53 protein-coding genes and 1 tRNA gene (1 of these 54 only partly in view) are annotated in these 55,852 nt (G+C 70.8%); 25 read left to right on the forward strand and 29 right to left on the reverse strand.

Features of this window, described 5'->3' with window-relative positions; translation table 11 throughout:
• The 4 genes from ASG04_RS17595 to ASG04_RS10305 form a co-directional block, all read left to right on the forward strand.
• Nucleotides 1-335, forward strand: a 335-nt coding sequence (locus ASG04_RS17595; RefSeq protein WP_056123372.1) for a hypothetical protein, incomplete at its 5' end; no start/stop codon positions are given.
• A gap of 139 nt (nt 336-474) precedes the next feature.
• Entirely contained in the window at nt 475-1,896 is a 1,422-nt protein-coding gene (locus ASG04_RS10295) for a polysaccharide biosynthesis tyrosine autokinase (protein WP_082517975.1), read from the forward strand.
• A gap of 44 nt (nt 1,897-1,940) precedes the next feature.
• Nucleotides 1,941-2,369 (forward strand): DUF3060 domain-containing protein, encoded by a 429-nt coding sequence (locus ASG04_RS10300; protein ID WP_056123375.1) that lies wholly within the window; start codon nt 1,941-1,943, stop codon nt 2,367-2,369.
• A gap of 128 nt (nt 2,370-2,497) precedes the next feature.
• Nucleotides 2,498-3,670: an ankyrin repeat domain-containing protein gene (locus ASG04_RS10305; protein ID WP_156463616.1), complete on the forward strand. Its 1,173-nt coding sequence runs from the start codon at nt 2,498-2,500 to the stop codon at nt 3,668-3,670.
• A 72-nt stretch (nt 3,671-3,742) separates the two neighbouring features.
• Here the strand turns inward: ASG04_RS10305 and ASG04_RS10310 are convergent, their stop codons facing one another.
• From ASG04_RS10310 to ASG04_RS10340, 7 genes are all read right to left on the reverse strand, one after another.
• Entirely contained in the window at nt 3,743-4,930 is a 1,188-nt protein-coding gene (locus ASG04_RS10310; protein WP_156463637.1) for a family 1 glycosylhydrolase, read from the reverse strand.
• 8 nt (nt 4,931-4,938) lie between these two features.
• On the reverse strand, nt 4,939-5,811 hold the full coding sequence (locus ASG04_RS10315) for an alpha/beta fold hydrolase (protein WP_056123381.1): 873 nt from the start codon (nt 5,809-5,811) through the stop codon (nt 4,939-4,941).
• Complete coding sequence (locus ASG04_RS10320; RefSeq protein WP_082517977.1) at nt 5,808-7,592, reverse strand: ABC transporter ATP-binding protein; 1,785 nt, start codon at nt 7,590-7,592, stop codon at nt 5,808-5,810. Before ASG04_RS10320 ends, ASG04_RS10315 begins: the two co-directional genes overlap by 4 nt.
• On the reverse strand, nt 7,589-8,521 hold the full coding sequence (locus ASG04_RS10325) for an ABC transporter permease (RefSeq protein ID WP_056123385.1): 933 nt from the start codon (nt 8,519-8,521) through the stop codon (nt 7,589-7,591). Before ASG04_RS10325 ends, ASG04_RS10320 begins: the two co-directional genes overlap by 4 nt.
• Nucleotides 8,518-9,498 carry an ABC transporter permease gene (locus tag ASG04_RS10330; RefSeq protein WP_056123389.1) on the reverse strand — a complete coding sequence of 327 codons (981 nt, stop codon included), beginning with the start codon at nt 9,496-9,498 and terminating at the stop codon, nt 8,518-8,520. The genes ASG04_RS10325 and ASG04_RS10330 overlap by 4 nt, the downstream gene beginning before the upstream one ends.
• A complete protein-coding gene (locus ASG04_RS10335; protein WP_056123392.1) occupies nt 9,495-11,195 on the reverse strand; it encodes an ABC transporter substrate-binding protein in 1,701 nt (566 codons plus the stop codon). The genes ASG04_RS10330 and ASG04_RS10335 overlap by 4 nt, the downstream gene beginning before the upstream one ends.
• Nucleotides 11,196-11,499: 304 nt before the next feature.
• On the reverse strand, nt 11,500-12,600 hold the full coding sequence (locus ASG04_RS10340; protein ID WP_235515509.1) for a LacI family DNA-binding transcriptional regulator: 1,101 nt from the start codon (nt 12,598-12,600) through the stop codon (nt 11,500-11,502).
• 234 nt (nt 12,601-12,834) lie between these two features.
• On the opposite strand from ASG04_RS10340, the gene ASG04_RS17450 reads away from it, so the two are divergent.
• Entirely contained in the window at nt 12,835-12,972 is a 138-nt protein-coding gene (locus ASG04_RS17450) for a hypothetical protein (protein ID WP_156463617.1), read from the forward strand.
• A 120-nt stretch (nt 12,973-13,092) separates the two neighbouring features.
• On the opposite strand, the gene ASG04_RS10345 is transcribed toward ASG04_RS17450, so the two are convergent.
• Entirely contained in the window at nt 13,093-13,794 is a 702-nt protein-coding gene (locus ASG04_RS10345; RefSeq protein WP_082517979.1) for a GntR family transcriptional regulator, read from the reverse strand.
• A gap of 139 nt (nt 13,795-13,933) precedes the next feature.
• Here ASG04_RS10345 and ASG04_RS10350 point away from each other — a divergent pair, with 139 nt between their 5' ends.
• Nucleotides 13,934-15,079 (forward strand): MFS transporter, encoded by a 1,146-nt coding sequence (locus ASG04_RS10350; protein ID WP_056124018.1) that lies wholly within the window; start codon nt 13,934-13,936, stop codon nt 15,077-15,079.
• A 132-nt stretch (nt 15,080-15,211) separates the two neighbouring features.
• Here ASG04_RS10350 and ASG04_RS10355 read toward each other — a convergent pair whose 3' ends face one another.
• Complete coding sequence (locus ASG04_RS10355; RefSeq protein WP_056123399.1) at nt 15,212-16,360, reverse strand: Vms1/Ankzf1 family peptidyl-tRNA hydrolase; 1,149 nt, start codon at nt 16,358-16,360, stop codon at nt 15,212-15,214.
• Between the two features lie 192 nt (nt 16,361-16,552).
• On the opposite strand from ASG04_RS10355, the gene ASG04_RS10360 reads away from it, so the two are divergent.
• Genes ASG04_RS10360 through ASG04_RS10380 form a run of 5 tightly spaced genes read left to right on the forward strand, consistent with a single transcriptional unit; the run spans nt 16,553 to nt 24,123 of the window.
• Entirely contained in the window at nt 16,553-17,917 is a 1,365-nt protein-coding gene (locus ASG04_RS10360) for an extracellular solute-binding protein (protein ID WP_056123402.1), read from the forward strand.
• Nucleotides 17,914-19,005 (forward strand): carbohydrate ABC transporter permease, encoded by a 1,092-nt coding sequence (locus ASG04_RS10365; protein ID WP_056123406.1) that lies wholly within the window; start codon nt 17,914-17,916, stop codon nt 19,003-19,005. Before ASG04_RS10360 ends, ASG04_RS10365 begins: the two co-directional genes overlap by 4 nt.
• Nucleotides 19,002-19,937 (forward strand): carbohydrate ABC transporter permease, encoded by a 936-nt coding sequence (locus tag ASG04_RS10370; protein WP_056123409.1) that lies wholly within the window; start codon nt 19,002-19,004, stop codon nt 19,935-19,937. The genes ASG04_RS10365 and ASG04_RS10370 overlap by 4 nt, the downstream gene beginning before the upstream one ends.
• Nucleotides 19,934-22,957: a glycoside hydrolase family 2 TIM barrel-domain containing protein gene (locus tag ASG04_RS10375; protein ID WP_056123412.1), complete on the forward strand. Its 3,024-nt coding sequence runs from the start codon at nt 19,934-19,936 to the stop codon at nt 22,955-22,957. Before ASG04_RS10370 ends, ASG04_RS10375 begins: the two co-directional genes overlap by 4 nt.
• Before the next feature lie 17 nt (nt 22,958-22,974).
• Entirely contained in the window at nt 22,975-24,123 is a 1,149-nt protein-coding gene (locus ASG04_RS10380) for a class I SAM-dependent methyltransferase (RefSeq protein ID WP_056123416.1), read from the forward strand.
• Between the two features lie 123 nt (nt 24,124-24,246).
• Here the strand turns inward: ASG04_RS10380 and ASG04_RS10385 are convergent, their stop codons facing one another.
• Nucleotides 24,247-24,666 (reverse strand): DUF3151 domain-containing protein, encoded by a 420-nt coding sequence (locus tag ASG04_RS10385; RefSeq protein WP_056123419.1) that lies wholly within the window; start codon nt 24,664-24,666, stop codon nt 24,247-24,249.
• Between the two features lie 279 nt (nt 24,667-24,945).
• On the opposite strand from ASG04_RS10385, the gene ASG04_RS10390 reads away from it, so the two are divergent.
• A complete protein-coding gene (locus tag ASG04_RS10390; RefSeq protein WP_056123422.1) occupies nt 24,946-26,526 on the forward strand; it encodes an ABC-F family ATP-binding cassette domain-containing protein in 1,581 nt (526 codons plus the stop codon).
• A 46-nt stretch (nt 26,527-26,572) separates the two neighbouring features.
• Here ASG04_RS10390 and ASG04_RS10395 read toward each other — a convergent pair whose 3' ends face one another.
• The 10 genes from ASG04_RS10395 to ASG04_RS10440 all read right to left on the reverse strand — a co-directional run bounded on the left by ASG04_RS10395 (nt 26,573) and on the right by ASG04_RS10440 (nt 35,529).
• Nucleotides 26,573-27,268, reverse strand: coding sequence for an SDR family oxidoreductase (locus ASG04_RS10395; RefSeq protein WP_056123426.1), 696 nt, complete (start codon nt 27,266-27,268; stop codon nt 26,573-26,575).
• Between the two features lie 50 nt (nt 27,269-27,318).
• Nucleotides 27,319-28,356 carry a YihY/virulence factor BrkB family protein gene (locus tag ASG04_RS10400; protein WP_056123429.1) on the reverse strand — a complete coding sequence of 346 codons (1,038 nt, stop codon included), beginning with the start codon at nt 28,354-28,356 and terminating at the stop codon, nt 27,319-27,321.
• 2 nt (nt 28,357-28,358) lie between these two features.
• On the reverse strand, nt 28,359-28,853 hold the full coding sequence (locus ASG04_RS10405) for a hypothetical protein (protein ID WP_056123432.1): 495 nt from the start codon (nt 28,851-28,853) through the stop codon (nt 28,359-28,361).
• Nucleotides 28,854-28,968: 115 nt separating this feature from the next.
• Nucleotides 28,969-30,012, reverse strand: coding sequence for a Gfo/Idh/MocA family protein (locus ASG04_RS10410; RefSeq protein ID WP_056123435.1), 1,044 nt, complete (start codon nt 30,010-30,012; stop codon nt 28,969-28,971).
• Nucleotides 30,013-30,212: 200 nt separating this feature from the next.
• Nucleotides 30,213-31,124: a prenyltransferase gene (locus ASG04_RS10415; protein WP_056123436.1), complete on the reverse strand. Its 912-nt coding sequence runs from the start codon at nt 31,122-31,124 to the stop codon at nt 30,213-30,215.
• On the reverse strand, nt 31,121-31,540 hold the full coding sequence (locus tag ASG04_RS10420; RefSeq protein WP_056123439.1) for a lycopene cyclase domain-containing protein: 420 nt from the start codon (nt 31,538-31,540) through the stop codon (nt 31,121-31,123). The genes ASG04_RS10415 and ASG04_RS10420 overlap by 4 nt, the downstream gene beginning before the upstream one ends.
• Complete coding sequence (locus ASG04_RS10425; RefSeq protein ID WP_056123442.1) at nt 31,537-31,872, reverse strand: lycopene cyclase domain-containing protein; 336 nt, start codon at nt 31,870-31,872, stop codon at nt 31,537-31,539. Before ASG04_RS10425 ends, ASG04_RS10420 begins: the two co-directional genes overlap by 4 nt.
• The gene (gene crtI / locus ASG04_RS10430) at nt 31,872-33,542 is read right to left on the reverse strand and encodes a phytoene desaturase family protein (RefSeq protein WP_056123444.1); all 1,671 of its coding nucleotides are present in this window, start codon (nt 33,540-33,542) and stop codon (nt 31,872-31,874) included. Before crtI ends, ASG04_RS10425 begins: the two co-directional genes overlap by 1 nt.
• Nucleotides 33,539-34,474: a phytoene/squalene synthase family protein gene (locus ASG04_RS10435; protein ID WP_056123447.1), complete on the reverse strand. Its 936-nt coding sequence runs from the start codon at nt 34,472-34,474 to the stop codon at nt 33,539-33,541. Before ASG04_RS10435 ends, crtI begins: the two co-directional genes overlap by 4 nt.
• A complete protein-coding gene (locus ASG04_RS10440; RefSeq protein ID WP_056123450.1) occupies nt 34,471-35,529 on the reverse strand; it encodes a polyprenyl synthetase family protein in 1,059 nt (352 codons plus the stop codon). The genes ASG04_RS10435 and ASG04_RS10440 overlap by 4 nt, the downstream gene beginning before the upstream one ends.
• Nucleotides 35,530-35,550: 21 nt before the next feature.
• Between ASG04_RS10440 and idi the strand changes: the two genes are divergently transcribed.
• Nucleotides 35,551-36,084 carry an isopentenyl-diphosphate Delta-isomerase gene (gene idi, locus ASG04_RS10445; RefSeq protein ID WP_056123452.1) on the forward strand — a complete coding sequence of 178 codons (534 nt, stop codon included), beginning with the start codon at nt 35,551-35,553 and terminating at the stop codon, nt 36,082-36,084.
• Between the two features lie 52 nt (nt 36,085-36,136).
• On the opposite strand, the gene ASG04_RS10450 is transcribed toward idi, so the two are convergent.
• Nucleotides 36,137-36,346: a hypothetical protein gene (locus ASG04_RS10450; RefSeq protein ID WP_056123455.1), complete on the reverse strand. Its 210-nt coding sequence runs from the start codon at nt 36,344-36,346 to the stop codon at nt 36,137-36,139.
• A gap of 206 nt (nt 36,347-36,552) precedes the next feature.
• On the opposite strand from ASG04_RS10450, the gene ASG04_RS10455 reads away from it, so the two are divergent.
• The 4 genes from ASG04_RS10455 to ASG04_RS10470 all read left to right on the forward strand — a co-directional run bounded on the left by ASG04_RS10455 (nt 36,553) and on the right by ASG04_RS10470 (nt 41,989).
• On the forward strand, nt 36,553-37,575 hold the full coding sequence (locus ASG04_RS10455; RefSeq protein ID WP_056123457.1) for a LacI family DNA-binding transcriptional regulator: 1,023 nt from the start codon (nt 36,553-36,555) through the stop codon (nt 37,573-37,575).
• A gap of 436 nt (nt 37,576-38,011) precedes the next feature.
• Nucleotides 38,012-39,535 carry a multiple monosaccharide ABC transporter ATP-binding protein gene (mmsA, locus tag ASG04_RS10460; protein WP_056124022.1) on the forward strand — a complete coding sequence of 508 codons (1,524 nt, stop codon included), beginning with the start codon at nt 38,012-38,014 and terminating at the stop codon, nt 39,533-39,535.
• Nucleotides 39,532-40,824, forward strand: coding sequence for a multiple monosaccharide ABC transporter permease (gene mmsB / locus ASG04_RS10465; protein ID WP_056123459.1), 1,293 nt, complete (start codon nt 39,532-39,534; stop codon nt 40,822-40,824). The genes mmsA and mmsB overlap by 4 nt, the downstream gene beginning before the upstream one ends.
• A 61-nt stretch (nt 40,825-40,885) precedes the next feature.
• Nucleotides 40,886-41,989, forward strand: coding sequence for a sugar-binding protein (locus tag ASG04_RS10470; protein WP_056123462.1), 1,104 nt, complete (start codon nt 40,886-40,888; stop codon nt 41,987-41,989).
• Between the two features lie 146 nt (nt 41,990-42,135).
• Here ASG04_RS10470 and ASG04_RS10475 read toward each other — a convergent pair whose 3' ends face one another.
• From ASG04_RS10475 to dcd, 3 genes are all read right to left on the reverse strand, one after another.
• Nucleotides 42,136-42,465: a DUF86 domain-containing protein gene (locus tag ASG04_RS10475; RefSeq protein WP_056123465.1), complete on the reverse strand. Its 330-nt coding sequence runs from the start codon at nt 42,463-42,465 to the stop codon at nt 42,136-42,138.
• Nucleotides 42,462-42,977, reverse strand: a complete 516-nt coding sequence (locus ASG04_RS10480; RefSeq protein WP_056123468.1) for a helix-turn-helix domain-containing protein — start codon at nt 42,975-42,977, stop codon at nt 42,462-42,464. The genes ASG04_RS10475 and ASG04_RS10480 overlap by 4 nt, the downstream gene beginning before the upstream one ends.
• Before the next feature lie 74 nt (nt 42,978-43,051).
• On the reverse strand, nt 43,052-43,639 hold the full coding sequence (gene dcd / locus ASG04_RS10485) for a dCTP deaminase (RefSeq protein ID WP_056123471.1): 588 nt from the start codon (nt 43,637-43,639) through the stop codon (nt 43,052-43,054).
• 86 nt (nt 43,640-43,725) lie between these two features.
• Here dcd and ASG04_RS10490 point away from each other — a divergent pair, with 86 nt between their 5' ends.
• Together ASG04_RS10490 and ASG04_RS10495 are read left to right on the forward strand one after the other, a co-directional pair.
• Nucleotides 43,726-44,811: a GNAT family N-acetyltransferase gene (locus tag ASG04_RS10490; protein WP_056123474.1), complete on the forward strand. Its 1,086-nt coding sequence runs from the start codon at nt 43,726-43,728 to the stop codon at nt 44,809-44,811.
• A gap of 84 nt (nt 44,812-44,895) precedes the next feature.
• Nucleotides 44,896-46,941: a cytochrome c oxidase assembly protein gene (locus tag ASG04_RS10495; RefSeq protein WP_056123477.1), complete on the forward strand. Its 2,046-nt coding sequence runs from the start codon at nt 44,896-44,898 to the stop codon at nt 46,939-46,941.
• 183 nt (nt 46,942-47,124) lie between these two features.
• Here ASG04_RS10495 and ASG04_RS10500 read toward each other — a convergent pair whose 3' ends face one another.
• Both ASG04_RS10500 and ASG04_RS10505 read right to left on the reverse strand, forming a co-directional pair.
• Nucleotides 47,125-47,460: a hypothetical protein gene (locus ASG04_RS10500; RefSeq protein WP_146245295.1), complete on the reverse strand. Its 336-nt coding sequence runs from the start codon at nt 47,458-47,460 to the stop codon at nt 47,125-47,127.
• A gap of 1 nt (nt 47,461) precedes the next feature.
• Nucleotides 47,462-48,538, reverse strand: coding sequence for a DUF6177 family protein (locus ASG04_RS10505; protein ID WP_056123484.1), 1,077 nt, complete (start codon nt 48,536-48,538; stop codon nt 47,462-47,464).
• A gap of 197 nt (nt 48,539-48,735) precedes the next feature.
• On the opposite strand from ASG04_RS10505, the gene ASG04_RS10510 reads away from it, so the two are divergent.
• From ASG04_RS10510 to ASG04_RS17140, 3 genes are all read left to right on the forward strand, one after another.
• A tRNA-Gly gene (locus tag ASG04_RS10510) sits at nt 48,736-48,806 on the forward strand.
• Between the two features lie 576 nt (nt 48,807-49,382).
• The gene (locus ASG04_RS17455; RefSeq protein ID WP_156463618.1) at nt 49,383-50,069 is read left to right on the forward strand and encodes a hypothetical protein; all 687 of its coding nucleotides are present in this window, start codon (nt 49,383-49,385) and stop codon (nt 50,067-50,069) included.
• 9 nt (nt 50,070-50,078) lie between these two features.
• Nucleotides 50,079-50,381: a cold-shock protein gene (locus tag ASG04_RS17140; protein ID WP_082517982.1), complete on the forward strand. Its 303-nt coding sequence runs from the start codon at nt 50,079-50,081 to the stop codon at nt 50,379-50,381.
• 107 nt (nt 50,382-50,488) lie between these two features.
• Here ASG04_RS17140 and ASG04_RS10525 read toward each other — a convergent pair whose 3' ends face one another.
• The 3 genes from ASG04_RS10525 to ASG04_RS10535 all read right to left on the reverse strand — a co-directional run bounded on the left by ASG04_RS10525 (nt 50,489) and on the right by ASG04_RS10535 (nt 53,323).
• Nucleotides 50,489-51,412 carry an SDR family oxidoreductase gene (locus ASG04_RS10525; protein ID WP_056123495.1) on the reverse strand — a complete coding sequence of 308 codons (924 nt, stop codon included), beginning with the start codon at nt 51,410-51,412 and terminating at the stop codon, nt 50,489-50,491.
• Nucleotides 51,413-51,488: 76 nt separating this feature from the next.
• Nucleotides 51,489-52,352 carry a helix-turn-helix transcriptional regulator gene (locus tag ASG04_RS10530; RefSeq protein WP_056123496.1) on the reverse strand — a complete coding sequence of 288 codons (864 nt, stop codon included), beginning with the start codon at nt 52,350-52,352 and terminating at the stop codon, nt 51,489-51,491.
• A gap of 83 nt (nt 52,353-52,435) precedes the next feature.
• Nucleotides 52,436-53,323, reverse strand: coding sequence for an SDR family NAD(P)-dependent oxidoreductase (locus tag ASG04_RS10535; RefSeq protein WP_056123500.1), 888 nt, complete (start codon nt 53,321-53,323; stop codon nt 52,436-52,438).
• Nucleotides 53,324-53,425: 102 nt separating this feature from the next.
• Here ASG04_RS10535 and ASG04_RS10540 point away from each other — a divergent pair, with 102 nt between their 5' ends.
• The 3 genes from ASG04_RS10540 to ASG04_RS10550 form a co-directional block, all read left to right on the forward strand.
• Nucleotides 53,426-54,037 (forward strand): TetR family transcriptional regulator, encoded by a 612-nt coding sequence (locus ASG04_RS10540; protein WP_200938454.1) that lies wholly within the window; start codon nt 53,426-53,428, stop codon nt 54,035-54,037.
• Between the two features lie 9 nt (nt 54,038-54,046).
• A complete protein-coding gene (locus ASG04_RS10545) occupies nt 54,047-55,156 on the forward strand; it encodes an FAD-dependent oxidoreductase (protein WP_056123503.1) in 1,110 nt (369 codons plus the stop codon).
• 165 nt (nt 55,157-55,321) lie between these two features.
• Nucleotides 55,322-55,852 carry the 5' portion of a glycerate kinase gene (locus ASG04_RS10550; protein WP_056123505.1) on the forward strand. 561 nt of this gene lie beyond the right edge of the window, so the window shows 531 of its 1,092 coding nt (coding positions 1-531); the start codon lies at nt 55,322-55,324; the stop codon falls past the right edge of the window.

Here is a 55,852-nt window from a genome sequence, read left to right on the forward strand (position 1 = left end):
GTGACGGCACCAGCTCCGTCTCCGACACCTTCACCATCCACCCCGACGGCGCCTTCCGGAAGCTGACGCTCGACAGCCCGTCGCAGCAGTCGACCTTCACCCCGGACGTCGACGTCCTCTTCACGGGCACGGGCACCCCCGGCGCGACGATCACCGCGACCGCACCCGTGTGGAACAACAACGAGATCTTCACGACGACCGTCAACGCCAACGGGGACTGGAAGATCAAGCGGAGCTTCAAGGACTTCACCTACGTCCTCGACATCACCCAGGAAGCAAAGGACGGCACCACCGACGCCATCACCGGCGTCACCCTGACCCCCGCAACGAAGTAACCCCGCGGGAAGCACCGAACACCGGCGGCGGTCTCCCTCGAAGGGGACCGCCGCCGTCGTGCATGGTCGGGATCAGCACCCTGGACCAAATGTATGTCGTTTGATATACTAAAAGCGACATACCGATCTGAGGGACATCATGACTCTTTCCGACTTCCTGCGCGTGCTGCGCCGGTCGTGGTTGCTCGTCCTCACGGCGACGTTCGCCGTCGGGGCCGCTGCCGCGGCAACCGCGCTCATCACTCCCCCGACCTACCACGCCGCAGCGCAGGTGTACGTGTCGGTCCAGACGAGCACGCCAGACGTGAACGACCTCGCGCAGGGCAGCAACGCGGCACAGCAGAAGGTGAACTCGTACGTCCGCGTCGTCCGGAGCGCCAGTGTCCTGCAGCCGGTCATCGACGACCTCCACCTCGACACCACGGTCACCGAGCTCGCCGACGTGGTCACCGCGAAGGCGGACGTCGACAGCGTGCTGCTCGACATCGGGGTGGACGACGGCGACCCGAAGCAGGCCGCGCGCATCGCGGCAGGTGTCACCAAGAGCTTCACCGCAGTCGTCACCGGACTCCTCGAGAAGCCGACCGCCGGCGGACCGTCGCTCGTCCGGATCGAGACGGTCCAGCCTCCGATCGTGCCCGAGGCGCCGTCCTCACCCAACCTGCCCAAGTACGTCGCGCTCGGCCTGGCGTTCGGACTCGCTCTGGGGATCGCGGCCGCGCTGGTCCGGCAGACGCTCGACTCGAAGGTCCGCACCCGAGACGACGTCGAACGAGTCACCTCGGTACCGGTGCTCGGAGCCATCGGGTTCGACGCCTCTGCGACGACGAACCCGCTCGTCGTCCAGTCCGATCCTCGCAACCCGCGGGCAGAAGCGTTCCGCTCGCTCCGGACCAACGTGCAGTTCGTCGAGTTGGACCAGCAGCGTCGGAGCTTCACCATCACCTCGGCCCTGCCGTCCGAAGGCAAGTCCACCACCGCAGCGAACCTCGCGATCACGATGGCCGAGAGCGGCGCCCGGGTCGTCCTCGTGGACGCCGACCTCAGGCGCCCCCGTGTCGCCGAGATCATGGGTGTCGAGGGATCCGTCGGACTGTCCGACCTGCTCATCGGACACGCAGAGCTCGACGATGTGACGCTCCCCTGGGGCCGCGGGGGGCTCTCCGTCCTGCCCGCCGGACAGATCCCGCCGAACCCGAGCGAACTCCTCGGCGGCGTGGCGATGCACGCCCTCGTGGAGCAACTGACCGCCGAGTACGACGTCGTGATCTTCGATGCGCCGCCGCTCCTGCCCGTGACGGACGCAGCGATCCTCAGCCGCGTCACCGGCGGCGGGATGGTGATCTCGTCGGCGGGCAAGGCCACCCAGAAGCAGCTGGCCGCGGCACTCGACGCCCTGGACAGCGTCGGCGGCAGGGCCCTCGGGATCATCATGACGATGGTCCGGACGAAGGACAGCGGGGCGTACACGACCTACTACGCGCAGGAACCAGACACGGGCGTCGACACCGCGACGAGTCGAGGCCGACGCCTGGCCGACCGCGCTGCGACACGCACCTGAACGACCACAGCACGATCCACCACCACCACCACAAGGAGTTCCCCATGATCCGCAAGACCGCCGTGTCCCTCGTCCTCGGAGCCGCCTTCCTGACAGCCCTCGCCGGGTGCAGCAGCACGTCGACTCCCGGCCCGACGTCGTCTCCCAAGCCTTCGCACACCACGCCGGTGACCGAGACGGTCTACAACGAGTGCGTCGACGGCCTCGCGACCGTCGATGCGTCGGACCTGTCCGCGGACGAGCCCTTCACGCTCGGCGACTGTGCCCAGGTGTCCGTGCTCGGCGCGGCGAAGGACGGCGGCACGATCTCGCTCGGCGCTGTCGACAGTCTCCTGGTCGAGGCGAGCGGCGCCACCATCGAGGTGCAGGGCGCGAAGACGATCACCATCCCCGGTTCGGACAACACCGTCACCTACGGTGGCACGGCCGAGGTCCAGGACCTCGGAACCGGCAACACGGCGACCGCTCGCTGAGGCGGAGAGCACGGCCGCCCGGCACGACCGGGCGGCCCTTCGGCGTACCCGGAGCGCGACCGTGACCGCGGCCCGAGCACAGGCACGACCGCGCCACGAACGCCCCCCTGCCCGACTACGCTCGATCCGTGCGATGGAGTCGAGTGAACTGGCCCGCAGTGGGCTACGTGTCCCTCGAGGACTTCGACGGTGCCGCCGACCACCTCCGCCGCCTGCTCGAGGACGCTCCGCCGACGGTGGCGGCCCTCGCGACCGTCAAGTGGTCGGACTCCCGGGTCGCACGCTGGACGGTCGAGCCGATGCACCGGCACGATGAACCCGCCGACGACGAACCCGCCGCGCTGCCCGACCACGGCGAACCCGACCCGGTCGTCCTGCACGCCGAGGTGCTCGTCCGCAACGACGAAGTGCTCGACACGGCGGACGGACTCTGGCGGCGCTGGAACCACGCGCGCGTGACCCTGCGCTTCGCCGACGCGGTCATCGAACCACCGCTGCTCGACCCGACCGTGCTGCTCGCCGGGGACGCCCACGTGCTCCGCGGCGAACTCGAGCACGCGGGTCGCGACACCTGGGAACTCCGGCTGCTCGTCTCCCCCGTCGGCGAGGTCGCGATCCGCTTCACGGACGTGTCGGTCGAGGTCCGGAGCGTCGAGGAGTCCGCGTTCACCGGACTCGACGACCGTCCCGGCCGCGGCTGGCACGGGCCGGTTCCGGACGGCTGGGTCGAGTGGGCGACCGAGGGCGTCCGCGCCGCCGCGTACGGCGACCTGGGCGGCCTGCACCTGGCCGACGACGCCAGCGACGTCGACGACGTGGACCCGCGGTGGGGCTTCGCGCCGATGCACGCTGCGGCCTGGTTCGACCGGCCCGAGATGCTCGAGGAGCTCCTGCGCCGTGGGGCCTCGCTCGAACTGGTGGACGCCGCGGGCCGGACACCGCTGACGCTGGCGATCGACCGCGACGCGCGACAGGCCGTCGCCGTGCTCGCGGCGGCGGGCGCCGACCTCGGCTCGCGGGACGCCGACGGCAACCCGCCCGTCGTCCGGGCGGCCTGGGGTGGTCACGCCGAGGTGGTCCGCATCCTCTGCGACGCCGGTGCAGACACCCGGGCTCGGGGCTCCCGGGGCGCGACCCTGCTCATCGCCGCCGTCGACTCGGGGGACGTCGACACGGTTCGCCAGGTCCTCACCCGCGACGTCGACCGGTACGCCAGGGACGACGAGGGGTCGAGCGCGGCCGACCGCGCCGAGCTGCTGCGCGATGCCGGCCCGGGCGAACTGCTCGGCATCCACCGCTGAACAGCCGGCCACCCCGGTGACGGGTGCGGACCGGACGGGGCGACCAGGGCCTCCAGTCGGACCGCCGGACGATCAGACCGTCAGCGCGTTCGCGCGCGCGACGCCGCCGTACCAGTGCGCCGACGGCTTCGGCGTGCGCTCGAACGTCAGCGGGTCCCACGCCACGAGACCGAAGGTCGGCCGGAACCCGGAGGCCCACTCGTAGTTGTCGAGCAGGGACCAGTGCTGGTAGCCGAGGACCTCGATGCCGTCCTCGATGCAGCGGTGGATGCCCTCGAGGGCGCCCTGCGTGTAGGCCTCGCGTCGGGAGTCGTCCGCGGTCGCGATGCCGTTCTCGGTGATCATGAGCGGCACGTGCCCGGACAGTTCCCACGCACTGCGGAGTCCCTCGGCCGAGGCCTCCGGCCAGAACTCCCAGCCGGTCAGGGTCGTCTCGACGTCGTCCGCGACCGGCAGCGGTCCGGACGGCCCGATGAACGTGCGCGTGTAGGCCTGCACGCCGAGGAAGTCATCGCCGGCCCCGGCCTCGAGGTACCAGTCGTCGCGCGGGTACCCGTACTCGCGCAGCATCGCGTCCGCCCCGGGCTCCCCGTTCGAGCGGAAGGCCTGGGTCGCGACGGTCCACCCGGACTGGAGGCCCGACACCTGTCCCAGGACCTCGCGCGACCGCCGGTGGCTGGCCAGCAGGGCGTCGGCGACACCCAGGTCCGGGTTCGGCAGGCCGTAGGCCACCAGGTTCGCAGCGTCCTCGCCGCCGGCGAGCATCGCGGCGATGTTCGGCTCGTTGATCGTGCAGACGTAGCGGACGCCGTCCTGCACGACGGGGAGCGCGGCCTCGGTGTAGCGGGCGAACAGGTCGGCGGCGTCGGGCGCGCGCCAGAAGCCGTCGCGCTCGAACCAGCGAGGGACCGTGAAGTGCATGAGGGTGACGATCGGCTCGAGGCCGAACTCGTGGCAGGTCTCGACCATGCGGCGGTAGTGGTCGACCTCGGCGCGGCTGACGAACCCGCGCTCGGGCTCGATGCGTGCCCACTCGATGCTGAACCGGTAGGAGTTCAGCCCGAGCTCCGCCGCGATCCGGATGTCGTCGCGGTAGCGGTGGTAGCTGTCGGCCGCGTCGCCGGAGGGCTCGACGATCGTCGTGTCCGGTTCGTGCTCGTGCACCCACCAGTTGCTGTTGACGTTGTTGCCCTCGATCTGGTGGGCGGCGGTGGCGGCACCCCAGAGGAAGCCGTCGGGGAACTGCAGCGAAGTGATGATGGTGCCTTTCAGTGGGCGGACAGGAACCGATCGAAGACCTCGACGGTCCCCTGCGGGTTCTCGATCTGGGGGCCGTGCCAGCTCTCCGGGATGACGACGTACTCGGCCTCCGTGTCGAGCGCCATCTGCCGCTGCCACGGGATCGGCCACGCGGTGTCCCACTCGCCGTGCGTGACGAGCACGGGGAGCCCGGTGGCGCGGAGTTCGTCGGAGGCGTCGGTGTGGTCCTCGAGGATGTGCCCGCCGGCCACGACGCTGAGCGGACTCGTGGCGTCGAAGCGGTCGCGGACCATGCGGACGTCGTCGGGGAGTTCCTCGTCGGGGCGGTACGCCCACAGCGGGTTCGTGGAGTCGAACAGCTGGCGCAGGTTGCCGGCGGTGTCGTGCAGGATCGTCAGCTCGGTGACCTTGCGGTATGGCCAGCCGTACGGGCCGGAGCAGAACTGCACGACGTCGCGGAAGGCGCTCGGGTCCTGGATCGCGGCGGCGCGGACGATCACGCCGCCCAGCGAGTGCCCGATCAGGTGCACGGGGGCGCCGTCGTCGAGCAGTCGGGCGACCCGGACGACGTCGGCGGCCTCTTCCTCGAGCGCGTAGTCGCGCGGTTCCGTCGGCGCCGCGGAGTCGGCCTGACCGCGGCGACTGATCGCGACCGCGGTCCAGCCGGCGTCACGGAGCAGCGGCATGAACGTCCGCCAGTCCTCTTTCGAGCCGGTGTACCCGGGGACGACGAGCACGACGCCCTTGCTCGGGCCCGACGGGACGACGCGGTAGGCGGTGAGCCGGCCGACGGGCAGGTCGATGCCGACGACGTCGACGCCCTCGGGGGTGGGCAGGTGGCCGAACGGCGGGACGGTGGGGAACGCGTGCAGGTTCGTCATGAGGCCAGTCTGCGACGGGGGTTGGGCACCGCGTCCAGCAGCGCGACCGTGTAGTCGTCCTGCGGGTGCTGCAGCACGTCGGCCGTCCGTCCCCGCTCGACGACCGCGCCGTCGTGCAGCACCATGATGTCGTCGGTGATGAGCCGGGCGCTGAGCAGGTCGTGCGTGATGTACAGCAGCGAGACGCCCCACTGCTCGCGCAGGTCCTCGAGGAGCGCGAGCACCCCGGCGCGGAGCGTCACGTCGAGCATCGAGACCGGTTCGTCGGCGATGATCACCTGCGGGTCGCTCGCGAGCGCTCGGGCGATCACGACGCGCTGCCGCTGCCCGCCGGAGAGCTGGTGCGGGAGCTTCTGCGCGAACTGCTCCACCGGCGTCAGCCCCACGGTCTCGAGCAGTTCGAGGACGCGGTGCCTCGCCTCGCGGCCGCGCAGCCCGGTGTAGTTCACGACCGGCCGGGTCAGCGTGTACTCGACCGTGTGCAGCGGGTTGAGCGCCGAGTACGGGTCCTGGAACACCATCTGCACCTCGGAGCGCAGGTCGCGCAGCCCGCGTCGGCCGGCACGGGCGACGTCGAGGTCGCCGAACCGGACCGTGCCGGAGCTCGGCTTCTCGACGCCGGTGAGCATCTTGGCGATCGTCGACTTGCCGGAGCCCGACTGGCCGACGAGCGCCAGGGACTGTCCCGGCTCGAGGGTGAACGACACGTCGCGGACGGCGCGGACCGGGTCCTCGCCGCGTCGGGGCGGCGCGTACGTCTTGACGAGGTGCTCGACCACGATCGGGTTACGTGCGGCCGAGCGTTCGCGGGACCCGACGGTGCTGAACGACGAGGTCGTCTCCTGTCGCGTCGCGCCGTCGGACGAGCGCAGCGACCGGTCGGGGAAGCCGGGCAGACTCACGACCTCGGCGCGGGGGTCGGCGTAGTGCGACAGGAGCATCTGCGTGTACTCCTCCTGCGGGTCGCGCAGGATCTCCCGCGAGCCGCCGTCCTCGACGATGCGCCCCTCGTGCATGACGAGGACGCGCTCGGTGGCCTCGAGGACGATGCCGAGGTCGTGGCTGATGAGCACCGCCGTGAAGCCCTCGGACCGCTGCAGTTCGATGATCGTGTCCATCACCGCGTGCTGCACCAGCACGTCGAGCGCCGTGGTCGGCTCGTCGAACACCATGAGCTGGGGCTCGAGGGACAGCGCGAGGGCGATCGACACGCGCTGCCGCATGCCGCCGGACAGCTCGCCCGGGAACCGCGCCAGCATCGAGTCCGGCAGCTTCACCTTGCCGACGAGCTCCCGCATCCGGGCGTCCCAGCGCTCGCGCGGGACGTGCCCGTGGGCCTTGAAGACGTCGATGAAGTGGTTGCGGATCGTCCGGACCGGGTTGAGCGCGTTCATGCCCGACTGCAGCACCATCGCGAAGCCGCCCTGGCGCTGCTGCCGGAGCTCCTCGTCACCGAGGTCGCGGATGTCCTTCCCCGCGAACACGATGCTGCCGCCGTTCGTCCGCGCCGGCGGCTTCTGCAGGCGGGTCAGCGCGTAGCCGAGGGTCGACTTGCCGGACCCGGACTCGCCGACCAGGCCGACGAACTCGCCCTTGCGCAGCTGGAAGGAGACGTGGTCGACCGCCTGCACGGCGGTCTGGCCGGACGACTCGTAGACGACCGACAGGTCGCGGACGTCCAGCAGGACGTCATCGGCGGTGGAACCGCCGGACGGGAGGCTCGTGGCGGCGCCGGTGGGAGCCTCCAGTCCGGTGGTGGGGACGGGACGTGCGCCGCTCATGCGGTCGCCTCCTTGCGCTTCGGGCGCGCGCCCTCGCGCAGCCGCGGGTTGGACACGGCGTCGACGCCGAAGTTGATCAGGGTGAGACTCATCGCCAGCAGCGCGATGCACAGACCCGGCGCGAACAGCAGGATCCACTGCCCGGTCAGCAGCGCGTTCGAGTTCTGCGCCCAGTAGAGGATCGTGCCCCAGCTGACGACCGACGAGTCGCCGAGTCCGAGGAACTCCAGGCCCGCCTCGGCCAGGATCGCGCTCGTCGCGGCACCGAAGAAGCTGCCGACGATCAGGCTCGTCATGTTCGGCAGGATCTCGCGGAAGACGATGCGCGCTGCACCCTCGCCGGAGAACTGTGCGGCCGTCACGAAGTCGCGACCGCGGAGGGACTGCGTCTGGCTGCGCAGGACGCGGGCGCCCCAGGCCCAGCCGGTGACGACGATCACCGCGATGATGACCGCGATGCCGCCGTTCTGCAGGTACGCCGCGATGACGATCATCAGGGGCAGGCCCGGGATGACGAGGAACAGGTTGACGATGAAGCCGATGACCTCGGCGACCCAGCCGCGGACGTAGCCCCAGCTGAGGCCGATCGCGACGGCGACGAGCGTGGACAGGATGCCCGCGACCGCGCCGACCATGACCGAGATGCGGGCGCCGTAGATGAGCTGGGAGAGGACGTCCTCGCCGGCGGCGGTGGTGCCCATCCAGTGTGCCCACGTCGCGTCGGCGGAGCGCGCGAAGCCGTTCTGGGACGCGCCGTACGGGGCGAGGAGGGGTGCTGCGAGCGCCACGACGACGAACACGGCGAGGATGACGATGCCGATCCGGGCCTTGGTGTTGCCCCACACGATGCCGAACTGGCGGGCTGCACTCTTCCATCGGGACGGAGCCTGCTGCTCCGGTTCCTGCGTGCGTACTGCGATCGTGGTCATCGGCGCGTCCTCGGGTCCAGGACGCCGTACAGGACGTCCACGATGAAGTTGGCGATGAGCACCGACACGGTGATCATCAGGAAGAGCGCCTGCATGAGCGGGTAGTCCTGCCCGATGACGGCGTTGAAGAGCAGGTAGCCGATGCCCGGGTAGCCGAACACCTGCTCGACCAGCACCGAACCGCCGACGACACCACCGAGTGCCAGGCCGAAGCCGGTCAAGTTCGGCAGGATCGCGTTCCGCGCTGCGTACCGGACGGCCACCGTGCGACCGCGCAGGCCGTTCGCCTCGGCGAAGGTGACGTAGTCGTCGCCGAGGGTGTTGATCATCGCGTTGCGCATGCCGATGATCCAGCCGCCGAGGCTCGTGACCAGGATCGTCAGCGCCGGCAGGATCGCGTGCTGGATGACGTCGCCGATGTACTCACCGTTGAACCCCGGGATGCTCGTCGCCGAGGACGCCCCGGTGGTCGGGAACCAGTGCAGCACGTAGCCCAGGAAGAACAGCAGCAGCAGCGCCGTCCAGAAGTACGGGAACGTCGACATGAAGCTGCCGGACAGCGTCGGCAGCGAGTCGAGCCAGGTGCCGCGCTTCCACGCCGCCGCGACGCCGATCAGGGTGCCGATGACGAACGCCAGGATCGTCACCGCCCCGACCAGGACCAGCGTGTAGGGCAGGGCCTTGCCGACCAGGTCGCCGACGGGCTGCGGGTAGAACGTGTAGCTCACGCCGAAGTCGAGCGTGACGACCTGGTGCAGGTAGCTGACGTACTGGTCCCAGAGGTTGCCGGTCGGGACGCCGAGCTGGGCCTCGATGGCCTTCTTGGTGGCGTCGGTCACCGGGCCGTTCTGGCTGAGCTTCGCCAGGGCGGCGTCGCTCGGGCTGCCCGGCATGAGTCGCGGGAGCACGAAGTTCAGCGTGACCGCGGCCCAGAGGGTCAGGACGAAGAGGACGAGTTTCTGCAGGACGTACTTCACTTCGCTGCCTCCTGCTGCAGGATCTGCCGGCCGGCGGCGCTGTCACGGAGTCGCAGCTTCGTGAAGATCAGCAGCGGTGCGGAGTCGTAGTTCTGCGGTGCCATGTAGGGGTCCTTCGCGGTGGGCCACCCGACGAACTTGCCGGTGTTGAACAGCCCCCAGAGTCCGCCGTAGTACATGCCGATGACGGGCAGGTCGTCGTACACGATCTCCTGCAGCTGGTTCAGGACCTCCTGCTGCTTCGCCGGGTCCGTCGTCGCCTTGTACTCGTCGAGCAGCCGCTGGGTGTCGGCGTTCCGGTACCGCTCGTAGTTGTTCACCGTCGACTTGCCGACCGGCTGGTAGAAGTCGCTGCTGAGCAGGGAGTTGAACGCCTGGTAGACGTCGCCGTTGCCCATGCCGCCCATCGCCATGTCGAACGTGCCGTTGTTGATGTTCTGCTGGTACCCGGCGGGCTGCGGGGCCTGGATCGTCACCTTCACCCCGATGGCCGTCAGGGAACGACGGACCTCCTGCGCGGCGCGGAGCCAGTCCGAGTACCCGTTCGCGGTCATGATGGTGATCGACAGCTGCTTGCCGTCCTTCACGATCTTGCCGGCCTGGTCGGTCCAGCCGGACTTCGCGAACTCGCGCTTCGCGGCCTCGACGTCCTGCGTGATCATGCCGCTGTCCGGGATCGCCGGGTTCAGGTACTGCTCCTGGTTCGGCAGGATCAGGCCGGTCTGACCCGCTGCCGCCAGGTTGCCCTCGGACGCGGTCTCGGCGATGTCGTCACGGTTCAGGGCGAGCGAGATGCCCCTGCGGATGTTGACGTCGTCGTACGGCGCCTTCGTCAGGTTCGGGATGAGGCCGATCACGCCGCCGGCCGGGAACCACCACTGGTTCGTGTCGGACGCCGCACCCCAGGTGCCCTTGACGTCGGAGATGAACGAGTACGCCCAGTCGTAGCCGCGCGTGACGGTGTCGAGCTGCGTGTTCGTCGCCGGCAGGATGAGGTGCTTGATCGCGATCTTGCCGGCCTGCCAGTACCGCGGGTTCTTGTCCATCGAGTACTGCTGGTCGGTGTAGTTGCCGAGCACGAACGGGCCGGTGCCGACGGGGTCCGGGTCGCGGAACGTCGTGGGGTCCTTGACCCCGCTCCAGTGCTGCTGGCCGAGGATGTACGTCGCGCCGATGATGTTGAGGCTCGGCACGTCCTCGCTCTTCAGGTGGAAGACGACGTGGTCGCCGTCCCGCTCGATGGTCTTGATGTGCTGCCAGGCGCCCTTGACGTCCATCGCCGGGAACCGCTTCAGCAGGTCGAACGTGAAGACGACGTCCTTCGCTGAGAAGGGCGAGCCGTCGGACCACTCGACGCCGCGGCGGATCGTCATGTCGATCGTGCTGGCGTCCGGCTGGCTCCAGCTGCTGGCGAGCCACGGGGTGCCCTTGCCGTCGAGCGGGTTGATCTCGATGAGCGGCTCGTACATCCACTTGGACGCCGTGCGGGCGTTCGCGATGTACGGGTTGAAGTTGCGGTCGAACAGCGGGTTGCCGCGGTCCGCGTTGATGAGCATCGTGTCCTTGCCGATCGTGGGATCGGGCTCTGATCGGACCTGGATGCTGCAGCCGGTGGCGGCGAGGGCCACGACGGCGATGCCGGCGAGGGCCGCGGCGAGGCGTCCGCGCCGGCGCGTGCGCTGTGGGGGAAGCGTCATTGCTCGGTCGACCTCCGTGTCGAGTGGGTACCGGGACAATGTATGCGCTTACATCGCGTGGCGCAAGCGGGACGGTGCGCACGGCTCGCACGGTGCGAGGTTGGCGGCGCGGTGCGGCCCGCACGGTGCGAGGTTCGCGAGTGGTGCAGGGTTGGCCGCGCGGTGCGGGATTGTTTCCTCGCACGGAGTGGGCAGGCTCGCACGAGGACGGAATCTCGCACGGTGCGAGTTTCGCGCGTCGGCCGCCCGGCTCGCACGGTGCGAGTTTCGCGCACCGGCACCAGCTCGGCCCCCTCCGGCGCCGCTACAGCGCCGGCGGGCAGCTCTCACGCAGCAGGACCTCGACGGGCAGGCGGACCGACCGCGGCGGCCCGACCGGGTCGTCCAAGCGGTCGACGATCGCCTCGACCGCAGCCCGGCCGAGCGCCCCCATCGGCTGGTGCACGGTCGTCAGCGGCGGCGCCGAGAACCGCCCGGCGTCGATGCCGTCGAACCCCGTCACCACCACGTCCTCCGGAACGCGGAGTCCCGCCGCCCGGACCGCGTCGAGCACCCCCAGCGCCGACTGGTCGTTCGAGCAGACGATCGCCCGCGGCGCCCCGTCGGCCACCAGTCCCACCGCCAGGTCCCGCGCCCGTGCCCGCCCGAAGTCCCCGTGCAGCGTCCGCACCGACGCGGGGTCGACCCCGTGGTCTGCCAGTGCCGCCGCGAAGCCCGTCGCCCGCTCGATGTCGTCGGGCGAGTCGACCGGCCCGGCGACGTAGGCGACCGATCGGATCCCGAGTCGTCCGATGACGTGCGACGCCACGGTCCGCATCCCGGCCGCGTTGTCCACGCTGACCGAGTCGAAGCCGTGCGAGCGCCGGTCGTCCGCCAGGACCACCACCGGGATCCGCCGGGCCACGTGTTCGAGGAGCTCGTCCGGCACCGTCCGCGCCAGCACCGCGAGGCCGTCGACGCGTCCGGCGACGTCGTTCACGATGACGTCGCGCGAGGGACCCCGCCCGGCGGCGACCATGAGCGCCAGGCCGCGCTGCCACGCCTCGGTCTCCGCGCCCCGCAGGACCTCGTCGAAGTACAGGTTCGACGCGAACGGCTGCGTGACGTGCCGGCGGTCGTCGACCACGCGGACCCCGCCGTCGGTCACGAGTCCGGGGCGCTCGTCCGCGACGACGTCGAACCCCGGCAGCAGCAGGCCGACCACGCCGGTGCGCTTGCCCGCGAGTGCCCGGGCGTTGCCGGAGGGGACGTACCCGAGGCTGCGGATCGCGGCCTGCACCCGGTCGCGGGTGCCCTCGCGGACGGCATCGGGGGTGCGCAGCACACGGGAGACGGTGGCGATCGAGACGCCGGCCGCAGCGGCGACGTCGTAGACCGTGGGAGGTGCGGTGCGCTGCTCGGCCAAGCCGGGCCTCCCGTCCGTCCGCGTCCGAGCCGGAGGCGAGCCACCCCGACAGCGGACCATCCTAGGCACGCCCTCACGACGGACTTCTCCACAGGACGCCCCGGACCCTTGCGGGACCCGGATGGACCGGACCACACTGGGGCGACCTCAGTACGTCCCGTGAGGAACCAGGATCAGCGGGCGGTGCCCGCATCACCGCGGGCCACGGCCCGCCTTCGGGAAGGACGACCAGAGATGTCACAGTCGACGCACGCAGGACGACGCGACGCGATCCGCAACAACCGCGACGAAGCCGAGGTGCGCGACGCGCTCCTCGAGCACACCGGCGCGGTCCCGTTGGACGACGGGGACGACGTCACGCGGCTCGAGTAGCGCGGGATCCTCTTCCAGGAGGCCCGGCTCGCCCCTGCAGCGCACGTCGCGGTACGGAGACAGCCGGGCTGACCGCCCGGCGGACCGCTCGGCGGACTGCTCAGCGGACCGCCGGCGGGTTCATCGCTCCGTCGCGCCGATGATCGTCATGCCTGCTCCCCGCAGGCGGCGACGCTCCTGCGCGATGAAGGCGAGCAGCCGGTCGTTGGTGCCGGCCACGTGCGCGGCGAGCAGCGCCGCGGCGTGGTCGGCGTCCCCGGCGCGGACGGCGTCGAGGATCGCGCTGTGCTCGTCCCATGCCGCGTCGCGGGCCTCGGGCGTGCGGACCTCGATCCACCGCGTGCGCTCGAGCCGGGTCAGGGCGTCGGTGATGGCGTCGGTGATGAACCGGTTGCCGCCGAGCTGGGCCAGGTCGAGGTGGAACGTCGAGCCCATCCGGATGCCGGACTGCTGGTCGGGCGTCGGGCGGAGTCCGTCGAGGTGCGCGCGGACCTCCTCGAGCTGGTCCTCGGTCGCGCGCTCCACCGCCATGCGTGCCGCGGCGGGCTCGAGCACGCCACGCAGTTCGGCGAGCGACGCGATCTCGTCGAGGTCGATCGGGGTGACCGTCCACGAGCGGCCCTCGTGCAGGATGAGCCCCTCGCGCTCGAGCCGTGACAGCGCCGCACGAACCGGGGTGCGCGAGGCGTGGAACCGTGCCTCGAGACCCCGCTCGGAGATGCGTTCACCCGGGGCGATGTCGAGGGTCAGGATCGCGGCGCGCAGGTTGTCGTAGAGCTGGGCAGTCTGCGACACCGGCGTCTCGTCGATCGGTTCGGTCACGGCAGATCAGCCTAGTGGCGGTGCGGCGCGGATGGTATACCGTTTTGGTATACCAATCAGTTCCGCGACGAAACGACTGCTCGTGACCACCTCGGCTCCCGCCACCCCCGCGACACGCATCCCCACCCGTGCCTGGACGATGCTCGCGCTCGGCGTCGCGGCCCAGGCAGCGGGCACGCTCGTCGTCTCGGCGCCGGCACTGCTCATCCCCTACCTGCACGCCCAGGGCACCCCGCTCGCCCTGGCCGGCGTGCTCGCCGCGGCGCCGACGTTCGGCATGGTGCTGACGCTCATCGCCTGGGGCGCGCTGACCGACCGGGTCGGCGAGCGCGTCGTCATCGCCGGCGGCCTGGTGCTGACCACCCTGGCGGTCGTCGCGGCGTGGGTCGCCGCCGGTGATCCGGTCCTGCTCGGACTGGCCTTCCTGGCCGCCGGCATGACCAGCGCCTCGACGAACGCCGCCAGTGGTCGCGTGGTCGTGGGGTGGTTCCCGAAGGAGCGTCGCGGCCTGGCGATGGGGATCCGGCAGATGTCGCAGCCGCTCGGGGTCACGCTGGCGGCGGTCACCGTGCCGCAGTTCGCCGAGGCGTCGGGCATCCGGGCCGCGCTCGTGCTGCCGGTGGTGCTGTGCGGGGTGCTCGCGGTGCTGTGCGCGATCGGCATCGCGAACCCGCCTCGGCCCGCTCGCGGGAGCGCGCCGGCGGCCGCCACGGCGAACCCCTACCGGACGAACGGCTTCCTGTGGCGGGTGCACGCCGTGTCGGTCCTGCTCGTGGTCCCGCAGTTCACGCTGTCGACCTACGGCCTGGTCTGGCTGGTCGGGCTCGGGTGGTCGACGCCCGCGGCCGGCCTGCTCGTCGGGGCGTCCCAGTTCGTCGGGGCGATCGGGCGGATCCTGGTGGGCGGGTGGAGCGACCGCGTGGGCTCCCGGGTCGGGCCGCTGCGAATCGTGGCGGTCAGCGCGGCGGTCGTGATGGCGGTGCTGGCGGCGGTGGACGCCACCCACCTGGCCGGGGCGGCGGTGTTCCTCGTGGTGGCGACGAGCGTCACGGTCGCGGACAACGGGCTGGCGTACACCTCGGTGGCCGAGGCAGCGGGGCCGTTCTGGTCGGGTCGGGCGCTGGGCGCGCAGAACACCGGGCAGTTCCTGGCGGCGAGCGCCGTGGGTCCGGGCATCGGGGCCCTGGTCGGGGCACTCGGCTTCGCGGCGTCGTTCGGCATCGTGGCGGTGTTGCCCCTGCTGGCGCTGCCCCTGGTCCCGCGCACCGACCGCTCCCATGACTGACGCGCGCTCGTTCGATCCCACACCGTCCGCAACGGGAGGTCGAACCGCGCGTCGGCAGCGGGAAGACCCGACCGACAACGCGCGATTCGACCTCCTGCCGGGATTCCGGCGGGCGCAGGGCCGACCGGCGGCTCAGGCCGGCACGGTCGGTCCGACCGGCCACCGCAGCAGCGCCGCCGCAGCCGCACCCCCGGGCAACGACGCCGCGTTGACGAGCACGAGCTCGGCGTCCGTCAGCACCGCGGCACGCACCAGCGCACACACGGCGGGCACGGGGCCGATCACCGGGACGCCGGCGGCCTGCTCGGGTGCCGTCGCGATCCACGGCGCGGACCCGAGTGCCAGCAGCGTGCGGTCGCCGATGGCCACCGCGTCGAGGGCGATCGTCGCGCCCTGGGCCTGCTGCAGCGCCTCGACGACGGGGCCCAGCCCGGTGACGGCCTGGTTGTCGCCGCGCCCGACGTGGGTGCGGAGCAGGTCCTCGAGGTCGTGGCGGTGCGTCGCGATGACCCGGGCCAGGGCGACGCGGGTGTGGTCGCCGAGGACGGTCTCGTCGAACCCGCCGCCGGGGACCTCGCTGACGAGCTTCCGCGCCTCGGCGGACAGCTTCTCGAGCAGCATCGGTCGGGCCTGCGAGTCGCCGGCCACCACAATGAGCGCCGGGCTCAACCGGGCGACGGCCTTGTCGATCGCCGTGGCGACCTCGGCCGTGTTCTGGCGCCAGACCTCCTCGGTCCGACTCTGCCACCGCGGCTGCTTCCAGTCGCCGAACCCGCCCTTGACCTTGTGCTGGTCGAAGGTCTCGCCGTCGACCCGCACCTCGTCGTCGGCGGTCGCGGGGTGCCCGAGCTTGAACGCGCGGTAGCCGCCGCCGTCCTTGCCGACCTGGACGACCAGGAAGGGCAGCTCGATCGGTCGGTGCGCGACGAGCGGCACCAGGTCGGGGACGGCCCCGGCGCCGATGGACTCGGACGCCTGCATCGGCCCGGGCAGGACCTCGCTGAGCACGAGTTCGCCGTCGTGCACGAGCACGTACCGCGCGACGGGCGACGGCACCCCGGGGGTGTCCTCGAGCTCTCCGGCGATGACGTCGACGGCGGTGGTGTCCGACCCGGAGGCCCGGAGCGACTCCTCGACACCGCGGAGCTTCAGTGCGGCCTGCCGGCGCGGGTCCTCGACGTTCCCGGAGGCGTCGACGTAGGCCCAGGCCCAGGTCCCCCCGCGCTCCAGACGATGGCCCAGGGTCCGGTGCAGTTCGTTCGTGGCGTTCGTCGACGTCATGGCAGCTCCTTCGGTAGGACGAAGCAGGAACTCGCCGAGCCCCTGCGCTCTCACGTTCCGACCACGATCCACCCTCACGGGGCGGCGCGCGCGCAGGTCGGAGCGAACACCCAGTCCCGAAATCGCAGTACCGCTCGGTTTTGTGCCAGGCTGGGCGGGCAACCCGCTCGCCGACGAACCGAGGTGCAGGCAATGACGCCCACGAACCCACGAGGACCCCTGACGAGACGACAGCTGTTCGGCTTCGGGATCGGCGCTGCGGCGACCGGTCTGCTGGCCGGCTGTGCGGTCCCGGGGTCGACCAACGTCAACAAGGCCGCGCTCGTGCCGGCCGCAGCGGGCGGCGAGACCGTCACGCTGACCTACTGGGCCTGGCTCAAGGACCTGCAGAAGGTCTGCGACGTCTGGAACGCGAAGAACCCGAGGATCCAGGTGCAGGCCAACTGGATCCCCGGCGGCAACTCCGGCGGGTACCAGAAGATGTACTCCGCGCTCGCGGCTGGCGGCGGTCCCGACATCGGGCAGGTCGAACTCCGGCAGATCCCCGAGTTCATGCTGGCCAACGGCCTGGTCGACCTGGCCCGCTACGGCGCGAAGGACTTCCAGTCGAAGTACGACGAGGCCGCCTGGGCCCAGGTCGAGTTCGTCGACGGCGTCTACGGCATCCCGCAGGACACCGGCCCCATGGGGTTCTACTACCAGACCGCGATCCTCGAGCAGGCCGGCGGCGAACCGCCGTCGACGTGGGACGAGTGGAAGGTGCTGTCCGACAAGGTCCGGAAGACGGGCAAGCAGAACTACCTCGAGGTGTTCCCGGTCGCCGACGCCTCGCCCTTCGCCGCCTACGCCCAGCAGGCCGGCGCCCGGTGGTTCAAGGTCGACGGTGACGAGTGGGTCGTGGACATGACCGACGACGCCACGCTGAAGGTCGCCGACTTCTTCGACGGCTGCATCGACGACGACCTGGTCGACACCAGCGCCGGCGCCTACTCCCCCGGCTGGTACGCCGCGTGCGCCAGCGGCCGGATCGCCGCGGTGACGAGCGCGAGCTGGGGCGACGCCCTGATCGAGTCGATCCAGGGCGGCAAGGGCAAGTGGAAGGTCGCCCCCATGCAGAAGTGGGACGCGTCCGGCTTCGGCTCGAGCGCGATCGGCGGCTCGAGCGCCGCGGTCCTGGCGAACGCGAAGCACCCGAAGGAAGCCCTCGAGTTCATCACCTGGATGACCACCTCGAAGGACGGCATCGACGCGATGATCAAGTACTGCGGCATCGGCTGGTCCCCCGCGACGGACTACATCGGTGCCCAGCGCGAGAAGCCCTCCGCGTGGTTCTCCGGCCAGAACTACAACGAGGACGTCTTCGTCCCCGCGGCCAAGGAGCAGAACGTCGACTGGTCGTGGTCGCCCGTGACGCAGTCGGCGTTCACGTCGCTGCAGAACCAGTTCCGCCGCAAGATCACCGGCAACCTCAAGCTCTCGGACGCCGTCGAGCTGGCCCAGGCCGAGATCGTCCAGTCCTTCAAGGACAAGGGCCTCAGCGTCAGGACGGCACGATGACCCAGGACACGGCGACCAAGCCGACCTTCCGCACCGGCACCAAGGCCACGCGCGCGCAGCAGCGTGCACCGTGGGTGCTGCTCGCGCCGTTCCTGGCGCTCTTCGTGCTGACGTTCATCATCCCGATCATCAGCGCCCTGTTCCAGAGCTTCACCACCGTCGACCGCAAGGGCCTGTTCGGCGAGGACGGCGTGACGGGCCGGTTCGCCGGGTTCGACAACTACGTCACCGCGCTCAACGACTCGGGCTTCGTCGCCTCGATCGGCCGCATGCTGCTGTTCGGCATCGTCCAGGTGCCGGTGATGATCATCGCGTGCACCATCCTGGCGCTGCTGCTCGAGTCGGCGAGCGCCCGCTGGCCGGGCTTCTTCCGGGCGATCTACTTCATGCCGTACGGGGTCCCGGGCGTCATCGCGACGATCCTCTGGTCGTTCCTGTACGTGCCCGGGCTGTCCCCGATCGTGTCGCTGCTGCAGTCGATGGGGCTGCAGCCGGACTTCCTCGGCGCCAACAGCGTGCTGTGGTCGATCGCGAACATCGTCACGTGGACGTACACCGGCTACAACATGCTCATCATCGTGGCGCAGCTGAAGTCGATCCCCGGCGAGGTCTACGAGGCCGCCAAGATGGACGGCGCCGGCCCGTTCCAGGTCGCGTGGCGCATCCAGATCCCGCTGATCGCACCCGCGCTGGTGCTGACGACGGTGTTCTCGATCATCGGCACCCTGCAGCTCTTCGCCGAGCCACAGATCCTGTCGACGGTCGCCCCGGCGATCGACACCGAGTACACGCCGAACTACGCCGCGTACACGAACGCGTTCGCGTTCAACGAGTACGGCGTCGCGAGTGCACAGGCGGTCATCATCGCCCTGGCCGCCTTCATCCTGTCGTTCGCGTTCCTGGCGCTGACGAACCGGGCACCGAAGAACGAGCGCGACCAGCGCAAGCGGGCCAGGCGGGACGGCCAGGAGGCCCGGCGCGCGCTCCAGACGCGCGCATCCGCCGTCCGTCCGGTCACCAACCAAGCCGACCAGGGCCTCCCGGCCAGGTCCGGTCAGCAGCACGGAACGCAGGGGGCGGAAGCATGACCAGTGAAGCGATCCAGGCGCCAGCGACCGCGCAGAGCGCGCCGCCCGTCGACACCACGTCGATCTCGTCGCACCAGCGCCGCCGACTCGACCGCTCCGGCAAGTCGCAGATCGTGGTGACGGGGATCCTGGTCATCGTCGCGATCTACTTCCTGGTGCCGCTGTACTGGGTGGTCATCGCCGCCACGAAGACGACCGGCGCGCTGTTCGCGACGAACGGCTTCTGGTTCGGTGGCGACTTCGCCCTGTTCAGCAACCTCCAGCAGGTGTTCACGTACGACGGCGGGATCTTCGTCCGCTGGATCGCGAACAGCATCCTGTACTCGGGCGTCGGCGCGGTCCTGGCGACGTACTTCGCCGCCGCCGGCGGGTACGCCCTGGCCAAGTACGAGTTCCGCGGACGACAGCTGGTGTTCGGGACGATCCTCGGCGGCGTGCTCGTGCCGGGTACCGCGACGGCGTTGCCGCTGTTCCTGCTGTTCTCGACGATGGGCCTGACCGACACCTACTGGAGCGTGCTCATCCCGAGCCTGGTCTCGCCGTTCGGCCTGTTCCTGTGCCGGGTGTACGCCGCGGCTTCGGTCGACACGGCGCTCATGGAGTCCGCTCGACTCGACGGTGCCAGTGAGCTGCGGATCTTCCACACCATCGTGCTGCGGCAGCTGACCCCGGCGCTGGTGACGGTGTTCCTGTTCCAGGTCGTCGGCATCTGGAACAACTTCTTCCTGCCGCTGATCATGCTGGCGGACCAGAAGCTGTACCCGATCACACTGGGACTCAACAACTGGCGGGCCCAGGTCGACCGACTGCCGGAGTTCTACCAGCTCACCACCGGCGGGGTGCTCGTCTCGGTCATCCCGCTCGTCATCGCCATCATCGTCCTGCAGCGCTTCTGGCGCGGGGGCCTCACGGAAGGATCGGTCAAGGGTTGACCAACGCCGCCATCGACGACCTGCACGCCACCACGCCGGGTTCGGCGTCCCGACTGGCACCCCGTGCCTGGTTGCACACGGACGCTCCCGCCCTGTCACTGAACGGGGAGTGGGACTTCCGCTGGTCGCCGGTGGCGGACGTCCCGCTGCCGGGTGCCGACGACGCCTGGGGCACGATCCCGGTGCCGGCGCACTGGGTGCTCCACGGCCACGGCTCGCCGAGCTACACGAACCTGCAGTACCCGTTCCCGATCGACCCGCCACACCCGCCGGAGGAGAACCCGACCGGCGACTACCGGCGCACGTTCGCGGTCCCGACGACGTTCGACGCCGCCGGCCGGGTGCTGCTGCGCTTCGACGGGGTCGAGTCGCACTTCCGGGTGTGGCTGAACGACACGCTGGTCGGGTGGAGCACCGGGTCGCGCCTGGCGACCGAGTTCGACGTGACCGAGCTGCTGCGGCCCGGGACGAACGAGCTCCGCGTCCGGGTGCACCAGTGGTCGGCGGCCTCGTACCTCGAGGACCAGGACCAGTGGTGGCTCCCCGGCATCTTCCGCGACGTCACGCTGCTCGCACGCCCCACGGCGCCGATCGACGACGTCTTCGTGCGCGCCGGCTGGACCGCCACGCTCGGTGACGCCGCCTCGGCGGGCACCGCGGCCTCGGGTCGTCCGTCCACCGGGACCGGCACGATCTCGTTCCCCACGCTCGACGCGGTGTTCCCGGTGCGGTTCTCCGTGCCGGACCTGGGCGTCGACGTGACCTGGGCGTCGCCCGACGACGTGCAGCCGATCGCGGTCGAGGGCGTCGACCCGTGGAGCGCCGAGCTGCCGCGGCTGTACGACGCGACGCTGTCCTCGGGCACCGACGCGGGCGGCACCGCAGGCGGGGAGACCGTCACCCTGCGGCTCGGGTTCCGCAGCGTCCGCATCGAGGGCGACCGGTTCCTGGTCAACGGCGAGCGCGTCGTGTTCCACGGTGTGAACCGCCACGAGACCCACCCGGAGCGCGGTCGCGTGTTCGACGAGGCCCATGCCCGTGCGGACATGGCGCTGATGAAGCGCAACAACGTCAACGCGATCCGGACCTCGCACTACCCGCCGCACCCACGCGTGCTGGACCTGGCGGACGAGCTCGGCTTCTGGGTCATCCTGGAGTGCGACCTCGAGACCCACGGGTTCCTGTTCGTCGGGTGGCAGGGCAACCCCTCCGACGACCCCGCGTGGGAGGACGCCTACCTCGACCGCATCGCGCGCACCGTCGAGCGGGACAAGAACCACGCGTCCATCGTGATGTGGTCCCTCGGCAACGAGTCCGGCACCGGGCGCAACCTGGCCGCGATGTCGAACTGGGTGCACCGCCGCGACGACGAGCGTCCCGTCCACTACGAGGGCGACTACACGGGCGAGTACACCGACGTTTACTCGCGGATGTACCCGACGCTGCAGGAGACCGAGTCGATCGGCGGCGGCACCGCGACCCCGCTGCTCGGGTGCGGTCCGGCCGAGGCGGCCCGGCAGCGCTCGAAGCCGTTCATCCACTGCGAGTACGTGCACGCGATGGGCAACGGCCCCGGACAGATCGCCGAGTACGAGGCCCTGGTGGACCGGTACCCGCGCCTGCACGGCGGCTTCGTGTGGGAGTGGCGCGACCACGGCCTGCTCACGCACACGCCCGACGGCACGCCGTTCTACGGGTACGGCGGCGACTTCCACGAGGTCGTCCACGACGGCAACTTCGTGATGGACGGCCTGGTGCTGCCCGACGACACGCCGACGCCGGGGCTGGCGGAGTTCGCGGCCGTCGTGGCACCGGTCCGGATGTCGCTCGGCACGACGACGGTCCTGGTCGAGAACCGCTTCCACTCGGCGTCAACCGCCGGGCTGCGGTTCCGGTGGACGCTGTCGCGCAACGGCGTGGTCGAGCACGAGGGACGGCTCGCACCCGGCGTCGTCGCCGCGCGGGAGTCGGTCACCGTGCCGGTCCCGACCGAGGTGCTCGAGGCCGCAGCCGGGCCGATCGCACCCGGGGAGGAGCTCTGGCTCGACATCGTCGCGGAGCTCGCCGGGCCGACGGCCTGGGCGGACACCGGCCACGTCGTCGCGCGCGCCCAGACGCTCGTCGCGTCGCGCGTGGCGGAGGCCCCACGGGCCTCCCGGCAGGGCTGGGACGGCGACCGCCTGGGCGACGCGACGTTCACCGAGCGCGGCGACCTGTCCAGCTGGAAGGGACAGGAGGTGGCGGGCCCCCGTCTGGAGCTCTGGCGCGCACCGACCGACAACGACCGGCTCGCGTCCCAGGGCGGCTACGAGACCGCCGACCCGGTGCTGACGCACGGCGTCGGCGACCCGTCCGCGCCGGCATCCGCGACGAAGTGGCTCGCGCACGGGCTCGACCGGTTGACGCACCGTCTGGTGCACGTCGAACGGTCCGAGCACGGGCTGGTGCAGCGCGTCCGAGTCGCGGCGGCGAACAGCGGTGCCGGTGTGGACGTGACGCACCGGTGGACGCTGACCGACGACGGGCTGCTGCTCGACACCACGGCCGTCCCGTTCGGCGAGTGGGGCATCACCTGGCCGCGGATCGGTGTCCGCATCGACCTGCCGGCGTCCCTGGTGGACGAGTCGGCGGAGTGGTTCGGGACGGGGCCGCTCGAGTCGTACGCGGACTCGTCGCACGCGGCGCACGTCGGCGTCTTCGGATCACCGGTGTCGCTGCTGACGGCGAACTACTCGCGACCGCAGGAGTCCGGGCACCGACCGGACCTCCGCACGCTGCGGGTCGGTCCGTTCACGGTGTCGTCCGTCGGCGCGCGGCGGACCGGGTTCACGCTGACTCCGTGGACCGCGCAGCAGGTCGCCCGGGCCGGCCACCCGTACGAGCTGCCGACGCCGGACGCCACCTACCTGTACCTCGACGCCGCGCAGCACGGCCTGGGCTCGCGCGCGTGCGGTCTGGACGTGCTGCCGGAGCACCAGCTCTGGCCGGCGTCGACGGCGTGGACGGTGCTCCTGGGCTGACTGGGTAGGTTGGGCGGATGCCCACGTTCGACTTCGCCGCGGTGTTCCGGCGCGACCCCGATGCCGACGAGCCCGACCTCGTCACCATCGACGGCACCGACCGGTTCCTGCTGGACGAGGCGCCGCACGTGCACGGTGACGCGCTCCGGCAGCCGGGCGAGGTCGCGGTCGTCGACGACCGCAACGGCGTCCTGACCCTGGGGCTGCTCACCGTGCACGGCGCCGCCGACGTCCGGGTCGTACAGGACTCCCTGACCGCCGAACGTGCCCTCGAAGCGAACGCGGGCACGTTCGGGCGGCGCGGGTTCCACCACCCGGACTCGCTGCAGGACGCCTTCCGCGACGTCCGGCTCGTGCTGCTCCGGCTGTCCAAGTCCCTCGACCGACTCGACGAGGTGGCGCGGGCCGTCGCCCGCTTCGCTGCCCCGGACGTGGTGCTGCTGTGCGGCGGGCAGACGAAGCACATGACGCTGTCCCAGAACGACGTCCTCCGGCGGTCCTTCGGCGACGTCGTCGCGACCCGTGGGCGCGGGAAGTCCCGGCTGCTCGTCGCGCAGGACCCGCTGCAGGCCGCCGCGAACCGGGCGGCGCTGACCTCGCCGTGGCCGAAGCACGTGCACGTCGACGAGCTCGGGCTCACGCTCGTCGCGCACGGCGGGGTGTTCGCCGGGGCGTCGCTCGACCTCGGCACGCGGGTGTTGCTCGACGTGGTGGACCAGGCCGTGCCGACCGCCCGCGTGGCCGTCGACATGGGCTGCGGGAACGGGGTGGTCGCCACGGTCCTCGCCCGTCGCCGTCCGGCACTCAAGGTGGTCGCGACGGACGTGTCCGCCATCGCGGTCGCCTCGACCAGGGCCACCGCACTCGTGAACGGCGTCGACGACCGGGTCCGCGTCCTGCGGACCGACGCGGGCGACGAGCTCGACGCCGGGTCAGCGCAGCTGGTCGTGTGCAACCCGCCGTTCCACACCGACAGCGCGGTGTCCACCGACGCGGCCGAGGCGATGTTCCGGAACGCGGCGACGATCCTCCAGACCGGCGGCGAGCTGTGGTGCGTCTGGAACTCGCACCTGCGCTACCGACCGGTGCTCGAGCGGATCGTCGGCGAGACCCGGCAGGTCACACGGACCCCGAAGTACACCGTGACGGCGTCCCGCGCCCGCTGAGCGCGACGCGCGCGCTGCGGTGCGGATCGGATCCGCATAGCGGGACCCGTTCGCACCGCGGATTCCGGCGGTGCGAACGGGTCCCGGTTGTGCGAAACCCGCTCGCGCCGCGCCGCGCCGCCGCTACGCCTGCAGCGCGGGGATGACGGTCGGGTCCGCACCGTTCAGGAAGTCCGTCAGGCGCTCGGGCTCGCCCGGTTCGTCGATCGCGACCGCGGCCCGGCGCAGCGCGAACAGGGAGCGCAGCACCCCGCGGTTCGGCTCGTGCGACCACGGCACCGGTCCGGCTCCCCGCCAGCCGGCGCCCCGCAGCGCGTCCAGACCACGGTGGTACCCGACCCGGGCGTAGGCGTAGGACTCGAGCGTCGCGCCGCGGTCCCAGGCCTCGTCGGCCAGGAGCGCCCACGCCAGGCTCGACGACGGGTGCGCCACGACGACGCTCGCGACCGGGGCGTCAGCGGCCAGGGCGGCGTCGACCTCGGGGTCGGCGGGCAGCAGGGTCTCCGGGTTGGCGGACGGGGTCGGCAGCAGGTTCTCGGGCATGACTCCACCCTGTCATGGTCGAGTGCTTGCGTCGCCACCCGACCGCGGCCTACGGTGGATCCACTCCGTCGTGACCGCGGAGCAGCGGGGTGGGAGACCGACCGCCGGCTCGGGTCACGGACACGGGGGGACCCCGACGGAAGAAGACGGATTGCTGTCGATCACCGGTTCTGCTCAGCCCTCGCGCTGACACCGTGATCGCGCGCCCCGTCGGGCGCTCCACCGCACCGCGGTGGGTCGGTGTCGTGCGCCCAGCATCGACACCGGGGAGACACCTCCATGCCCACCAGCCCATCCGTCGTCCTGCACGACCTCAGCTTCACCTGGCCCGACGGCGCCGTCGCGCTCGACCACCTCACCACCGCCTTCGGCTCCGGCCGGACCGGACTGGTCGGGAGGAACGGGGCCGGCAAGTCCACGCTCGTCCGGCTGGTCACCGGTCGGCTCCAGCCCACGACGGGCACCGTCACGACGTCGGGTCCCGTCGACCTGCTCCCCCAGCGGCTCGACACCCGTCCCGACGACACGGTCGCCGACCTGCTCGGCGTCGGCCCGCAGCTGCGCGCCCTGCACGCGATCCTGGGTGGGGACGCCGACCCGGCGCACTTCGACGCCCTCGGCGACGCGTGGGACGTCGAGGAGCGCGCAGCCCTGGCCATCGCCGACCTGGGCATCGGCAGCGACCTGGGCCGGCCGGTCGCCACGCTGTCCGGGGGGCAGGCCGTGCTCGTCGCGGTCGCCGGGATCCGTCTGCGCGGACTGCCGATCGCGTTCCTCGACGAACCGACGAACAACCTCGACAGGCGTGCACGCGCGATGCTGCTCGACGTGGTCGACGCGTGGCGCGGGACGCTGGTCGTCGTCAGCCACGACCGCGAGCTGCTCGAGCACGTCGACGAGGTGGCGGAGCTGCGCGCCGGCGCGATGACGGTGTTCGGGGGCACGTTCTCGGCCTTCGAGGAGCACCTGGCCGTGCAGCAGGCGGCCGTCGAACGCGAGGTGCGGGTCGCCGCCCAGCGCCACCGGGCCGAGAAACGGCAGCGCATCGAAGCCGAAACGACCATCGCCCGCCGTGCGAAGGCGGGCGAGAAGGCCGGGCGGTCGATGCCCGCGATGTTCCGGAACGAGATGCGCAAGCGCGCCGAGGAGACGGCGGGGCGACTCCGGACGGGTCATGCCGACGACGAGGCCACCGCGCTGGCGACCAAGCGCGAGGCCGAACTCCGGCTGCGGGACGACGAGTCGATCCACGTCGAGCTGCCCGACCCGCGGGTGCCGGCGTCACGGCGGATCGCGACGATCACGGTGCGCGGCCGGCAGAGCATCGTGCAGGGGCCCGAGCGGATCGCCGTCGGCGGGGACAACGGTGTCGGCAAGACGACCCTGCTCGAGCAGCTGGTCGGGGACCCCGGCGCGCGGGAGCACCCGCTGCCGGACACCGGAGCCGTCGCCCACGTCGAGCACATCGCCTACCTGCCGCAGCGGAAGGACTCCCTCGACGACGACGCCACCGTGCTCGAGAACGTCCGGCGCCGGGCACCCGACGTGTCGACCGGCGAGCTGCGGAACCGCCTCGCGCGGTTCCTGGTGCGTGGGGACACCGTCGACCGCCCCGCGGGTGCGCTGTCCGGCGGGGAGCGCTTCCGTGTCGCCCTGGCCGGGCTGGTGCTGGCGGACCCGCCACCGCAGCTGCTGGTCCTCGACGAGCCCACGAACGACCTCGACCTGACGAGCGTCGACCAGCTGGTGGACGCGCTCGGGGCCTACCGCGGCGCGCTGGTCGTCGTCAGTCACGACGACACGTTCCTGGAGCGCCTCGGGCTCGACGAGCGGATCGAGCTGGGCACGCGGGCCGGGTAGCGGTGCCGCGTGGGTCCGGGTTCGGCCGACGGTCGGCGCGCCGGTGTCAGCGCCGACGGGTGGGGCGGATCGAGAGCGTCTCGATCGTGCCCCGCTCGTCCAGGTCGACGACCGTGCGGACGGCGTCGGCGACGTCCTCGGGCGCCAGGTAGTAGGCGGTGTCGTAGTCCTCGCCGAGCTTCTCGACGAGCTGGCGCTGCATGTCCGAGTCCGTCCGCCCCGGGTGCACGCTCGACACCCGCACGCCGTTCGCGCGCTCTTCCTCGCGCAGGGCGTCGGTGAGGGCGCGCAGCGCGAACTTCGACGCGCCGTACACGCCGCCCCCGGGGCCGCTCACGAAACCGGACCCGGAGTTGATGGTGACGACGATCCCCCGCGCCGCGCGCAGGGCCGGCAGCGCCAGCCGGGTGAGCTCGGCGACGGCGAAGACGTTCGTGGCGAACACGGCCTCCCACGTGGCTCGCGGGGTGTCGGCGATCCGGGTGCCCTGCTCGACCCCGGCGGAGTGCACGAGCACGTCGAGGCGGTCCGGCAGCGGCGGGACCTCGCCCGCGCCGAGGTCCCCGACGAACGGCGAGGCATCGGGCAGCGCGGCCACGACCGCAGCGACGGCGTCGGCCGATCGTCCACCGACGAGCACGTGGTGGGTGCGGCCGAGATCGGCCGCGATCGCGCGGCCGATGCCGCGGGTGGCTCCGGTCACCAGGGCGACCGGACGGACAGGAGGCGGTGCTTGCGTCACGCAGGCCAGCCTACGGAAGCTGCTCCGGGCCTCCTGTCCGGACCCGTCGGTCAGTCCTTCTCGCGGCCCGCGGTCTGCCGGATCCTGATGGCCTCGAGCACGTCCTGCGCGTGCTTCTCGTCCTGCTTGTCGATCTGCCGGGTGTCGCGCTCGGGCAGCTGGATGTCCTCCTCCGCGCGGATGCCGGCCTGCAGCTGGCGTCCACGCTCGAGCTCGGCGTCGAACTCGGCGCCGAAGAGCAGCGCGTTGTTCGTGATCCAGATCCACAGCAGGAACACGATCACGCCACCGAGCGAGCCGTACGTGGCGTTGTAGTTCGAGAAGTTGCCGACGTAGAACCCGAAGCCGGCGCTGGCGATGATCCAGATCAGCAGCGCCAGGATCGAGCCGCCGCTGACCCACTTGAACTTGGGCTGCTTGACGTTGGGTGCCCAGTAGTACAGCACCGCGATGACGACGATGCCGATCACCAACAGGATTGGCCACTGCACGATCGACAGGACGGTGGCGGCAGCCTGACCGAGCCCGATCAGGTCGCCGACACTGCGGGCGAGCGGACCGCTGACCAGTGCGAGCAGCCCCAGCACGAGCATGACGACGGTGAACACCGTCACGCCGAGCATCGTCGGGCGCAGCTTCCAGATCGGACGGCCCTCGCGGACGTTGTAGATGCGGTTCATCGCCCGGCCGAAGGCACCGACGTAGCCCGACGCCGACCAGATCGCGCCGACGATGCCGACGATGAACGTGATCGGTGCCGCGGGCGAGCGGACCAGTCCTTCGACGGGCTTGCGGATCAGGTCCACGACCTGGTTCGACCCGATGTTGCCGACGATCTGCAACAGGGTGTCGATCGTCTTCTGCGGGTCGGACACCAGACCGAGGATCGACACGATCGCCAGCAGGCCGGGGAACAGCGCCAGCACCGTGTAGTAGGTCAGGCTCGCCGCCAGGTCGGTGCACTGGTCGCCGGAGAACTCGCGCAGGGTCTTGCCGAGCGTGTACTTCAGGGTCGGCTTGGTCAGGTCGGTCGGGCTGTCAGGCTTGCGGGAGTCGTCCGCTGCCGGCTTGCCGTGGTCGTCGGCCATGGTCAGTTCGCCTTCGCGCGCTTGGCCGCCTGCTTGCGGTACTTCGTCGCCTGCTTCGTGACCGGGGCCAGGCGCTTCCGCTGCTTCTTCCGCAGCTGGTACCCGGGGTCCTGCTCGAGCTGGACCTGGCGCGCCTTCCGCCCCGCCTTGCGGGCCTTGCGCCCCTTCCGGCCGGGCGCCGACTCGTCGCCACCGCGTGCACCGAACGGCAGGAGGGCCGTGAACGCGGACGACGCCGGCGGGGTGGCCAGGTGTCCGGCGGGAGTCCGGCCGATGCGGGTGCCGATGACGACCGACGCCACGCCGGCAGCCGCGATCATGCCGAGCGCCACGAGCGGGGTCGGGTCGCGGTGCCACTGCTGTCGGGTCTTCGCGACCGCCAGCCGGGTGCGCGCGGGCAGGTCGACCTTGTGCCGGATGCGCTCGACCGTGTCGGTCATGCGTTCCCGGGTGCGGACGTTCGCGAGCTCGAGCTCGGGGAGACTGTCGTGCGCCATACCTCGTTCGTACACGGTCGTGGTCGCGGAGTCTCCCGACAGGCCGCGTGACGCGGCATGTGGCGGACAGGAGGCCCGGTGCCGGTCGGCACCGGGCCTGCTGTCCGTCGGCCGGTCAGGACGGGACGACGACGTCCTCGGGCAGGCCGGACGCGGCGGAGCGGGTGGCGGCCTCCATCAGGGCCAGGCTGCGCAGGTTGTCGCGCCCGCTGGTCTCCGGAGCGGGACCGCCCTCGATCGACCGTGCGAACGCCTGCAGCTGGCCCTGCCGGTCGTGGTGCTCGGCGGTCGGCAGCTCGACCGACGTCGCGGTCGTGTCGCCCGGGCGTCGCACGGTCACGACGTCGCCGCTGACGTCGCCCGGCTCGCCCGCACGGCTGGTGAACTGCAGCTCGCCGTCCTCGCCCTGGATGCTCCACTCGCCCGCCCACGCCGTGTGCTCGGCGCGGCTCAGCCAGCTGCCGCGGTAGCTCACGACGAGGCCGTCCTGCATCTCGATGAGCATCGACGCGACCGCTTCGTCCTGGTACTTGCTGAACGACGGGTAGGTCGCCTTGGCGAAGACCCGCACGGCTTCCTGCCCGGTGACCATGCGGAGCAGGTCGACGTGGTGGATCGCCATGTCGTTGAACATCGCGTGCGGGAACCGGTAGTGCGGGTGGTCGGCGAAGGGCCGGTCGTTGTCCCACTGGCGGAAGTCGACGTTGATCGCCGAGAGCTCGCCCACAGCGTCCGTGCGCAGCAGGTCGCGGACCACCTGCGGCGCCGGGTAGAACCGGTAGTTCTGGCTGACCTGCAGCACGAGCCCGCGTTCCTCGGCACGGTGGACCGCTGCGGCGGCTTCGTCGGCGGTGTTGGCGAACGGCTTCTCGACCAGGACGTGCTTGCCGGCGTCGAGCGCTTCGAGCGCGAGTGGCACGTGGGTGACGGCCGGCGCGGTGACGACCACGGCGTCGGCGTCGACCGCGGCGAGCGCTGCGGTGAGCGAGGGGAACGCCGCCGACTCCGGCAGCCCGAGGTCCGTCCGCACCGCCTGCAGCGTGTCGGCACTCGGGTCGACGATCCCGACCACCTGGACTTCCGACACGGCGGGGATGGCTTCGCGGGCCCAGCTGCCGCCCCACCCTCCGAGACCGACGTGGATGATGCGGACCGTCATGCGGGCACTCCTTCGTGATCGACGTGACACCGACCTCGGCGTCACGTCCATCCTGTCAGGGACCGGCGACACGTTGGTCCGTCCCGTCCCGTCCCCGTCCCGTCCCCGTCGAGGGAGCAGAAATCGTCGGGTGCGGGAGTGCTGCCCGACGATTTCTGCTCCCTCGATGCGAGCGCGAGCGCGCGCGGCGCGCGGCGGCGTCAGTGGGTGAACGCGTAGACGATGAGCGCCATCGTGACGATGAAGCCCGCCAGGTAGTTGATCCACAGGAAGCGCTTCCAGCCCGCGTTCGCGGACTCGGCCGCGTCGTCGGTGACGTTCCACCACGGCAGCACGTTGAGCGCGTACGGGATCACCACGACGGCGGCGATCGGCCCGGGGAAGGCCGAGAACAGCAGCGCGACCCCCGCGACGACGTACGCGACGAAGGCCAGACGGACGGTCGCCCGCGCGCCGATCACGGTCGCGACGGAGCCGATGCCGCCGGCCCGGTCAGCGAGCACGTCCTGCACCGCACCGAACGCGTGCGAGGCGACACCCCACAGGAAGAACGCGATGCACACCGCCACGAGCTGCCCGGTCCACTGCGGTCCGGCGAGCGCGAGGCCGTAGATCGCCGGCGACACGAAGTGGGTCGACGACGTCAGCGAGTCCAGGAACGGCTTCTCCTTGAAGCGCAGCCCGGGAGCGGAGTAGGCGATGACGGCGAACACGCTGATCGCCAGCACGAACCACGACCAGGGACCGCCCAGCAGGACGAGCGCGACCAGGAACGGCACGTTCGTCACGACGACGGCCCACAGCGTGGTGCGGTGCACGCTCTTGTCGAGCAGGGCGCCCTCGACCCCGCCCTTGCGCGGGTTGCGCAGGTCGGACTCGTAGTCGAAGACGTCGTTGATCCCGTACATCGCCAGGTTGTAGGGCACGAGGAAGTACACGACGCCGATCAGCAGCGCGGCGAGCGAGAAGCCACCGCCGCCGTCGACCCCGACGCCGCTGCCGAGCAGGTAGGCGGCGGCGAACGGGTAGGCGGTGTTCACCCAGCTGATCGGCCGGGACGACACGAACAGCGCGCGCGTGGTGGACTGCCGGGAGGCAGGGGTCGCCGTCATCGCGGGTCCTCCGGTTCGGGGTGTGGCTGGGTGTCGGGCACGGCGCCGGTCACGGGGACGCGGTCGCGCCCGCCGGTGCGGTCGAACAGCACCCAGAGCGCGGGCAGCAGGAAGGCGGCGGCGATCGCGTACGCCAGGTCCTCGATCGGGAAGGCGCCGATGCGCACCCCGCTGATCCGCGCCGGGTCGTAGGCGACGATGCCGAGCGTCACGATCACGTTGTTGAAGACGACGGTCATCACGAGCAGGGCGACCCCGGCCACGATCCCGCTGACCATCGCGATCCGGCGCCCGCTGACTGCTCGCCCGCGAGAGCCGGCACGTCGTGACGCGATGATCCCCGCGGCGACGGCGGCCAGGACGGCCACGACGATGAACGGCACCGCGAGCAGCGCGTACGTCCCGGTGCCGGTCACGAGTCGCTCCCCCGGGCCAGTGCGCGCGCCACCAGGGGCCGCACGAACCCGGTCAGGTTCATCGTCGTGTAGCAGAGCAGGAGCAGGAAGAAGAGCTCCTCGAGCGGCACGTCCGGCGCGAGCAGCACGCCGGTGAGCAGTCGTGTTGGGCCGATGAAGAAGATGCCCAGCGCGATCCCGACGACGTCCCAGAGCATGAAGAACGCCACCCCGACGACCATCACGGCCGTGGCGCGCCACGGCGCCCGCCAGAAGAACAGCCGGAAGCGGGCGTCGAGCACGACCATGCCCGTCAGCGAGACGAGCAGTCCGAGCAGGTAGAGACCGGGCATCACCCAGCGGCCGTCGCGGGCGCCGGGGTGCGAGGCGCCCGCCCGGCGGGTCGCGGTGGGACGCCGTCGGCCGGCGTCAGGGGCGTCGGCAGCGGCTCGGTCGAGGTGTCACCGTGGATGCGCTTGAGCAGCACCTCGGCGGAGATCAGGCACATCGGCAGCCCGATGCCCGGGATCGTCGAGGAGCCCGCGTAGTACAGCCCGGTGACCTTGGCCGAGGCGTTGCCCTCGCGGAAGAACGCGCTCTGCTTCAGGGTGTGCGCCGGGCCGAGCATCGACCCGCTCCAGGCGTTGTAGTCGTCGGCGAAGTCCCGCGGCCCGATGGTCCGGCGAACCCGGATCCGGTCGCGCAGGTCGGGCACACCGGAGCGCTCGGCGACGACGTCGATGGCGCGGTCGGCGATCCGCTCGACCTCGTCGTCACCGGCGCCGTCGATGCCGCCCTTGCCGATGCCGACGTCGGCGGGCAGCGGCACGAGGATGAACAGGTTGCTCGTGCCGGCCGGGGCGACGGTCGGGTCGGTCTCCGACGGCGCGCAGACGTAGATCGAGGCGGGGTCCGGCACATGGCGATCGGCGCCGAACACCGCGCCGAAGTTCGCCTTCCAGTCCGCGGTGAACATCAGCGTGTGGTGCAGGAGGCCCGGCACGGGACCGTCGACCCCGAGGTAGACGAGCACGGCCGAGGGACCCGGGTCGCGCTTCGCCCAGTGCGACTCGTCGTGGGTGCGGTGCTCGCGGTCGAGCAGCTGCATCTCGGTGTGCCGCAGGTCGGCCGCGCTGACGACGACGTCCGCCGGCGTCACGTGCTGCTCGCCGTCGTCGTCGCGGTGCACGACCCCGGTGACGTGGCCGTCGGTCACCGCGATGCGCTCGACCTGGGCGCCGGTGACGATTTGCGCACCCTCGGCACGGGCGACCCGTTCGACGGCGGAGATGACCTCGGTGATGCCGCCCTTCGGGTAGAGCACGCCGTCGGCCAGGTCGAGGTGGCTCATCAGGTGGTACATGCTCGGCGCCGCGTACGGGCTGGTGCCGAGGAACACCGCCGGGTAGCCGAGGACCTGCCAGAGCCGACGGTCCCGCACGGCGGTCGCGGCGAACGACGACAGCGGCTGCAGCAGCAGGCGGGCGAGCTTGCCCATGCGCAGCAGCACGTCGGGCGCGGCGAGCTTCCGGAGGTCCTGGAACGTGCCGTACAGGAAGCGACGCACAGCCATGTCGTACGTGTCGGCCGCCGAGTCGAGGTACTTCGCCATCCGCGCGCCGGCCCCGGGTTCGATCGACTCGAACAGCGCGAGGTTGTCCTCGCGCGACGCCCGCAGGTCGATCGGCTCGTCGTGGCCCTCGCTGTAGACGCGGTAGCCCGGGTCGAGCTTCACCAGGTCGAGCTGCTCGTCGGCGCTGGTGCCGAGCAGCTGGAAGAAGTGGTCGAATACCTCGGGCATGAGGTACCAGGACGGCCCGGTGTCGAACCGGAAGCCGTCCCGCTCCCACGACCCGGCACGGCCGCCGAGCTGGGTGCGCTGTTCGAGCACGGTGACGGCGAAACCGTCCCGCGCCAGCAGCGCTGCGGAGGCGAGTCCGCTGATGCCACCGCCGATCACGACGGCGCGGCGGACGGGCACCTTGCGCGTGGACTTCTGACTGGAGGCTCGTGGCGGGGTCATCGGGAGCCTCCAGGGCGGGTGGTGGTGCGGATTCGTGAACGGAGCGGTGCGCGTCCGGCGAGCACCTGCGCGGCGAGCCGCGCCTTCACCGGGTTCGGGACGCGCACGCGCGTGGTGATCAGCCGGTCCGCCGGGGTGGCGGCGATCCGGTCGTTGAGCTCTTGGAACAGCGCGTGCGCGAGACCGACCGCGTTGCGGGCGTCCTTCGGCAGCAGGGGGACGGTGCGCGCGGCGGTGTCGAGGTCGGCCTGCACGTCGGCGACGAGCCGGCGCTTGGTGGTCTCGTCGAAGGTGCGGACGTCGACGCCGGGGAAGTACGAGCGTCCGAGCACCTCGAAGTCGGCGTGCAGGTCGCGCAGGAAGTTGACCTTCTGGAAGGCGGCTCCGAGCGCCCGAGCGCCGTCGACGAGCACGGTGGCGTCGAACGTCGGGGTGCCCGCGCGGTACACGAACGCACGCAGGCACATCAGCCCGACGACCTCGGCCGAGCCGTACACGTAGGTGTCGAACGAGGCGTCGTCGTGCTCGGTCTGCTCGAGGTCCATCCGCATCGACGCGAAGAACGGCGCCGTGAGCTCGGCACCGAACCCCGTCGTGCGCGCGGTGCGGGCGAAGGCGTGCACGACGGGGTTCACCGAGAACCCGTGCGCGATCGCCCGCTCGGTGTCCTGCTCGAGTTCGTCGAGGACGGTGCGCGCGAGGGCCGGGTCGAGCCCGGCCTCGGTCGCGGGGCCGTCGACGACCTCGTCAGCCACGCGGACCAGGGCGTAGACGTTCTTGATGTGCTCGCGGGTGTCCTTCGTGAGCAACCGGCTGGCGAGCCCGAAGGACGTGGAGTACCGGTCGATGACGACGGAGGACGCCGCCTCGGCCGTGGCGTCGTAGAGCGGGAGCCGCGCGGCGTGCGTGCTCCCGGTGTGGTCGGTGCTCACCGGACGCGCTCCACCAGCTCGGACACGAGGGCCTCGAGCCGGACGGCCAGGTCGTACGGCAGCGCAGCGAGTTCGGCACGGGCCAGCGCGGTGTGCTCGCGGACGCGGGCCAGCGCGGCGTCGTGGGCGCCGCAGTGCACGAGCAGGCGGCGCATCTCGGCCGCGCGCTCCTCGGTCAGGTCCGGGTCGCCGAGGTACGGCGCCAGCTCGGCCCAGCACTCCGTGGTCGCCGCGTAGGCGATGAGCATGGTGCGCTTGCCCTCGCGCAGGTCGCCGATGGCGGTCTTGCCGGTCGCGGCCTCGTCGCCGAAGACCCCGAGCAGGTCGTCGACCACCTGGTAGGCGATGCCGATCTCGCGGCCGAAGGCCCCCAGCGCGGCCACCACCGTCTCCGGGGCGCCGGCGAGCACCGCGCCGGACTGCAGCGGCGCCTCGAAGGAGTACACGCTGGTCTTCGCGCGCTCCATCGCGAGCACCTCGTCCACCGTGGGCATCACGCCGTGGGTCAGGTCGACGTCGGCCATCTCGCCCGCGGCGCTCGCGAACACGGCGTCGTCGAACAGGTCGAGCAGCCGCGCACGATGGTCAGCGTCGGCACCGCTGGCCTCGATGAAGCGCGGCGCACCCGCGAGCGCGAGGTCGCCGGCGATCACGGCGGCGCTCATGCCGCGGTGCTCGGCGGTCGGCAGCGGCAGTCCGCCGGTCGTGCCGTTGTCGCGGAAGGACCCGGCGACGTTCGGCTGCCCGCGGCGGGACCAGTCGCGGTCGATCACGTCGTCGTGCACCACGAGGGCGGTGTGCAGGAGTTCGTACGCTGCCCCGACGTTGGCGGCCGCGTGCACGTCGGTCCCGCCGAGCCCGGCGTAGGCCGTCAGCACCATGCGGGGGCGGAAGCGCTTGCCGCCCATGCTGGCCTTGCGCAGCACGCGCCAGAGTTCCTCGGAGGGGCGTCCGAACGCCTGGGCACGGGCCGACGACACGGTGAAGAAGCGCTCCAGGCAGTCGTCGACCAGGGCGAGGTCGATGTGCGCCACGGTGGCCGCTTCGTCCGTCATTGGCCTAATCTATCGAACTAGATGAACCACTTCCCTGAAACCGTCGTGCTGCTCGCCGAGGACCGTACCCCGATCGGCACTGCGGACAAGTTCGCGGTGCACACCGACCACACGCCGCTGCACCTGGCGTTCAGCTGCCACGTGACGAACAGCGACGGGGATCTGCTGGTCACACGCCGGGCGCTGACGAAGAAGGCGTGGCCGGGCGTGTGGACGAACTCGTTCTGTGGACACCCCGGTCCGGACGAGTCGTTCGAGGACGCGATCGCCCGGCGCGCCGCCCGCGAGCTCGGCATCACCGTCCGTGACGTACAGCCCGTGCTGCCCGACTTCCGGTACCGCGCGGTCGACGCCTCGGGCATCGTCGAGAACGAGGTCTGCCCGGTGTTCCGCGCCGTGACCGACGACGTGCCGGCACCAGCCGCCGACGAGGTCTCCGAGTACGAGTGGCTCTCCGAGGACGCCCTGCGCAGTGCCGTGTCGGCGGCGCCGTTCGCGTTCAGCCCCTGGCTCGGCTGGCAGCTCGAGCAGCTCCCGGTCAGCGCGCTCGACTGAGTCCGGTCAGCGCACTCGACTGAGTCCGGTCAGCGCACTCGACTGACCCGGGTCAGCGCCGGCGTGTCCGCAGGAGCAGCCCGACCACGCTCGTGACCACGAAGACGACGAGCGCCACCGGGACCACGACGATCCAGCACGCCAGCAGCAGCACGCCGCGCACGACGTGTCGGGAGCGCAGGTGGCGGCCGGCCAGGACCAGCAGCATGGTGGTGCCGAGCAGCCCTGCTGCGTCGGCGTTCCTCGAGATGACGTTGCCCATGCCCCGATGGTCCCGGTCGACGGCGGGTCGGTGCGTCGGCCGACGGAGCCGCCCGGGTGGTACCCCGGTACCGGTTCGCGCTCCCCGGCGCAACGGCTCGGTCGACGCTCAGGTGGCGCCCGGCCCGCGGACGTGCATAATGATCTGGCTCGGGATGTGAACGTGCACATGGGCGTGCCACGGCCCCGAGCGGGAAACGAGAACCCATGTCGTCGACGCGGACACAGCAGCCGCGGTCGCCCAGCATCCGCGATGTCGCGCGGGTCGCCGGGGTGTCGCACCAGACGGTCTCCCGCGTGCTCAACAACTCGGACGCCATCCGCGCCGAGACACGCGACAAGGTCCTGGCCGCGATGGAGCAGCTGCAGTACCGACCCAACCGCGCGGCACGGGCGCTGGTCACCAGCCGGACCCGGACGATCGGCGTCCTGACGGCGCAGCGCTCGCACTACGGACCCGCGGTGACGATGCAGGCGATCGAGGACGCGGCCGTCGGTCGCGGCTACTCGATCACCACCGCGAACATCGCCGAACCGACCGACACCGCGGTGCGCGACGGCCTCGGGCACCTGCTCGACCAGGACGTCGAGGGCATCATCGTCATCGCCCCGCAGCAGCGGGTGTTCGACCTGATCGAGGAGCTCGGCGTCCGCACGCCGTACGTCACGCTGCGCTCGAGCATCAACGAGGACCCGACCGCGCTCTGGGTGGACCAGATGGAGGGCGCTCGTCTGGCGACCGCGCACCTGCTCGACCTCGGGCACGAGTACGTCCGGCACATCGCGGGCCCGCAGGACTGGATCGAGGCGGACGCCCGCATGCAGGGGTTCCTGCGCGAGATGTCCGACCGCGACAAGCCCGTGCAACCGCCGATCCTGGGCGACTGGTCGGCGGACTTCGGCTACCACGCGGGCCGGGAGCTCCTGCGGTACCGCGACTGCACCGCGGTGTTCTGCTCGAACGACGCGATGGCGCTCGGGGTGGTGCACGCGGCTCGGTCGTACGGCCTCGACGTGCCGGGCGACCTGTCGGTGGTCGGCTACGACGACATCCCCGAGGCCAAGCACTTCTGGCCGCCGCTCACCACCGTGCAGGTCGACTTCGCCGACCTGGGTCGGCGGTGCGTCGACCTGCTGCTGCCCGACGAGGACGACCGCCTCCGCCCGATCGAGATCGTCCCCCAGCTGGTCGTCCGCGCGTCGACCAGCGCCCCGCGTCACCGCAGCTGAGGCGGACGTCCGGTTGTCCACGGAACGCGGGTGGACGGCGGACGGGAGGAGCGGTGCGGGCTGGCACCGGGCCTCCCGTCCGATCCGTGCCAGGCCGGGCCACGGCCCCACACCGGGGGACAACGGATGTCCGCAGCCGCGCGGACGCGGCGTCCGTTACCGAAACGCGACCAATCCGAATTGACAGCGGCGCCGAGGCCATGCGTAGTATTACCTCCGTTCCAGCCGATGTGACCGTTCACATCACGGCGAGCCAGCGGAACGACCGGACCCGACAACGTAGTCCGCACAGCGCCTGTGCCCCTTCGTTGCCGCAGCGGGACCAGACGAAGAACTGCCGCATCGCTGCGGCAGAAGGAGATGCACTGTGGCGTCAACCCCGATCGACACCGGACTCCAGACCCGGTCGATCACCGCACCCGAGACCATCCTCGAGATGCGGTCGATCACCAAGGAGTTCCCGGGTGTCAAGGCACTGTCCGAGGTGTCGCTCAACGTCCGTGCCGGCGAGATCCACGCGATCTGCGGCGAGAACGGCGCCGGCAAGTCGACCCTGATGAAGGTCCTGTCGGGCGTCTACCCGTACGGCACCTACGACGGCGAGATCGTCTTCGAGGGCGAGGAAGTCCGCTTCGCCAACATCAAGCAGTCCGAGCAGGCCGGCATCGTCATCATCCACCAGGAGCTGGCGCTGATCCCGGAGCTCTCGATCACCGAGAACCTGTTCCTCGGGAACGAGCCGGGCCGCTTCGGCACGATCGACTGGACCGCCGCGCAGCTGCGTGCGCAGGACCTGCTCGCCCGCGTCGGCCTGCGTGACGACCCGGACACGCAGATCAAGAACATCGGCGTCGGCAAGCAGCAGCTCGTGGAGATCGCGAAGGCGCTGCACAAGGACGTCAAGCTGCTCATCCTCGACGAGCCCACCGCGGCCCTGAACGAGAACGACTCCCAGCACCTGCTCGACCTGATCGTCGGGCTGAAGGCCAAGGGCATCTCGAGCATCATCATCAGCCACAAGCTCAACGAGATCGAGCAGATCGCGGACGAGATCACGATCATCCGCGACGGCAAGACCATCGAGACGCTCAACGTCAAGGCGGACGGCGTCAACGAGGACCGGATCATCCGCGGCATGGTCGGTCGATCGCTCGAGTCCCGGTTCCCGGACCGCACCCCGAAGATCGGCGAGACGTTCTTCGAGGTCCGCGACTGGACCGTGCAGCACCCGCTCGACTCCTCGCGCCTGGTCTGCAAGGGCTCCAACTTCCACGTGAAGCGCGGCGAGATCGTCGGGTTCGCCGGTCTGATGGGTGCCGGACGCACCGAGCTGGCGATGAGCCTGTTCGGCCACTCCTACGGCACGTTCCTCGGCGGTCAGGTCATCAAGGACGGCCAGGAGATCAAGCTCAACAACGTGCAGCAGGCCATCGACGCCGGCATCGGGTACGTCTCCGAGGACCGCAAGGCGCTCGGCCTGAACCTGCTCGACACCGTGAAGCGCTCCACCGTCGCGGCCGACCTCAAGAAGATCTCCAAGGGCGGCGTCGTCGACTCGCTCGAGGAGTACTCGGTCGCCGAGAAGTACCGCAAGATGCTCCGCACGAAGGTGCCCTCGGTCGAGGACAACGTCGGCAAGCTCTCCGGCGGGAACCAGCAGAAGGTCGTCCTGTCGAAGTGGATGTTCACCGACCCGGACCTGCTGATCCTCGACGAGCCCACCCGCGGCATCGACGTGGGCGCCAAGTTCGAGATCTACGGCATCATCCAGCAGCTCGCGGCCGAGGGGAAGGGCATCATCCTGATCTCCTCCGAGCTCCCCGAACTGCTCGGGCTCTCCGACCGGATCTACACCATCTTCGAGGGTCAGATCACCGCTGACCTGCCGGCCGACCAGGCCGATCCCGAATCGCTCATGCGCAGCATGACCTCCGCGCGGAAGGGCGCCACCGTCTCATGAACAACCTGAAACTGCTGTTCGGCAAGGGCAACAGCATCGGCCAGTACGGCATGATCATCGCCCTCATCGTGCTCTTGATCTTCTTCTCGATCACCACCCAGGGGCTCATCCTGCAGCCCACCAACGTGATCAACCTGTTCCTGCAGTACTCGTACATCCTGATCCTGGCGCTCGGCATGGTCATGGTGATCATCGCCGGCCACATCGACCTGTCCGTGGGTTCGGTGGCGGCGGTCGTCGGCATCATCGTGGCGCAGTCCATCGCGGTGTGGCACTTCCCGGTCTGGACCGCGGTCATCCTCGGCCTGGCCGTCGGTGCCCTCATCGGTGCCTGGCAGGGCTTCTGGGTCGCCTTCGTCCGCGTCCCGGCGTTCATCGTGACGCTGGCCGGCCAGCTGATCTTCCGCGGTGTCAACCAGATCATCGGCAACTCGACGTCCGTGCCCGTGCCGAACAGCTTCACCCCGATCGGCGCCGGCTTCCTCGGCGACTTCGGACCGGACTTCGGCTACTCGAACGGCACCCTGCTCATCGGCCTGGTGACGATCGCCGCGCTGATCATCATCGAGGCCCGGGGCCGTGCACGTCGCCGCAAGATGCAGGCCGAGGTCCCGCCGCTGTGGGTCTCCGTCGTCCGCACCGGCATCCTGGTCGCCGTGACGCTCGTCGCGACGTACCTGTTCGGTGCCGGCCCGGTCGGCACCTCGGTCCCGATCGTCGCGATCATCCTCGGCGTCCTGACGATCATCTACGGCTTCGTCACGAAGAACACGATCTTCGGTCGCCAGGTCTACGCGGTCGGTGGCAACTCCAGCGCCGCCGTCCTGTCCGGTGTCTCGGCCAAGAAGGTCAACTTCTTCGTCATGATGAACATGTCCGTCCTGGCCGCCGTCGCCGGCATGGTGTTCGTCGCCTACTCCGGCGCCTCTGGTCCGGCTGACGGCACCGGCTGGGAGCTCGACGCGATCGCCGCCGTGTTCGTCGGTGGTGCCGCGGTTGCCGGTGGTGTCGGCACGATCTCCGGCTCGATCATCGGTGGTCTCGTGATGGCCCTGCTGTCGAACGGCCTGCAGCTGATGGGCCTCGAGTCCAACAAGGTGCAGATCATCCGCGGTCTGGTCCTGCTCGTCGCCGTCGCCTTCGACGTCTACTCGAAGTCGCAGGGACGCCCGTCGCTGATCGGCGGCATGATGCGGCAGTTCCAGCGGAAGGACACCGAGCAGAACACGGTGGCCGCGCAGCAGCCCCGCTCGATCGAGGACCAGCCCGAGAAGGTTACCCTCCCCTAGTTCCCCCATCCCCACAGCGGGGCTCCGGCCCCACCCTCCTCAACGAAGAGAAAGCAATCACATGCGCAAGAAGATCGTCGCCGGCCTCAGCCTGGCGCTCATCGCGGGCCTCGCCCTCAGCGGCTGCTCGTCGCGTGGCTCGGACTCCGGCAGCGGTTCCGACGCGACCATCAAGAAGGGCGACCTGATCGGTGTCGCACTGCCGGCGAAGACCTCGCAGAACTGGGTCCTCGCAGGTGCCGCGTTCAAGAAGTCGATCGAAGCCGCCGGTTTCAAGGCCGACATCCAGTACGCCAACGCCGGCAGCCCCGTCCCGGACCAGCAGTCGCAGATCTCGGGCATGATCACCAAGGGCGCGAAGGCCGTCATCATCGGTGCGGCCGACGGTTCGCAGCTCACCTCGCAGGTCAAGTCGGCGAAGTCCTCGGGCGCCGTCGTCATCGCCTGGGACCGCAACATCCTGAACACCAAGAACGTCGACTACTACGTCGCGTTCAACAACTACAAGGTCGGCCAGCTGCAGGCCCAGGCGCTGCTCAAGGGCCTGAAGGAGAAGAAGGGCGACGGACCGTACAACGTCGAGCTCTTCGCCGGGTCGGCTGACGACGCCAACGCCACCGTGTTCTTCAACGGTGCCATGAACGTCCTGCAGCCGAAGATCGACGACGGCACCATCAAGGTCGTCTCGGGCCAGACCACCTTCCAGAAGGTGCAGACCAAGGGCTGGCTCGCGCAGAACGCCCAGTCGCGCATGACCGACCTGATCTCGCAGTACTACTCGGGTGACACCAAGCTCGACGGCGTCCTGTCGCCGAACGACACCCTGGCCCGTGCGATCCTCACCGCGACCAAGGCCGCCGGCAAGGACAACCCCGTCGTGACCGGGCAGGACTCGGAGACCGCTTCGATCCCGCTCATCATGCAGGGCACGCAGTACTCGACGATCTACAAGAACACCACGGAAGAGGCCCAGGCGGCCGTCGACCTGGTCTCGACCCTGGCCAAGGGCGACAAGCCCGACACCAAGATCGACAAGACGAACAACTACAACGGCGTGAAGACGGTGCCGGCCATCGAGCTGACCCCGATCCTCGTCACGAAGGACAACGCGGTCGAGGCCTACAAGGGCAACTCGACCCTCGAGGACCTCGCCAAGCAGGGCTGATCCTCGGTACCACCCGACAGGGCCTCGTCCGCACCGCGGACGGGGCCCTGTCCTCGTTCCAACGGGGAACGGACCGGACGGGAGGCACGGTGCGGGCCCGCACCGTGCCTCCCGTCCGCGACCGGCGCACGTGGGCGGCGGGGCCGCTACGTCTGCTGGGCACGCAGGCGACGCGCCGCCTGGCACAGGTGGGGCACGTCCACCCGCGCGGTCCCGAGCACGATCGCCGGCGTCGTGTCGAAGTAGCGCCGCGTGAGCCGCTCCCCCAGCAGCGAGACCCGCGACCAGGGGATGTCCGGTTCGGCCGACGTCACGGCGACGGGGAGCATGCGCACGGCCTCGCCGATCTCCACCAGGCGCATCCGGACCGCGTCGTAGACCAGGTCCTCGGGGAGGTCGGGCTCGGCGACGTACCGACCGATGACGCCGCACGCGCGGATGACGTCGTCGAGCCGCTCGCGGACCTGCCGGTTCACAGCGGGACCGCCGACCGGACGACCTCGTCGCCCATGCCGTCGGCCAGCACGACGTCGACGCGGACACCGAGCACGAGCTCTGCCGCGTCCTGGATCCGCATCAGCGCGAAGATCCCGCGGCCGGGCAGCAGGTCGACCATCAGGTCGACGTCACTGTCCGGTCCGTCCTCGCCGCGCGCGACACTGCCGAACAAGCGCGGGTTGGCGCCGCCGAGCTCGTCGACCAGCTGGACAAGTTCGTCGCGGTGCTGGCGCACCCGCTCGCGGAGCGACGGGCCGTCGGCGACGGGTTCGAGATCGATCACGGTCAGGAACCCGGCCGCCAGCAGGAGCCGCTGCAACGCCGCCAGGGACGGTTCGCGGCGTCCGTTCTCGTAGGTGCTGATGACGCTCTGGGTCACGCCGGCGCGGTGTGCGAGCTGGACCTGCGTCAGCTCCGCGCGGAGGCGTGCGTCACGGATGAGCTCGGCCGCGGACGGTCGCGGGGCGGGCCGTGGCAGGACTGCGGGCATGTCGCCACGATACACAACATGCAACATTCCGCGCCGGGGCGCACCGATCGTTCTGCCGACCGCTGTCCGTTGCGTCAGTCGCGGCGGGACACGTCCGCGCGGTGGAAGTTCTGGGCCGACCGCGACGGGGTCGGTCCGCGCTGCCCCTGGTACCGCGACTGGTACTCGGCCGAACCGTAGGGCTTGTCGGCCGGGCTGGAGAGCTGGAAGAAGCACAGCTGCCCGATCTTCATCCCCGGCCAGAGCTTGATCGGCAGGGTCGCGACGTTGCTCAGCTCGAGGGTCACGTGGCCGGAGAAGCCCGGGTCGATGAAGCCCGCCGTCGAGTGCGTCAGGAGACCCAGTCGGCCGAGGGAGCTCTTGCCCTCGAGCCGTGCGGCGATGTCGTCGGGCAGCGTCACGACCTCGAACGTCGAGCCGAGCACGAACTCGCCGGGATGCAGCACGAACGCCTCGTCCGGGTCGGTCTCGACCAGTCGGGTCAGGTCGGGCTGGTCGAGCGCGGGGTCGATGTGCGGGTACTTGTGGTTGTCGAACAGCCGGAAGTACTTGTCGAGCCGGACGTCGATGCTCGACGGCTGGATGAGCGAGGCATCGTGGGGATCGAGGCCGATCCGGCCTGCGGCGAGCTGGGCGGTGATGTCGCGGTCGGAGAGGAGCACGGAAGGGATCCTAGCGGCGGCGACCGGTCCACCGATATGCTGCTCGGCTGCCCGCGCACCGTGCACGGCCGGCGGGAGGAACGACCGTGTACCGCGTCATCGAGCTCGACGTACCGACCACCATGACCGACGACCCGGGCCGGGTCCGGGCGTTCCGGGAGTGGGTGGCGGTCCAGAACGCAGCCGAGGTCGACGTCACGGGCTTGCCGGAGCTGCTGTGGACGCCCGAGGAGCAGCTGCCGTACCTGCTCGACCCCGAGGCACCGAGTCGGCTCTTCGCGGTCCGAGCCCCGGACGGGACGACCGTGGCCGCAGGTTCGTACGACACCAAAAGCGCACCGGGCACCCCGAACTGCTGGATCGCGATCGCGGTCACTCCCGACCACCAGCGCCACGGCGTCGGGACCCTCCTGGCTGACCACCTCGAGGCCATCGCACGGGACCAAGGACGCACGCAGTGGAAGACGTACGCGATGACCCGGCAGGTCGGACCCGCAGCCGGTGCCGGGTACCTGCAGGCACCGACCGGACACGGCGCGGTCCCCGAGGGCGAGGCAGCCGTGCGGTTCCTGTCCGGGCGGGGGTGGCGGTTCGGCCAGGTGAACCGGATCAGCCGCCTGCTCTTGCCGGCCGATCAGTCCCTGGTGCGGACGTTGCTCGACCGTGCGTCGCTCGCTGCCGGAGCCGAGTACCGCGTGCACGCGTGGATCGGTCCGACGCCGCCCGCGTGGCAGCAGGACATCGCTCTCCTGCGCACGCGGATGAGCACGGATGCACCCGAGGGGGACATGGAGGAGCCCGAGGACGTGTGGACGACCGACCGGCTGGTCGAGCACGAGTCGCACCTCGCCCGGTCACCGCGCATCACGCTGACGGTGGCCGTCGAACACGTCCCGAGCACCATCCTGGCCGGTTTCACGCAGCTGGCTGTCCCGCACGACATCGCACAGCCGGTCTTCCAGGGGGACACCTTGGTCCTCCGCGAGCACCGCGGACACCGGCTCGGCTGGCTCTTGAAGGTCATCGGCATCGAGACGGTCGAGCGCGACCATGCCGGGCACCCGTCGATCATCACGTTCAACGCCGAGGAGAACCGCCCGATGCTCGACGTCAACGAGGCGGTCGGGTTCGTCGGCGTCGGGAGCGAGGGGGTCTGGGAGCGTCGGATCTGACAGGTCGCAGGTGGCGGCCAGGCCCGAGCGCCTACGATGGAGGGTCCGCGGAACCGCGGACGGAAGCGTCCCTGGAACAGGTTGATGACCGTCACCACGTCCGAAGCCCCCGCCCCGGGCGCGGGTCCGGAATCCGCGCCCCGCGCCGCTCGCACGTCCACCGTCGCGACCGTGCTCGCGATCGCCCTGCCGCTGGCGGTCGCGTGCTCGATCGTCGGCATGACGGTGACCGGTGCCTTCACCGCCGACCAGCAGCTGGTGTCGGCGGGCGACCTCGTGCAGTACGGCCTGCCGATCGCGCGCGCCGTGCACGACACCATGGCCGCACTGACCATCGGTCTGCTCATCGTCGCCGCGTTCGCGCTCCCCGCGCAGAAGGCCGACCACGGCGCCATGTCGAGCGTGCAGCACCGCGCCGTGCGCTGGGCCGCGACGACCGGTGCGGTCTGGTTCCTGGCCGCGGTGGTCGGCATCGTCTTCACGGGCGCCAACACGCTCGGGTCCTCGGTCACCTCACCGCTCTTCGCCCGCAACTTCATGGTGTTCGCGTTCCAGGTCGAGATCGGGCAGTCGCTCGTGGTGTCCGCGGTGGCGATCCTCATCGCGACCGTCCTCGCCGCATTCGCCACCCGGGCCACGACGCTCGCCGTCGCCACCGTGGCCGGTCTGTTCGCCCTGCTGCCCCTGGCCCTGTCCGGGCACGCCGCCGGGTCGCTCGAGCACGCCAACGCGGTGAACTCGCTCGCGATCCACCTGATCGGGGTGTGCGTCTGGGCCGGCGGCCTGGTCGCCGTGCTGCTCCTGCGCACCCGGACGAAGGGCGCCACCGGTCGCGTCGTCGCCCGGTACTCCACCCTGGCCGGCTGGTCGTTCGCCGCCGTCGCGTTCTCGGGGATCGTCAACGCATCGCTCCGGCTGACCGGCCCGCTCGACCTGGTCACGACGACCTACGGTGCGCTCATCACCGTCAAGGCCGTGATCCTCGTGCTGCTCGGTCTGGCCGGGGTCGTCCAGCGCCGCAAGCTCGTGCCGGCACTGCTGCGTTCGCCGCTCGACCGCCGCTCGTTCACGCGCTTCGCCCTGGCCGAGGTCGTCTTCATGGCGATCGCGATCGGCGTCTCGGTGGCCGTGTCACGCAGCCAGCCGCCGATCCCGCAGACGCCCGAGACCGGCGAGGACACCCGCTCGGGCCTGATCGGCTACCCGTACCCGCCGGCCCAGACCCTGCACACCTTCCTGACGCAGTGGCACATCGACTGGGTGTGGCTCGCGCTCGCCGTCGTCGGCGCCGGGTGGTACCTGTTCGCGGTCCGCAAACTCCGTCAGCGCGGCGACTCGTGGCCGGTCGGGCGGACGATCTCGTGGTTGATCGGCTGCGGGGTCTTCATCTGGACGACCTCGGCCGGACCATCGGTCTACGGCATGATCCACTTCTCGTCGCACATGATCCAGCACATGCTGCTGATGATGTTCGTGCCGCTGCCGCTGGTCCTCGGCGGCCCGGTGCTGCTGGCGCTGCGGACGCTGCCGGTCCGCAACGACGGGTCACGCGGTGCCCGCGAATGGCTGATGCTCTTCGTGCACTCCCGCTACATGCAGTTCATGGCGAAGCCGGCGGTCGCCGGGGTCATCTTCGCCGGGTCGCTCGTGGTGTTCTACTTCACGCCGGCGTTCCAGTTCGCGATGCAGTCGCACGAGTGGCACGTCGCGATGGTCGTCCACTTCGTGCTGAGCGGCTACCTGTTCTTCTGGGTCTTCGTCGGCATCGACCCCGGGCCCAAGCGCCCCGCGTACCCGATCCTCATCATCGCGCTGCTGGCGACCCTGGCGTTCCACGCGTTCTTCGGCGTCGCGGTGATGACGTCGCAGTCCGTGTACGCGGCCGACTGGTTCCACGCGCTCGGACAGACGAACGACGTGGGGCTGCTCGCCGACCAGCACACCGGCGGCGGTATCGCCTGGGGTGCCTCCGAGCTGCCGATGGTCTTCGTCGCCTTGCTCGTGGTACGGAACTGGGTGAAGTCCGACGGCCGCGACGCCAAGCGCCTGGACCGCCAGGCCGAGCGCGACGGCGACGCCGAGCTCAAGGCCTACAACGAGCGGCTGGCGGCGATGCGTCAGCGCGACTGACGGTCCAGCACCGTGCGGGGTTGATCGCGTGGTGAGCGGTCCGCACCGTGCTCGGTTCGCCGTCCGTGCGCCGTCAGTGGCTCGGTGCGGGGATGTTTCCCCGCACCAGGCCGCCAACGCGGCACGAGAAGGCGGCACCGTGCTCGGACCGCCTGCCGCAGACCGCACCCGCCCGGTCGCGGCTCAGTCGCCGTGGACGATGCAGACGGCGTCGAGGTCCATCGCGGCCTCGAGCGCGGCGGTGATCCCGGACTCACCGTCAGCCCCGGCCGGGGTCACCGTGTCCACCCACCAGAGCGGGACGGTGAGCGCCGGGGCATCCGGCAGGATCCGAACGACCTCGTCGAGCGAGTCCACCCGACGGACTCCGAGCACGGTGATGACCGGGTGCGTGGCGTCGCGGCACACCTGCAGCATCGGACCGTCGTCGAGCGCCCGGACGCCCCACGAGTCGTCGTGGAGCAGCAGGGCCTCGGCCACCTCGCGCGCCTCGACCGCGCCGCGACACAGCAGGGTCACGTCACGGGGCACTGTGGCCGCCCGGCAGGCTCGCTCCGACGTGTCCGTCGAGGGTGCCCTCGTCGTGCGCCGGGTCGAGCGGGGCGCCACCGACGAGCTGCAGGAAGCGGTCCTCGTCGATGCGGTCCAGGAAGGACTCGAGCGCGGTCCAGCCGTCCTCCAGCCGGACGATGAGCCCGTGGTCGCCGTCGCCGCGATCGCCGAAGGTCGACGTCGAGGTGTGCGGCGGCGGCCAGACCTCGCCGCGGTCCAGGAAGGAGACGGCCTCGGGACCGACGATCACCGCGAGCGGCGAGGGCTCGCCGTGCGCGACGGCGCGCACCAGGTGGTCGGCGTCCCCGCGGCGCTGCATCACGACACCGAACACCGGGACGACGTCCTCGGCCACACGGTGCACCGCGGCGAGCATGCGCTCGGCCAGCTGCGGATCCGTTCCTTCGTCCGGGATGGTCAGGACGGCGGACATCGTCTCGATCACGACGGTGTCGGTCAGGTGTGCGGTCATCGTCGCCGAGAAGCCCTCGCCGACGGCGTAGGACGTGCTGATGCCCGGCGCCTCGTGCTTGGCGTACTGGGTCACGACCCACCGGTCCCAGGGCACGGCGAGCGGCTCGACGGTCCCCCAGCGGTCCGGGCAGGCGCCCACCGTGTGGCAGAGCGCCTCGATCGCGGAACCGATGTCGATCGCGCGTTCGGCGTGGTGCCGCAGTGTCAGGTCGATGCTGATCTGGCGGACCGAGCCGGTGGCCGCGGGGTGCTCCGCTGACGGCGGTCCCAGCAGCTCGGGCCCGTGCTCGACGAAGTCCTCGATGCGTTCCGCCCGGACCCCGGTGCGTCCGTCGCGCAGGGTGCCGTCCGGGTCGGTGACCGCCCAGGCGGCGCCGTGTGCACCGAGTGCGTGTCGGAGCGCCGGCGTCAGCGCGGCGCCCGGTTCGGTACGGAGCACGACCGTCCGGCCGGCGTCGGACGCACGTCGCAGCAGCGAGGCCAGCGCCTCGGTCAGCCACACCACCTGCGAGCCGGAGTCGACCACGATGGCGGGGCCGACCACGTCGTCGATGAGGGGATGTCTGACCATCCGTGTCCTCCTCGGTCGGGGTCGCTGGAACCCCCTGGACGCTACACACGCGCCCGACACCTGTCCGTCAGGCGGGGCGGCTCACAGAAGAGACACGGGAGGCTCGGGGCGGACCCGGTGGATCGGCGCACGGCGGGCGGTCGGCTGGCTTCCAGCGGAGAATCCGCTATGGTGGTCGAGTCCCGCTGAGCGGGCGCGCGAGTGTAGTTCAATGGTAGAACTCCAGCTTCCCAAGCTGGTAGCGCGGGTTCGATTCCCGTCACTCGCTCCGATTCCAGACATGTCCATCGCTGTCGTTCTCAACCCAGATGAGTCTTCGCTCGAAGGAGTTGAGACTCCAGCCTCTCGAACGCGCAACAAGTCGCGCTTGCCGTCGCTGTGCAGGACGGCACCGCCCATCCCCTGGTCCGCTGGGCTCCCTGGGGCCGCCGCTTGTCGTCGGCGCGCAGATGACATGTCGCCTTCGCGCACAACTCGTCACCGAAGCGCGTTCCTCGGTGCTGCCTCAGTCGGCGAACGTTTCCCGGCGAGTCAGGAGCAGTGCGCCGTGCACGCTTGCTCGTTGTCGGGGTGGACTCCGCCTTCGGCAGGGACGCACGCGAGGCGTCCCGGAGGCGGCTCCGCCGGCTCCGGCTTCTTGCGCCGAATCGATTCGAAGTAATTGTTCCAGCGCGAAACGGAATCGTCGCGACAGATCTGCAAGATAGAGCGGGGCTGAAACTGTCCATAGATCGACCCGGAATGGGTGCGGTTTCGCCTTCGGTTCGCGAATGCGTCTTGTCAGGCAAGAAGCTGCGTGCTTTGCTCCCGCTCACGCGGCAAGGGGTCGCTTGAGGGGAACACCATGCGAATCACGAAGAAGCGCTCCGTACTCTGGACATTGCCACTGGGGGCCGTCCTTCTCTCCATCACTCTCGCGGCACCTGCGCACGCGGTCACCACGCCGGACGCCGACGTACCGCTCTCCAGCACGCTCACGATCACTCAAGCCGACGGGACTTCGAAGACGACGACCTCGACCGGCACGCTGCAGTCGGTACAGGACGTCACGCCAGCCGACGACGTGAACTCGGATCAACCGGCAGCCGCGTCCGTTCAGTCGAGCAGGGCGGTCTCAGCCGCTGCGGCCCCCGCGGTGGCCGGCCCGCAGGGAGCGAAGCTGCTCTGCAACAAGTTCTACAAGTTCTCGGACGCGAACCTGAGCTACACGGTGCAGCACCAGTGCGGAGGCAGCACCGTTCCGTGGGGGATCAAGCTCTCGCCCGCCGACTGCGCCACCGTCGTCGGTGACGTGGTGGAAGCCCCGCAGCACTGGACCAAGAACGGCGCGACGCAGAAGGCGCAGTCCGGCCACACAGAGGAGTGCGTGTACCAGTTCCACGGCAACTACAGCGGCTCGCCCGATGGAACGCACATCGCCTACTCGGGCCTGTACACCTGGCGCGTGAAGGGCAACGGCACTGCGACCCTTCAGGTGTACGGTTCGTTCACCGCGAAGGGTAACCGCTGCGGGTCCGCCACCTCCTGCTGAGGAGCATCGATGTCAGAACCCGGAGTAGTTTGCAGCTGGAACGCCGATGAAGGATGGGGCGTCATCGATGTCGCGAATGTCGACGGTGGCGTCTGGGCGCACTTCAGCACAATTGAGGGCCGGTCATTCGGAGTTCTCAATGTCGGCGAATCAGTTTTCGTTGAATGGGATGACGTGAAGCACGGTTCCTGTTCGGCGCAGGCAACTCGAGTGCTTGTGGACGGGAACGAAGGTCCCGTGGACGTTCAAGCCGGATCCGGTGTTCTCAACTCGATCCTGACGATCAAGTGGGATGCAGATCAGAAGGACTGACCTCACCCCTGCACCTTGATGAGAGGCACCACGGGTCTACCGGCCGACAGGGCCGAGGCCCGTGGTGCCTCCGTCGATCGGCGCGCTCACCGTCCAGCGGCCGGTGGTCACACCCGGACGCCGGTGAGCTCGGCGGACAGGTCCCACAGCGCGCTCGCCGTCGCCGTGTCGGTGAACGGCTTCCACAGCGGGCGTCGCGCGGGCGGTCCCCCGACGGTGCGCTTCGGGCCGTACAACACGTCGGTGTGCTCGTCGGTGCTGGTCGCGGCGAGCAGTGCGGGGAGCGCCGCGCTCTCCACGGTGCCGAGGACCCCGACCCGCGCCAGGACCTCGATCACCCGCCGTTCGCCGCCGGCTCGCTCGCGACCCATCCCGGGCTGGGCCGCGAGCAGGTTGGTCGGCGAGACGCCGGGGTGCGCGAGGATGCTGGTGATGCCCCATCCGCCGGCGCGGCTCCGGCGGTCGAGTTCCCGTGCGAACAGCCCGACGGCGATCTTCGAGGCGCTGTAGGCCCGCATGACGTCGTACCGTCGCTGCTGCGCGAAGTCGTCGAGCTCGAGGGACCCGGTCCGCGCGGCGACGCTGGTCTGGTGCACCACCCGTGCACGGCCGGCCCGCAGCAGCGGGAGCAGCCCGAGCGTCAGCCCGAAGTGCCCGAGGTGGTTCGTGCCGACCTGCAGCTCGAACCCGTCCGCGGTCTCCTGTCGGGTCGGAGGCCGCATCACCCCGGCGTTGTTGACGAGCAGGCCGACCGGACGGCCGTCGTCCGCGAGCTGCCGGACGAGGGCGTCGACGGAGTCGAGTCGGGACAGGTCGAGGGGCATCACCCGGATCGTCGCCGCGGGCACGGCCTGTCGGATGCGTGCGGCCGCCCGCTCCCCCTTGTCGGCGGACCGGACGGGCATGACGACCTCGGCGCCGGCAGCAGCCAGCCGACGGGCGATCACGGCGCCCAGGCCATCGCTGGCGCCGGTGACGACGGCGATCGTGCCGGTCTGGTCGGGGAGGTCGAGCTTCGGGGTGGTCGGCATGGGGTGTCCTTCCGGGGACGACGGGTGCGTGTCCCCATGGTCCGGCTCCGCCTCGGCCGCATCCAGGACCTGTCGGTCAGTGGCTCCCCGGGGCGTCCCCGACAGCGGCCATGTCCTGCGACCCCACCACGGCGAGCAGCTGCAGCCGTTCGTGACTCCGACTGCCGGGCACGGCCGTGTAGACGAGCATCCGGTGGGACTGCTCCGTGTCGAGGAGCGTCTGACACGCCAGTTCGAGCGCACCGACCACGGGGTGCAGGAACCGCTTGACCTCGGGCGGCCGGATGCCGACCTCGTGTCGGTCCCACACCGCGCGGAACGCTGCGTCGTCCCGGAGGGCGTTGACCAGGGACGCCGCGTGGGACCCCGGACCGCGCAGGGTCACGACCTCGCGGAGCCCGGCGGCGTAGACGCGGGACAGCAGGAGCCGTTCCTCCGGCGGGTACGCGGCCTGCGCCTCCGGGTCCGTGAACCACCGGTAGCCCAGGCTCCGAGCCGGTCCGGAGCGCTGCGCAGCGTCCCCGGTCAGTGCCCGTCCGAGCGGGGTCTGCCGGAGCGTCTCGCCGAGTTCCGTCACGATCTCCGCAGGGGTGTCCACCAGCCGGTCGAGGATCCGGAGCATCCCCGGACCGACGTGCTCGCTCGTGGTCCCCCGCGCGGGCGGGTGGTGTCCGGCGAGCCGGAACAGGTGGTCGCGTTCGTCGATCGACAGGTGCAGCCCCTGCGCGATCGCTGCCGTCATCTGCTCGGACGGGTGTGGCCCCGTGCCGCGCTCGAGTCGCGCGTAGTAGTCGGTCGACATGCTGCAGAGCACGGCGACCTCCTCCCGCCGCAGCCCCTCGGTCCGGCGGCGTTGCCCGCGCGGCAGCCCGACGTCCTCCGGCTGCAGCGCATCACGGCGGAGACGCAGGAAGTCGGCCAGGGCCGCACGGTCCATCACGCTCCCGTTCCTACCGCATCCGCGTGCCGACATCGAGGACCTGCCGATCCACCCGTGGCGCCGTCCGGTGCGATCCGCCCCGCTCACTCCGGATCCGGCGCACCCCCGATCGAGGCGTGCGCCAGCGGGTCCAGCTGCTCGGGCGTCACGTCGAGCGCCTGCGTCGAGCGGCTGAGTGCTTCATGGCGCTCGTCCGCGGCGAGGAGCGCTCGGCCCGCGGCGGTCGCGTGCTCGAAGGCGTCCGGGCCGACGAGCAGGCGGAGCGGCGGCGCTTCCATGGCGATGACCCGCAGCACGAGCTCGGCGACGAGGTCGGGATCGCTGGCGCCGATGCTGTCGCCCCCGTGCATGCGAGCGGAGGCACCGACTGTTGCCTGGTACTCCGGGCGGACCGGTGCGACGCGCATCGAGGTACCCGCCCAGTCGGTCCGCATGCCCCCGGGCTCGAGGACAGTCACGCGGATCCCGAGCGGCCCGACTTCCTGGGCCAGGACGGCCGAGAACCCGCCGACGGCCCACTTCGCCGCCTGGTAGGCCCCGAGCCCCGGAGTCGACAACCTCCCGCCGACGGAGGACACCTGCACGATGTGCCCGGAACCCTGCTCGCGCATGACGTGGACGGCCTCGCGGCTGAGGGACACGACGCCGAACAGGTTGGTCTCGACCTGAGCGCGGAAGTCGTCCGGGTCGGCGTCCTCGATGCTCGCGAGGTTCGCGTAGCCGGCGTTGTTGACCAGGACGTCGAGCCGGCCGAAACGGTTGACTGCGGCCCGGACAGCGGCACTCGCTGCCGCGGGATCGGTGACGTCGAGCGCGACCGGCAGGAGTGCGGCCGCGTGGTCGGCGACGAGGTCGTCGAGGCTGCCCGGGCGGCGGGCACCGGCGACCACCTGGTGCCCGGCGGCGAGCGCTGCGGTGACGACGGAACGTCCGAGCCCTCGTGAGGCTCCCGTGACGAGGATGACGGACATGGTGTTCCAGCTCTCTTCGAGTCAACTAACTAACTGATTGGTTGACGTTAGTGAACTCCTCCTCCGTGCAATTGTCAACCAGATGGTTGATACGCTGCGTGCATGACGATGCCACGCGACGCCGACGCAACGCGCGCCAGGTTGCTCGTCGCCGCTCGCGACGAGTTCGCGGCGGTGGGGATCGCCGGAGCGCGGGTCGATCGGATCGCTTCGGCTGCGGTCAGCAACAAGGCGCAGATCTACCACTACTTCGGGAGCAAGGACGGCCTGTTCGACGCGGTCTTCGACGCGATGGTCGTGGAGACCCTGGACGACGTGGCGATCGACGCAGCCGACCTCCCCGAGTACGCCGGCCGTCTGCATGACTCGTACGCGCGCCGACCGTGGGTGCAGCGCCTGGCGACCTGGTACCGGCTCGAACGGGGCGATGCGCATGCCCCGATCGACGCGGTGGTCCGGAGCAACGCGGGCAAGCTGCAGGCGATCGAGGACGCGCAACGGGCCGGTCTGGTCTCGTCCGCGTTCTCGGCCGTGGAGCTCCTGGGGATCGTCATCCACGCGTCGGCGCTCTGGAGCGGCGCCATGCCCGAGTACACGGAGCTGACGGACAGGCTCGGTCCAGCCCGCAGGCGAGCCGTCGTCGTCGCGTCCGTCGCTGCGATCTGCTCCGCTGGAAGCCTGCCGACCGCCGGCGCTGGACGTCGCGCCGGGTAGCATCGCCGGATGCACACACGCCATGACCACGTCGTCATCGGCGCGGGCGTCATCGGGGCAGCCACCGCGCGAGCGCTCGCCGCGCGGGGCGACCGGGTCCTGCTCGTGGAGCAGTTCGCCCGCGGGCACGACCGGGGCTCGTCGCACGGCGCGAGCCGCATCTTCCGCATGGGCTACGCCGACGCCGAGTACGTCGCGCTGTGTCAGCAGGCCTTCGACGCCTGGCGCGACCTCGAAGCCGCGAGTGGTCGCACGCTGCTCGACCTGACCGGCGCCGTCGACCACGGCCGCCCCGAGCAGATCGCCGCCATCGACGCAGCCCTGACCGCCGCGGACATCGACCACGAGCGCCTCACCCCGGAGCAGGCGGCAGCGCGCTGGCCGGGCCTGGCGTTCGAGGGCTCCGTGCTGACGCACCCGTCGGCCGGACGCATCCGCTCGGCGGACGCAATCGAGGCGCTCCTCGACCTCGCCGAGGAAGACGGCGCCGAGCTGCGGTTCCACACCCGGGTCACCAGCGTCGAGGACCACGGGAACACCGTCACGCTGACCCTCGACGGTCCGGACGGCAACACGTCCGTCACCGCCACCAGCGTGGTCGCGGCGGTCGGGTCGTGGGCCCCCGCCGTGGTCGGCGACCTGTTCGCCCGACGCGGGTCGGGCCTCCCGGCGCTCCGTGTCACCCAGGAGCAGCCCGCCCACTTCCCCAGCAACCTGCCGGACGGCGCGTGGCCGAGCTTCGTGCACTGGCAGCTCGACGGACCGGACGTGTACGGCCTGCTCACACCGGGTGAGGGCGTCAAGGTCGGCTTCCACGGCACCGGTCCCGTCGTCGACCCCGACCATCGCGACCTCGCACCCGTGCCGGACCAGGTCCTGCGACTGCAGGAGTACGTCGCGCGGTTCGTCCCCGGCGTCGACGCGTCGTCCCCCGACCTCATCAGCTGCCTGTACGACAACTCGCCCACCGAAGACTTCGTGCTCGACCGGCGCGGACCGGTCACGGTGGCGACGGGCTCGTCGGGGCACGGCTTCAAGTTCGCGCCCCTGCTCGGGGAGATGCTCGCCGACCTGGCCACGGGAGGGGTGCCGCATCCGCGCTTCGCGATCCCGATGTGACGGCCAGCGCGCGGCTCGAGTCCGATCCGCCGCGTGACGAATCCGGTCGGCCGAGACCGGGGATCGTCGACCGGATCCGTCATCGCGGCGGCGGAACCTGCAGTCGCTGAGGCCAGCGCAGCCGGGAACGCCGGTCATGTGCATCCGGCCCGCTAGCGTGGTGCCGTGCACGTCGTGATCGCTCCGGACTCGTTCAAGGGGACCGCCACCGCCGCGGCCGTCGCCACCGCGATCGCCGAGGGCTGGGCCGAGGGACGACCCGACGACGTCCTGACCCTGGTGCCGATGGCGGACGGCGGCGAGGGGACGCTCACCGCGTTCGCCACGGCCTTCCCCGACGCCCGACATGTCCCGGTCACCGTCACCGGGCCGGCCGGCGACCCGGTCGACACGTGGTGGCTGTCACTGCCGGACGGCCGGGCGGTCGTCGAGCTCGCCGCGATGAGCGGCCTCCCATTGCTGACGACGCTCGAGCCGGACCGGGCGCAGACCACCGGGTTCGGCGAGGCGATCGTAGCCGCGCTCGACGCCGGAGCGACGGGGCTCGTGCTCGGCATCGGCGGGAGCGCCTCGACCGACGGCGGTGCGGGACTGCTCAGGGCCCTGGGGCTGTCGCTCGACGATGCGCCGGCGGGCGGATCACTGCTCGACGCCGCCGGTGACCACCCGATCGACACGACCGGGCTCCGACCACTC

This window comes from Curtobacterium sp. Leaf183, from assembly GCF_001424385.1.
In the GTDB taxonomy this organism is placed as follows: Bacteria; Actinomycetota; Actinomycetes; order Actinomycetales; family Microbacteriaceae; genus Curtobacterium.

Excerpts from the sequence above, each read along its gene's own strand:
- ASG04_RS10295 (WP_082517975.1), top strand. The coding sequence starts at position 475 with ATGACTCTTTCCGACTTCCTGCGCGTGCTGCGCCGGTCGTGGTTGCTC.
- ASG04_RS10300 (WP_056123375.1), top strand. The coding sequence starts at position 1,941 with ATGATCCGCAAGACCGCCGTGTCCCTCGTCCTCGGAGCCGCCTTCCTG.
- ASG04_RS10315 (WP_056123381.1), bottom strand. The coding sequence starts at position 5,811 with ATGACGAACCTGCACGCGTTCCCCACCGTCCCGCCGTTCGGCCACCTG.
- ASG04_RS10320 (WP_082517977.1), bottom strand. The coding sequence starts at position 7,592 with ATGAGCGGCGCACGTCCCGTCCCCACCACCGGACTGGAGGCTCCCACC.
- ASG04_RS10325 (WP_056123385.1), bottom strand. The coding sequence starts at position 8,521 with ATGACCACGATCGCAGTACGCACGCAGGAACCGGAGCAGCAGGCTCCG.
- ASG04_RS10335 (WP_056123392.1), bottom strand. The coding sequence starts at position 11,195 with ATGACGCTTCCCCCACAGCGCACGCGCCGGCGCGGACGCCTCGCCGCG.
- ASG04_RS17450 (WP_156463617.1), top strand. The coding sequence starts at position 12,835 with ATGTCACAGTCGACGCACGCAGGACGACGCGACGCGATCCGCAACAAC.
- ASG04_RS10350 (WP_056124018.1), top strand. The coding sequence starts at position 13,934 with ATGCTCGCGCTCGGCGTCGCGGCCCAGGCAGCGGGCACGCTCGTCGTC.
- ASG04_RS10355 (WP_056123399.1), bottom strand. The coding sequence starts at position 16,360 with ATGACGTCGACGAACGCCACGAACGAACTGCACCGGACCCTGGGCCAT.
- ASG04_RS10360 (WP_056123402.1), top strand. The coding sequence starts at position 16,553 with ATGACGCCCACGAACCCACGAGGACCCCTGACGAGACGACAGCTGTTC.
- ASG04_RS10365 (WP_056123406.1), top strand. The coding sequence starts at position 17,914 with ATGACCCAGGACACGGCGACCAAGCCGACCTTCCGCACCGGCACCAAG.
- ASG04_RS10370 (WP_056123409.1), top strand. The coding sequence starts at position 19,002 with ATGACCAGTGAAGCGATCCAGGCGCCAGCGACCGCGCAGAGCGCGCCG.
- ASG04_RS10380 (WP_056123416.1), top strand. The coding sequence starts at position 22,975 with ATGCCCACGTTCGACTTCGCCGCGGTGTTCCGGCGCGACCCCGATGCC.
- ASG04_RS10385 (WP_056123419.1), bottom strand. The coding sequence starts at position 24,666 with ATGCCCGAGAACCTGCTGCCGACCCCGTCCGCCAACCCGGAGACCCTG.
- ASG04_RS10390 (WP_056123422.1), top strand. The coding sequence starts at position 24,946 with ATGCCCACCAGCCCATCCGTCGTCCTGCACGACCTCAGCTTCACCTGG.
- ASG04_RS10400 (WP_056123429.1), bottom strand. The coding sequence starts at position 28,356 with ATGGCCGACGACCACGGCAAGCCGGCAGCGGACGACTCCCGCAAGCCT.
- ASG04_RS10405 (WP_056123432.1), bottom strand. The coding sequence starts at position 28,853 with ATGGCGCACGACAGTCTCCCCGAGCTCGAGCTCGCGAACGTCCGCACC.
- ASG04_RS10410 (WP_056123435.1), bottom strand. The coding sequence starts at position 30,012 with ATGACGGTCCGCATCATCCACGTCGGTCTCGGAGGGTGGGGCGGCAGC.
- ASG04_RS10415 (WP_056123436.1), bottom strand. The coding sequence starts at position 31,124 with ATGACGGCGACCCCTGCCTCCCGGCAGTCCACCACGCGCGCGCTGTTC.
- ASG04_RS10425 (WP_056123442.1), bottom strand. The coding sequence starts at position 31,872 with ATGCCCGGTCTCTACCTGCTCGGACTGCTCGTCTCGCTGACGGGCATG.
- crtI (WP_056123444.1), bottom strand. The coding sequence starts at position 33,542 with ATGACCCCGCCACGAGCCTCCAGTCAGAAGTCCACGCGCAAGGTGCCC.
- ASG04_RS10440 (WP_056123450.1), bottom strand. The coding sequence starts at position 35,529 with ATGACGGACGAAGCGGCCACCGTGGCGCACATCGACCTCGCCCTGGTC.
- idi (WP_056123452.1), top strand. The coding sequence starts at position 35,551 with ATGAACCACTTCCCTGAAACCGTCGTGCTGCTCGCCGAGGACCGTACC.
- ASG04_RS10450 (WP_056123455.1), bottom strand. The coding sequence starts at position 36,346 with ATGGGCAACGTCATCTCGAGGAACGCCGACGCAGCAGGGCTGCTCGGC.
- ASG04_RS10455 (WP_056123457.1), top strand. The coding sequence starts at position 36,553 with ATGTCGTCGACGCGGACACAGCAGCCGCGGTCGCCCAGCATCCGCGAT.
- mmsA (WP_056124022.1), top strand. The coding sequence starts at position 38,012 with ATGCGGTCGATCACCAAGGAGTTCCCGGGTGTCAAGGCACTGTCCGAG.
- mmsB (WP_056123459.1), top strand. The coding sequence starts at position 39,532 with ATGAACAACCTGAAACTGCTGTTCGGCAAGGGCAACAGCATCGGCCAG.
- ASG04_RS10470 (WP_056123462.1), top strand. The coding sequence starts at position 40,886 with ATGCGCAAGAAGATCGTCGCCGGCCTCAGCCTGGCGCTCATCGCGGGC.
- ASG04_RS10480 (WP_056123468.1), bottom strand. The coding sequence starts at position 42,977 with ATGCCCGCAGTCCTGCCACGGCCCGCCCCGCGACCGTCCGCGGCCGAG.
- ASG04_RS10495 (WP_056123477.1), top strand. The coding sequence starts at position 44,896 with ATGACCGTCACCACGTCCGAAGCCCCCGCCCCGGGCGCGGGTCCGGAA.
- ASG04_RS10505 (WP_056123484.1), bottom strand. The coding sequence starts at position 48,538 with ATGGTCAGACATCCCCTCATCGACGACGTGGTCGGCCCCGCCATCGTG.
- ASG04_RS17455 (WP_156463618.1), top strand. The coding sequence starts at position 49,383 with ATGCGAATCACGAAGAAGCGCTCCGTACTCTGGACATTGCCACTGGGG.
- ASG04_RS17140 (WP_082517982.1), top strand. The coding sequence starts at position 50,079 with ATGTCAGAACCCGGAGTAGTTTGCAGCTGGAACGCCGATGAAGGATGG.
- ASG04_RS10525 (WP_056123495.1), bottom strand. The coding sequence starts at position 51,412 with ATGCCGACCACCCCGAAGCTCGACCTCCCCGACCAGACCGGCACGATC.
- ASG04_RS10535 (WP_056123500.1), bottom strand. The coding sequence starts at position 53,323 with ATGTCCGTCATCCTCGTCACGGGAGCCTCACGAGGGCTCGGACGTTCC.
- ASG04_RS10540 (WP_200938454.1), top strand. The coding sequence starts at position 53,426 with ATGACGATGCCACGCGACGCCGACGCAACGCGCGCCAGGTTGCTCGTC.
- ASG04_RS10545 (WP_056123503.1), top strand. The coding sequence starts at position 54,047 with ATGCACACACGCCATGACCACGTCGTCATCGGCGCGGGCGTCATCGGG.